The sequence below is a fragment of the Synechococcus sp. WH 8109 genome (assembly GCF_000161795.2).
Lineage (GTDB): Bacteria > Cyanobacteriota > Cyanobacteriia > PCC-6307 > Cyanobiaceae > Parasynechococcus.
The window spans coordinates 57,672-115,342 of record NZ_CP006882.1 but is presented as its reverse complement, the minus strand read 5'-3'; the positions used below and the strand labels follow the sequence as shown (position 1 = coordinate 115,342).

The window sequence follows — 57,671 nt, the reverse complement described above, 5'->3', positions numbered from 1 at the left end:
ATGGCACTCCCACCAAGCCAGCAAGGCTGCCGACAGAACGGCTGCATCGGTTCCGTTCAACGCGGCCATGGGTTCGCGTTTGGCGTTGGCACAGGGCCCGGGCAACAAACGTCATCCAAGCGGTTCACTCGCCAGGATGCACCGGCGCAGCAAGCCAAGGCGTGAGCCCAAGCAACCCCCTCTGGAGCTGGAACGAACGATCCATTGGCTGGAGCCTGATGGGCAACAGCGAAGCCGAAGAAGCGGTGCTACTGATCCATGGCTTCGGGGCTAACAGGAACCACTGGCGTTTCAACCAGCCGGTGCTGGCCGAACAGCTGCCCACCTACGCCATCGATCTGCTCGGCTTCGGGAGCAGCGATCAACCCCGCGCCCGCTTGAAGGATGAACCCGTTACAGCGGATGCCGTTGATTACGGCTTTGACCTTTGGGGCCAGCAGGTGGCTGACTTCTGCGATGCAGTCGTGCGACGGCCCGTGCTGTTGGTGGGCAACTCGATCGGCGGGGTTGTCGCCCTGCGAGCAGCACAACTGCTAGGCGAGCGCTGCCGTGGTGTGGTGCTGATCGACTGCGCCCAGCGTTTGATGGATGACAAACAACTGGCCGCACAACCGGCTTGGATGGCCTGGGTCAGGCCGCTGCTGAAAACGATGGTGCGCCAGCGCTGGCTCAGTACCGCGCTCTTCCGCAATGCAGCACGACCCGGCGTGATCCGCAGCGTGTTGAAGCAGGCCTATCCCAGTGGCGCCAACATCGACGACGACCTCGTGAATCTGTTGTTCCAACCAACCCAGCGTGCGGGAGCTGCCGAAGCCTTCCGCGGTTTCATCAACCTGTTCGACGACTATCTCGCCCCTCAATTGATGGCGGAAATGTCGACCCCCGTGGATCTGATCTGGGGAGAACACGATCCTTGGGAGCCGATCGCGGAGGCCAAGCGTTGGGCTCAGACACTGAACTGCGTTCGCTCCATTTCTGTAATTCCCAACTCAGGGCACTGCCCCCATGACGAAGCACCGGATCAGGTGAACCCTGTGCTGAAACGGCTGATCAAGACAAGATCAGTTCAACAGGCGACGTAGGCCTCTACCTGATCACTCACACGGCGCAGACCGGCCAGACCATCCCGCTCCAGGTTGCGAACACGGTCACGGCTCATGCCCAGAATCCGACCGATACCAGTGAGGCTCATCGGATCTTCTCCATCCATGCCGTAACGCATCCGCAGCACCTGCTCCTGCAGGTGGGGCAGCTGGCCCAGGAGGCTGCGCAGGTCGCCCTTCAAGCAATCCTCCTCCACCTGATCGCTGGGCAGATCGCCGTCACCGGAGAGCAGTTCCAGCAGCTCGGTGTCGTCTCCGTCGCCAACCTTCATCTCAAGGCTCACCGGCTGACGGGCTCGGCACATCAAATCCTTGACGTCATCTTCTGGCAGCTCGACGAACTCAGCCAGCTCCGTAACGGTGGGAGTACGGCCCAACTCCTGGCTCAGCTCCCGCTGACCCTTCTTGAGCTTGTTCAGCATCTCGGTGATGTGGATCGGCAGCCGAATCGTGCGGCTCTTCTCCGCAATGGCCCGTGTGATCCCTTGGCGAATCCACCAATAGGCGTAAGTGGAGAACTTGTAACCGCGGGTGGGGTCAAACTTCTCGACACCACGGACAAGGCCGATGGTGCCTTCCTGGATCAGATCCAGGAGTTCCATGTTCCGCTTGGTGTACTTCTTGGCCACGCTCACCACCAACCGGAGGTTGGCGGCCACCATCCGCTCCTTGGCGCGACGACCGTGCTGCAACTTGCGCTTGAGCTGCATCGAGGAAAGCCCTGAAGCCTTGGCCAGCACATCGCGGCTGGGCTTTTCACCAGCCTTGCTCTCCAGCTCAGCCTCGAGCGATTCCAGATCCATCAACTCCTGCACCTGGCGGCCAAGGGTGATCTCCTGCTCGTGGGTCAGCAGCGGCACGCGGCCGATGTCGCGCAAATAGGAGCGAACCAGATCAACGTCAGCTGTGACTGTCTTAGCAGCCTTCGCAGCGGATTTCGGCTTGGAAGCAGCGGTCGCAGCCGGAGCCATGGGGCGCTTCTTTGAGTTATGTGAAGAGTACTCCTAAGAAACGTGAACAGACTCTCAGAAAATGCCCAGAACGAAGAATTGGGTAGAAATACCTGTGGCTTGCACCAGCTGCGGCAGGTGGATCAGCAGCCACCCCGCCGTCTTCAGGTAGATCAGCGTGCCCGCCACATCCGTGCAGGTGGTGATGAAGGGGGTGGACATCAGGGCCGGATCCAGACCCATGCGGTCAAACAGCAGTGGGAACGCTGCACCAGCCGTGGCCGCCAAGGTGGTGATGGCCAGCAGGCTCATTCCCACCGAGAGGCCCACCAAAGCGCTCTCCCCGCGCCACCAGGCGAAGGGAACCACGAGAAGCATCATCAACACCCCCAGCAACGCCCCCGCCATGGCTTCGCGGCCAATCGCCCGCAGAGGTCCGAGGCTGGAGATGCTCTGGGTGCTCAAACCACGGATCACCACCGTGGAGCTCTGGGCCCCTACGTTGCCGCCGGTACCACCAAGCAAGGGAATGAACGCCGCCAGCAACACCACCTGCTGCAGAACGTCTTCATTGGCGGCGATCACTTCCGAAGTGAAAAAGCTGGCGAGCACCAGCACCGCAAGCCACACCACGCGGCGCCGTGCAACGGTGAACAGGTTGCTGCTGAAGTAGTCGTCGTCATCGCCGGCCTGCACCGCGCCGGCGGCGTAAAGATCACGGGTGGCCTCCTGCTCGATCACATCGATCACGTCATCCACAGTGACGATGCCCACGAGACGCTGTTCCAGATCCACCACGGGCACGGCAAGGAAGTCGTAGCGCTGAATCGTGCGCGCCACCTTCTCCTGATCGGTGTCAGTGCTGACGCTGAGCACCTCCTCTGTCATCACATCACCGATGCGGGCCTGAGGGTCTGATGTGACTAGATCTCGCAGCGACAGGATGCCCGTCAGGCGTCGCTCGGCATCCGTCACATAGAGGGAATAAATCGTCTCGGTGTCGCGGGCACGCCGACGCACGATCTCCAACGCCACCGCCGCCGTCTGGTTTTCCTTGAAGGCGATGTATTCGGTAGTCATCAGACGCCCGGCCGTCTCGGAGCGGTAGCCCAGCAACTCAGCAGTCACTTTGCGCTCATCAGGGCTGAGCTCACTGAGGAGCTGCCTCACCACCTTGGCGGGCAGCTCCTCAAACAATCGGGCGCGATCATCCGGCGACATCTCCTCCATCACCTCCCGCATTTCGCCGGAGCGCAACAGGCTCAACAGGCTCTGTTGGGTGGCGGTGTCGAGGTACTCATAAACGCTGATGGCCTCGTCCTTGCTGAGCAGACGAAAGGCAATCGCCTGCAGGTTGGCCGGAAGACTGCCGATCGCCTCGGCAATGTCCACCGGCTGCACCGGTTCCAGCAGCAGTTTCACGGCGTCGTAGTTGCTCGCCTGGAGCATCGCGGCGAGCTCCTGGGAGACCGCTTCCGCCAGCAAGTCGGGCTCCACGCTCACGCCAGCACTGCTCAGCCCCGATGCCTCCGTCATGCCCCTCCGGCCGGGAGCCCAGTGTATGGCCGTTACAGCCGGTTATCCTCTGCGCTCCATCCGCGTTTCACCATGGCGATCAGCGTCAGTGCCGTCTCCATCACCACCCCTGAAGGCAGCAGCAAATCCCTGGGCGACTACGCCGGAAAGGTGCTGCTGATCGTGAACGTGGCCAGCCGCTGTGGCTTCACCAAGCAATACGCGGGTCTGCAAGCTCTGAACGAGGCCTACGCCGACAAGGGCCTGGCGGTTCTGGGCTTTCCATGCAACGACTTCGGCGCCCAGGAGCCCGGCAGCCTGGACGAGATCAAGAGCTTCTGCTCCACCACCTACGGCGCCGACTTCGAACTGTTCGAGAAGGTGCATGCCAAGGGCAGCACCACCGAGCCCTACACGACGCTCAACCAGATGGATCCCGCCGGTGATGTGGAGTGGAACTTCGAGAAATTCCTGGTGGGCAAGGACGGCACCGTGATCGCTCGCTTCAAGAGCGGCGTCACCCCTGAAGACCTCAAGTCGGCGATTGAGGCGGCGCTGGCGGCTTGAGCCATCGCCCCAGGCTGAACCCCAGGGCTGCGGCACCTACTCCCAGCCCGAGGGTCAGCCCGATCAAGCCCAAGGCCCCGGACCAATCTCCAGCGCTGAGATACTTCATAGCCGCCAGCATCCAACTGCTGAAGGTGGTGAGCGAGCCGCAGAAGCCAATCCCCAGCAGCAGTTGTCGCCGTGGGGCAGTGGGGAGCCCGGCCAGCAAGCCCAAGAGGGCAGCCCCCAGAACATTCACCAGCAGATTCTGATCCCTCAGATGCAGGGCTAGCAGCCAGCGCAGCAGTGCTCCGGGCACAGCGCCCACGCCAACAAGCAGCAGCTCCTGCAGTTCCAGTTGGAGGCTCGGCTTGGTCTCAGGCATGGGTCCCGAGTCCGTAACCCAGTGCAGAAGCCAGCAAACCCGCCCCGATCGAGGCCAGCGCCAGCACCACAGCAGTGAGCGTCTGGCCAGCCCGCAACTCGTTCAACAGCTCCACAGCGAAGGTGGAAAAGGTGCTGAGGCTGCCAAAAAAGCCCACCCCCATCAGCAACACGATGCCGGCGCTGGCGGTGCAGGTTTCATTGAGCGCCAGCACCAGGCCCAGGGCGAAACAGGCCACCACATTCAAGATGAAGGTGCCCCAATGCTTCTTGGGCACCATCGGCTGCACGTGGTTCACCACCTTCAAGCGCAACCAGGCTCCGGGGATGGCCCCGAGCCCAACCAACAGAGCCTCAGACGCGGAGCCAGCCACGGTGTTGCTCTCCGGAGAGGGTTTGCACGTGCAGCCAGTCCTGACCATCGGCGGAAGACCAACGCCGGAGTAACCGCAGAGAGGATCCCGCCTTGAGGGTGCTCAGCCGCGGGGCCACGGCCAGCGGACTGAGGCGCAGAGGCTGATCGGAACTGGTGTGCAAGGGCCCGGAGGCCACGCGACGACGGGGCTGCGGTTGACGCCGGTCGGCACCACCGGCGGGTAAAGCGGCCGGGGCCATCAGAGCCACCCCCAGCAGCCAACTCCACCGCAGCACGGCGTTCATGGAAACACCCCCCATCAAATGTCGAGGGCTGCCATGTCCAGCTCGGCGCTGTGGGTTTCGATGAATTCCCGGCGGGGCGCCACCTTGTCGCCCATCAGGATCGTGAAGATGCGATCGGCCTCGATGGCATCCTCGATCTCCACCCGCTTCATCGTGCGCGTGGTGGGATCCATGGTGGTTTCCCAGAGCTGCTTGGGCATCATTTCGCCAAGACCCTTGAAGCGCTGGATCGTGTAGTTGGCCTTCTCTCCGAAGCCCTCAAGGGTCTTCTGAAGATCGCCCTCGTTGTAGCAATAGGTGTGGTTCTTGCCGCGCTCCACTTTGTAGAGCGGCGGGCAGGCGATGTAGATATAACCGCCCTCCACCAGCTCCTTCTGGTAGCGGTAGAAGAAGGTGAGCAGCAGGGTGCGGATGTGGGCGCCGTCCACGTCGGCGTCGGTCATAATCACGACCCGATGGTAACGGAGGTTCTTCACGTCGAAGTCCTCACCCTTGATGCCCAGGCCCAGGGCCGTGATCAGCGCCTGGATCTCCGTGTTCTTGTAGATCTTGGCGTCGTCGGTCTTCTCGATGTTGAGGATCTTGCCCCGCAGCGGCAGGATCGCCTGGAAGCGACGGTCGCGACCCTGCTTGGCGGAGCCACCAGCGGAGTCGCCCTCCACGATGTAAATCTCGGATTCGCCGGGGTCGCGGGAGCTGCAGTCGGCCAGTTTTCCGGGCAGGGTTGAGCTCTCCAGCACGCTCTTGCGCCGCACCAGTTCGCGGGCCCGGCGGGCGGCTTCAGCGGCATTGAACGCCTGGATCGCCTTCTCCAGGATCAGGCTGATCACGGAGGGATTGAACTCGAGGAACTGGCTGAGGGCTTCACCCACCAGGTTGTCGACAATGCCGCGCACCTCGGTGTTGCCGAGCTTGGTCTTGGTCTGACCCTCAAATTCCGGTTCCGGCACCTTCACCGAGAGCACCGCCGTCAAGCCTTCCCGGATGTTCTCCCCCGCCAGGTTGGAATCGGATTCCTTGCGTTTGCCCAGCTTCTTGGCGAAGGCGTTGAGGGTGCGGGTGAGCACCGTCTTCAGGCCCTCGATGTGGGTGCCGCCATCCACGGTGCGGATGTTGTTGGCAAAGCCAAGAATGCTGTCGGAATAGGCGTCGGAGCACCACTGCAGAGCAGCCTCAACCTGAACGCCATCCTTCTCCGAATTCACGTAGATGATCTCGGGGTGAAGGGCATCCTTCTCCTTGTTCATGTAGGCGACGTATTCCTTGATGCCGCCTTCGTAGAAGTAGGTCTCCTCATGGGGTTTGCCTTCCTCATCCCGGGCCGACTCCCGCTCATCGCGGAACACGATCCGAACGCCACCGTTGAGGTAAGCCAGTTCCCGAAGTCGGGCCGAAAGGGTGGCGTAATCGAAAACGATGCCGCCGGTGAAGATTTCAAGGTCAGGCTTGAAGCAGACGGTGGTGCCGGTCTCGCCGGACTCGGCTGCAGGCTGCGACTCCGACGCCAATTCCCCGATCGCAGCACCGCGCTCAAAACGCTGGCGATGCACCTGGCCCTGTCGGCGCACCGTCACCTGCACCCATTCACTCAGGGCGTTCACCACGGACACGCCGACGCCGTGCAGGCCGCCGGACACCTTGTAACCACCGGCGCCAAACTTGCCGCCGGCGTGGAGCACGGTGAGCACCGTCTCCAAGGCGCTCTTGCCCGTCCGGGGGTGCACGTCGGTGGGGATGCCGCGGCCGTTGTCGCTCACCGCGGCGGAGCCATCTTCACCGAGCACCACAAGAATGCGGTCGCAATGGCCAGCTAGGGCTTCGTCAACCGAGTTATCAACAACTTCGTACACCAGATGGTGCAAACCCCGCGGCCCAGTGGAGCCGATGTACATGCCAGGGCGTTTGCGAACGGGCTCAAGCCCCTCCAGCACCTGAATCTGCTCAGCGCCGTAGGCGTTCTGGACCTTGGAAGCGTCGCTCATTCAGAAAGTCTCAAGCCAGGAAACCGGGTCATGGGCGGGCGCAACGGCTCTAAACCTCGACCTGACAATGTCAATCTACCACCGGCTGTCTATAGAGGCTTGCAGAGGCCTCTCAGAGACCATTCCAAGCCGGGCTGCACCCCCTCACCCTTTGAACAGCTCCCATCCCCTGGTGATCACCCTGCTCGGGCCCACCGCCAGCGGCAAAACCGCCCTGGCGCTGGACATCGCCGAACGGCTGGATCTACCGGTGATCAACGTGGATTCCCGCCAGCTTTACCAGGAGATGGACCTGGGCACCGCCAAGCCGACGGCGGAGCAGCAGGCACGGGTGCCGCACCACCTTTTGGATCTGCGGCCACCGGACCAACCGATCACCCTGCAGGAGTTCCAGGCGGAAGCCAATCCCTGCATCGCCCGTGAACTGGAGCAGCGGGGTGTCGCCCTGCTGGTGGGCGGCAGCGGCCTCTACCTCAAAGCTCTCACCGGTGGCCTTCAACCTCCGGCAGTAGCCCCTCAGCCACAACTGCGCCAGCAGCTGACGGCCCTGGGCCAAGGCATCTGCCACGCCCTGCTGCAGGCTGCCGACCCCGAGGCTGCCGTCAAAATCGCCCCGGCTGATGCCGTGCGCACCCAGCGGGCCCTGGAGGTGTTCTACGCCTCCGGGCAACCAATGAGTCGTCAAGCCACAGCCACGCCTCCGCCCTGGCGGGTGCTGGAACTAGGCCTCAACCCCGCCAACCTGCGCCAGCGCATCCAGCAACGCACCGAACAGCTCTACCGCGATGGGCTGGTGGACGAGACCCGGCGCCTGAGCGAGCGCTACGGCGCTGATCTGCCGCTGCTGCAGACCATCGGCTACGGCGAAGCGCTGCAGGTAATGAGCGGCAGCCTGAACACTGCAGATGCAGTGCAAATCACCAGCCAACGCACCCGACAGTTCGCCAAACGCCAACGCACCTGGTTCCGGCGTCAGCACAACCCCCATTGGCTATCCGACCAGCCAACCCTGACGGATGCCATGACGTTGATCGAACAACATCTAAGGTGAAGGATGCAGACGTTGTAATCATCGAAGTTGTCTGCACCTGTCCCCGTCACCGCCTGAATGCCCCCACGTCCCCGTTTTGACCGTCGTGCCCCGGTTCGGGAGCTGCCCAACATCAACGACCGGATCAACTACCCCCAGTTGCGGGTGGTCGACTCAGACGGCGCTCAGCTGGGCGTGATCAGCCGCGAAGAAGCCCTGGATGTGGCCAGCGACCGGGAACTGGATCTGGTGCTGGTGAGCGAAAAGGCTGACCCACCGGTCTGCCGGATCATGGACTACGGCAAGTTCAAGTTCGAGCAGGAAAAGAAAGCCAAAGAGGCCAAGAAGAAGTCGCACCAGACCGAAGTTAAGGAGGTCAAGATGCGCTACAAGATCGATCAGCACGACTACGACGTGCGGATCGGTCAGGCCCAGCGCTTCCTCAAGGCGGGCGACAAGGTGAAGTGCACCGTGATCTTCCGGGGCCTTGAGATCCAGCACACAGCGCTTGCCGAAACCCTGCTGCGGCGGATGGCCAAGGATCTCGAGGAAAAGGCGGAAATCCAGCAAGCGCCCAAGCGCGAGGGACGCAACATGATCATGTTCCTCACCCCTCGCAAAACGCCGCTGGTGAAGAAGGAGGAAAAGGAGCAGGCCGCCAACAAGGCCGTACGCACCATCCCGGCACCGCCAAAACCCACTGCTGCCAAAGTGACCAGCCCCCGGGGCTGAAACAAACGCTCGTCACCCAGCAGCAGGTGCCAGCCCTGGACTAAGGCCTCGGGATGGAGTCTGCTGGGGGCATCGCACATGAAACCGTGGTCGGCAACGGAAAACTCCACAAAGCGCTAGCGCGGCCCAGTGGAATCGACCTTCCTCAGGTCATCCACTACCGCTTCGCGATCCTTGGCGAGGATCAGACGGTCTGCTGCGCAGAACACACAGGTGGGCCGCGCCTTGATCTCAGGCAACAAATTCAAGGAAGGCTCGCCCTCGCCTGGCCGAGTCCAAATGACACCTGCGCGGATAAATCGAAGACCTACTTAATACAGGGCAACGTGAAGACCAAAAAAGCGGCCTGCCTACCGGAGCAGAACACCACGGGATGAATGGCCACTCACGGGTAACGGGCTTGCAACCAGCTGAGCGCTGGGGCGACACCACCAAGAGCATTTTCGGCAGTAGTTGAGCTTTTGTGGCGTTGCCCTTAAGCCAGATCGGACGCTTTGTTAGCCAACTACAAATCAGTCTCCGTGCGGTCAAACAAGGGGCCTGCCTGAGCCGGATGGCCGCGAACAGTCAGGCAATCGACAACGCTGTGGACCCAGACATTAAGCCCCAAAAACTAGAAAAGAACGATATAAACACGCAACTAACACGTTATCGTATTATTTTCGTTCGCATTGTCTGAGGGCTTTGCACGCCAACAGCGCAGTGACACAGCGATATCAGCCAGGCAAAGCCGGCAAAGGTGCTGCGAGTTGGGAATTGTCACAGGCTCACAGGACACACACCCAATTGTCACCAGACGAATCGGTCCGTATGGTGGCCGCATTCCGACCTGTCCCATCGGCGTGCGATTTCATATCCAGCAGGAAAGCGACATACCGGCCTCGACGCAGCTTTACAACCAGATTTGTTTCGCCATTGCAGCGCGGCACTACCCGCCAGGACATCGACTACCGAGCACCCGCCAGCTGGCGATGCAGACCGGGTTACACCGGAACACGATCAGCAAGGTGTACCGCCAACTGGAAACCGATGGCGTGGTGGAAGCAATGGCCGGCTCTGGAATTTACGTACGGGATCAACAAAAATTGCGGGAGATAAAAACCCCGCCACACATCCGCAATCGAGGAGTGACCGACCTCGACCGTGAAGTACGAAAATGCGTAGACGGCCTACTCAATGCTGGATGCACTCTGCAGCAGACTCGCGAGCTGCTTACACGGGAGATCGACTGGCGCCTCCGCTGCGGCGCTCGGGTGCTGGTCAGCACACCCAGGGAAGACATCGGCGCCTCGATGCTGATTGCCGAAGAACTCCAACCGTGTGTAAACGTACCGGTGGAAGTGGTGCCCATGGAAGAACTGGAAACCGTACTTGAAAATTCCAGCAATGGGACTGTGGTGACGAGCCGATACTTCCTCCAACCAATGGAGGAACTTGCAAAAAAACACGGTGTGAGGGCCGTGGCCGTAGATCTAAATGATTTTCGGGACGAGTTGGCCATGCTGAAAGAGCTGCGACCAGGCAGCTGTGTCGGCCTAGTAAGCATTAGCCCCGGTATCCTGAGAGCTGCGGAAGTAATTCTCCATTCGATGCGCGGCAACGAATTGCTGCTGATGACCGCCACCCCAGATATTGGGAGCCGCCTACTAGCCCTACTGAGGGCCTCAAGCCATGTGCTGTGTGATCGGCCAAGCCAGCCCCTTGTAGAACAATGCCTGCGACAAAACAGGTCCCAATTAATGCGAATGCCACAGGTGCACTGCGCAGAAAACTACCTAAGCGCCGATACGATTAATCAACTTCGAAAGGAGATAGGACTACAGACACAAAACGACGACAGCTGAAACCCTCTGCAATGTTTGATCACATACGTGCCGACCTCGCAATCATTCGCGAGCGTGATCCTGCTGCCCGTGGCTGGATGGAAATAGTATGTTGCTATCCAGGCTTTCAGGCAATCTTCCTACATCGGTTGAGCCACCGTTTATGGAATAGCCGTCTACCACTACAACTCATGGCACGGTGCCTGAGTCAAATTGGACGATCACTGACGGGAATTGAAATTCACCCGGGGGCTCGCATTGGGCATAGCGTATTTATAGACCACGGCATGGGAGTGGTAATAGGGGAAACTGCAGAAGTAGGCGAAAGATGCCTTTTATATCAAGGAGTAACGCTAGGAGGAACGGGTAAGGATCACGGCAAACGGCACCCAACACTGGCAGAGAATGTTGTGGTCGGAGCAGGAGCCAAAATATTAGGGGCGATCACTATCGGCTCGAACACAAGAATCGGAGCAGGGTCTGTAGTAGTAAAGAATGTAGACGCTGACTGTACAGTTGTAGGGATTCCAGGCAGAGTAGTGCATCAAAGCGGCGCACGAGTCAACCCGTTAGCGCACTCAGCCCTGCCAGACGCTGAAGCTTCAATAATAAGAAATCTAATGCAGCGGATAGATGAGCTTGAAAACGGCATGGCAAATTTAAATAGGCAGTTAGAACCAACAAACAAAGGGCAGGAAGCCACACGAAATTTGAATGGAGAAAGCCAAAATCTAAGAGACAGAGAAATATTGGAATTACTTGGCGATGTGGAAGAAAAGGAAAGAGGGCAAGGATGAATTACAACTTTGCAGGATATCTGATAAAAAACAGAAGAATATTGAAACAATTAATTTTGCGGGATATATATGGAAGGTACAAAGGATCAATACTAGGAATTTTGTGGACAGTCGTAAATCCTATAATGATGCTGAGTGTTTACACACTAGTATTCTCGCAAGTATTTAGAGCGAAATGGGGAGGAGGCTCGGGGGAAGACAGTCCGATAACATTTGCCTTGAACTTATTTGCAGGACTAATTGTATTCAATATTTTCGCAGAATGCGCCACTAAAGCACCAACGCTAATTACTAGTAATCCAAACTTTGTAAAGAAGGTAATATTCCCAATACATACGCTTGGAGGAATGGTAACAGGAAGCGCTTTGATACATGGGGCAATGAGCACCATAATATTAATAGTTGGCAAGTTAATCCTAGATGGAAGAATATCAAATACAATGTTTGCACTGCCTGTCGTGTGGTTACCGTTGATTTTTGGGTGTTTAGGACTGAGCTGGATGCTATGTTGGATTGGAGTAATTATTAAGGATACACCACAAGTAATAAATGCAGCCGTGAGCATGCTGATGTTTTTAAGCCCAATATTCTATCCAAGTTCATTGTTACCAGATAAATTACAATGGCTAGCAAAAATAAATCCGCTAGCTACAGTAATAGAAAGCACAAGGAGCGTAGTCATTGCAGGTGAATTACCAAATATAGACAAATTGATAATAGAGATTATAGTATCGGCTATATGGTGCCAGCTGTGCTTTAATATCTTAAAAAAATCGCAGAAATCACTGGCTGATATACTATGATAAATAATAATAATGCACAAAAGAATACAGTCGTAAGATTGAGCAATGTGGGAAAAAGCTTTAAATTGTACAAAAGCAAAGCAGCGAGACTTAAACAGATAATCAATGGTCAGAATAAACGGTACTATAAGGAATTTATTGCGCTTGAAGATATTTCATTTGAAGTCAGCAAAGGTACTGCTTTAGCAATAATCGGAAAAAACGGGAGCGGTAAAAGCACTTTGCTTCAGATAATTTGCGGAATTGTCAGTCCTACTCAAGGAAGTGTGCAAGTAAAAGGCAAGGTTGCAGCACTACTCGAGCTTGGAAGTGGATTTAACCCCGAATTTACAGGAAGAGAAAATATATATCTGAACGCAACTTTATTTGGCCTTAGTAAAAAACAAATAGATGAGAGATTTGACGCGATAGTAAAATTCTCGGAAATCGGAGACTTTATAGACGAGCCAACAAAGACTTACTCCAGCGGGATGGTCGTACGATTAGCTTTTTCAATAATAACAAATGTAGATGCCGATATTTTAATCGTGGACGAAGCGTTATCAGTAGGTGATGCATTTTTCACGCAAAAATGCATGAGATTTATTGAGAGGTTTAGGAAAGACGGAACCCTTATTTTTGTTAGTCATGACGCAAATGCTGTGTTAAGTCTATGCGATCAAGCGTTACTATTGAAGGATGGGAAGAATACGGCTATAGGAACACCAAAGGAAGTGATGGAAGTGTACACAAAGCAACTCCAAAGTGATAACGAAGAGGAGAGAGATTTAAACGATAACATCAATGGATATCCACAAGACTCTAATAGATTAGACTCACTTGGAATAGGTTATGAAAATCAACAAGAGAATATTGAAAGATTAAAATGGAGTGATTACAGAAAGGAAGTCATAAATGCAAGCAAATATGCCAACCGAATAGAGATTTCAAATATAGGCGATGACATAACAAGTAAAGAAAGCTATGGAGGGAAAAAAGCAAAAATAATAGAAATTCTCATAAAAAACCATGAAAAAAACGGTCAAATAGAAACAATATTAGGCGGAGAGATTGTTGAATTGGTAATAATCTGCAGGGCGGAAGAAGAAGTAGAAAACTTAATTACTGGATTTATATTAAAGAATAATAAAGGCTTAACATTACTCGGTGATAACACATTGAATGCAATAAGCTCAGGAGTTATTAAAAATGCGGCAAAAGGAGATATTATAAAAACTAAGTTTATATTTACGCTACCGTTGTTAAGTCAAGGTGACTATTCAATAACCACGGCATTGGCATCGGGCTCTCAAAGCAATCATGAAATACTTCATTGGTTGAATGATGCAATAGTGTTGCACTCACGATGTACTAGCATTGCTGCAGGACTAGCAGGTGTACCAATGCACGCAATTGAAATTGAAAAAGTATGAAGGAAGAATATACAGATAGTTTAGAATTAATTCCTCGATACGATGCTCCATCTTCCTGGTGGGAGCATGTGCCAGTCGCACATTGGATAATAAAGAGACTAAAACCAAAACTAGTAGTGGAATTAGGTACACACTATGGCGTATCATTCTTTAGTTTTTGCGAATCAGCCGAGATATTTTCAAAAGATACCTTTTGCTATGCAGTTGATACATGGGAGGGCGACAGTCAAGCAGGCTTTTACGGCAATGAGGTGTATGAAAAAGTAAGTCAGCATTTTAATACCAAACACAAATCAAGAGGAAGATTAATCAGATCAAGTTTTGACGATGCGGCCGCACATTTCGATGATAATACAATCGACTTGATTCATATTGATGGGTTACATACATACGAAGCAGTTAAACACGATTATGAAACATGGCGAAGTAAGTTAAGAAAGGGTGGTTCAATTATGTTTCATGATTGGAATGTAAGGGAAGCAGACTTTGGTGTATGGAAACTTTGGGAAGAAATAAAAACTGAAGGAAGTTTTGAATGCATAGAAATGATGAATGGGCATGGGCTAGCAATTGCAACAAAAACAAATTCAAAGCCAGAGTGGCATGATGAACTGGCAAAATCATTACCCGTTCTAAAAACTAAGGGATGGCTATTGGATGAACTAAGAAGGACAAAGGACCTTCTACAAGCGTCAGACAAAGAGCTGGCAACGAAAAAAGAAATGGAACAAGCACTTATGGCCCAGAACGATGAATTAAGACAGCGGTTGATAGAATTACAGAAAGTGGCGGAAATATACAAAAAGGGTCTACTGTACAGAGGAATTAGAAAGGTGATCCGTGCAATTGGAAATATCAGAAACTAAGTTTAATGATTTCAAGAAATTCAAAAGCAAAGGACAGATATTATATTACACATCTTGAAGACAGGGTAAACATGGAAGACGACAGGTAAAGCAAAGGATACAATAATAGAAGTTTGAATTCGAAAAAAATGGCAGTTATCAACATCGACGGAAAAGAATATATGACAGAGAATATGAGTGAAGAATCTAAGGCTACTCTGATTAGCCTACAATTTGTACAGGGAGAACAGAAAAGATTAGAAGCGCAGATTGCCGTCTACAAGACTGCAGAAAGGGCGTACGTGGTGGCGTTGAAGGAGACTTTAGAAAAGGGGTGAGCAAACAACACAAAGAATAAATAGTTTGCACTCAACTGAGCAGTGAATTTACCCAAGATACTTGCTTAGGCAAACAAACTTTAATAATATCGTAGTTATCAATAGCATAACTGCGCGCGTTAGATGAAATTTGCTGACGTTTGGAATGGTTGTCGAGGAGACTACAGATCTCGCTAGACAAAGCATCTTGATCAAAAAAATCAACAAGAAGACCAGTTCTATCGTGTTCGATGACTTCCCTAACTGGCTCTGTATCACTAGCGATAATAGAACAGCCGGCACTCATAGCCTCTAAAAGACTCCATGAAAGAACGAAGGGGTAAGTAAGATATATATGAACAGTAGATAACTGTAAAAGACCAATGAAGGTTGTATAGGGGAGGTTACCGAGAAAATGAACTCGATCCCAATCAGAGTCGGAAATATGAGGACGAACTTCATTAATAAATATCTGCTTCCATGAAAGATCTGAATTAGGCTTAGCACCATAACTAACACCGTCTCCGCCAACAATAAGAACATGTGCTGTAGGACGATCTTTTAGTATCTTTGGAAGCGTGCGCATAAAAATATGAAATCCACGATATGGCTCAAGATTCCTATTTACAAACGTGATAACTTCGTCTCTATTAGTTAGAAGCAAACTTTCATTGAGTGTTAGCTTTATAGAAGGATTAGGCTTGATACGGGCAGTATCAATACCGTCATGTATAACGGAAATTTTAGAACGAAATTGCTGAGGGAAAGAATTAGCTTGAAATTGTGTGGGGGATAGACCTGCATCGGCTATATCGAAGTGAAGAGTGTTATTAAGGTTCTTCAGGCGTAATTTGCAAATAGATTCGATCGATTTACTTGAAAACTCGCTGTCGAAGCCATAATCAAATCCAGAAGTGTTATAAAAGAATTCACAATAGAGGGCAAGGATTGATGATGGCCAAACCTCTTTAAGAAACATGGGCTCACCCCACCCATGATGAGCAATGATTAAGTCAGGTATTAGACCGGAATCCTTAAGTTCAAGACAACGCCGGAGACACGCCTCACCCCGAATCACCTTGGTTTCTAAGTCAGCTATCCACGGATGAATAGTGTCAGAACTTGACCTCGATGGGTGATATGAAATAATCCGGACACCCGATAAAGTCTTCCCGAGACCAGGACGAAGAGTAAGTGCAAAAACCTTGTGTCCTTGACGAACAAGTTCAGGAGCAAGAAATTTAAACTGTGCAGGGAAGTTTTGATGAACAAAAAGAATGTTCATAGGGATAGACAGGACAAAAAAAAACCCCTCCTTACGGAGGGGAAAATATGGAAGGGAGATCAGGTGAAGTCAGCGAAGTTAGCAGCAGACAGAGAGGTCGCATCATCAACACCAACCAGGCGCATCATGGCGTAACCAATGTCGTCTGCAGCGTCAAACTGCTTGTTGGTACCATCAGCACCCTCTTCGATGTAGAAGATGAAGGTGTCGGTGCCGTTGTCAGCCGCAACGTACTGGGCATCACCGGTTGCACCATTCTGGAAGACCGCCGTAGCGCCCAGGTAGGTTTCAATCTCGGCTTCAGTTGGACCAGTAAGTGAGTTTGCAACGGTGATGTTGTCACTGAAGGCTGTGAAAGCGTGTGTAGCACCCATAGCGCCCAGTGCACCTTCGTTGTAAGCAGTTACAGCAGTGCCGTTAACCTTTGCTCCATTAGTAGTGAAGTCGATGATGTCATCGGCAACAACGAAGGTGACAATGTCATAGCCATCAGTAGTACCGTCACCGTTGCGGATAATGGTGTCAGCACCATCACCAGCAGTGATGCTGTCAGTTCCAGCACCACCAGTGATCGTATCTGCACCACCGCCTGCAGTGATTGTGTCATTACCAGCACCACCAGAGATGGTGAAGTTAATGTCACCGTCAGCGGCTGCTGTGGTGGTAGCAATCTGATAATCAAGTGTAGTAATCAGATTGTCATCATTGACATTGACGTAGAGCTTGTTGTTGGTTGTGTCATGAATGTACTGACCTCTCTCAGCAGAGAGAGCAGCTTGTACTGCGGTAATGCCAGCTGCTGCAGTAACAACAGTTGCATTAACTGTTGCATGAGAGCCTGCACCGAGACCGCTGTAATCCAAGGTGATATTCAACTTGTCAGCACCACTGGTGAAGTCAGTGATGGTGTCAGTGGCTGAAGAGTTCGACTGAGCAACAGCTGTGTAGACGAAGATGTCAGCCTCAGTTCCACCGGTAAGAGTGTCAGCTCCAGCACCACCTGTGATGCTGTCTGCGCCTGCACCTCCAACGATGGAGTCGGCACCTGCTGCAGCAGTAATGGTGTCAGCACCCGCTCCGCCTGAAATGGTGTCAGCGGCACCAGCATCTGTAATGACGTCTGCACCTGAAGAACCAGTGATATTCAGGAGACCGTCAGTTTCCGCTGCATTACCTGTGAAGGTAAGAATCTCATCGGTTTCCGTCATTGCAGAAGCATCGACGGTCAGGGTCGAACCTGATGCGATTTGGGTGTTGTTGGCACCCATGGTGATACTGACATCCTTGTTAGCTGCATAGGCGACAGTGATGTTCTCAACACCAGTCATAAGAGTGGTGGTTGCAGTACCGTCGTCAGCAGTAATTGTCAGTTTGTCGCTTGTACCTGTACCACCTTTGATGGTATCGCCTGCTGCAATGTTGGCAGCTGCGGAAACAACTTGAATAGCTGCAGCTGCTGCAGAGCCATCAATGTTGTCACTTTGACCCGCTGTAGTTGTGGAATTAACAGTAAGGGTGTTGGTAAAACCGTTGGAGACGGTTAGAGAACTTGCCGTATTACCAGCGAATGTCACCGTTGAAACATTGGTTGTCTGGGCATTTGAGCCAAGAGTCAATGAAGTGAATTCGATGTTGTTGGCACCAGTCAAAGTCTCAATACTTGAGACATTTGCAAAGTGAGCATCAGTAACTGTTGAGTTTGCAGAGAAACTCATTGTGTCAGCACCGTCACCACCAGCAATGGTGTCGATATTGGTTAAAACACCATCAGCTGAGATGTGAATGGTATCTGTACCAGCTCCAGCGGTGATATTAGAACCAACGTTGGCTGATGCATCAGCGGTGATGACATCGTTGTCAGCACCACCAATAATCACAACTTTGCCGTCAACCTCAGCGGAAGCGTCAAGAGTAAGAACACCAGTGGTCAAGCTAGAACCATCAATAGTGATGGTTTCGAACAATGCTTCGTGGGTGTAGGTCGCGTTGTTGTTATTGAGAGTGATGTCGGCATTGGCTGTCGTGCCAACAATCTGGATCGTCTCAACCTTAGTGACTGATGCAAGGTCAGCAGCAGCAATAGCGTTGCCGCCAACAGTGATTGCGATTGTGTCAGAACCAGAGCCACCGGTAATAGTCGCAACACCAGCGGCATTTTCATCATCCAAGTCGCTATCAGCGGCTGTGATGGTCAAGGCCCCGGTGTAATTAGTGGCATCGACTTTGTTAGCGACAGCATCATCAGCGTCGAAATCAACGGTAAGAGCACTAGTAAAGCCAGCACCAACCGTCACAACATCAGCATCACCACCAGCAGTACCTCTCAGGTTGACAGTGGTGACACCTGCGGCCATGGCAGCTGCCCCCAAGGTGAGAGCAGTAAACATCTTGTCGTCAGTTGTTTGCAGAGTCTGCACATTCGTGACGAGCGTGAATGCTGCATCAGCAACTGTTGAATCTTCCGTGAACTGAATAGTGTTGGCTCCAGCACCACCACCGACACTGTCTGCTGCAGTTAGATCGCCGTTTCCGAAGTAAATGATGTCATCGCCAGCACCAGCTGTGATGGTGTCACCATTGTTGGCGGATGTAGAAGCAGTAATAAAGTCGTTTGCTCCACCAGTGTTGATAACAACTTTTGCATCGTCTTCAGCGGATGCGTCGATAGTTGCGACACCTGTTGTGAGGGCGGAAGCATTAACGGTGATGGTTTCATCACCAGCTGCACCAGTTCCAACAGCATTGTTGTCAGAAAGTGTTAGTCCGAAGGCACTAGTAAGTCCAGAGTCAACAACAATGTTTTCAACCTTGGTGATCTGTGCCATATCGGCAGCAGCAATAGCTGATCCAGAGGCAGTGACATTCATGGTGTCAGTGCCTGTGCCACCGGTAATTGTGGTGAGACCGGCTGCTCCGTCGTTGTCAATGAAGGAATCAGTCAGATCAACTGTCAGCGAACCAGTGTAGTTAGTGGCGATGATCGATTGACCAGCACCAGTATCAGCACGGAGATCAACCTCAAGGTCTCGGGTGAAAGCGGCTCCAACGGTTACTTTGTCGACAGCATCAGTATCAGCAAAAGTAACAGTATTGATTCCAGCAGCCAGAGCTTTTTCACCCAGGACAAGGTTGGTCAACCGAATACCAGCGGTTGTGGTAATAGTCTCAACACCTGTGACCAGTGTGAAATCAGCATCAACGACATCTGCCGCATCAGTGTATTCAATGGTGTCAGTACCGATACCACCAGCAACTGAGTCTGCTGCGGTGAGACCAGCATTCGTGAATTTGAGAACGTCATTACCATCACCAGCGGTGATGGTGTCACCGTGATTAGCAGAAGCAGAACCAGTAATGGTGTCTGCACCACCGCCTGTGGTAATTACAACTTTGGAATCGTCCTCAGCTGCAGCACTAATAGTGGCGTTAGCCGTTGTCAATGCAGAGGCATCAACAGTGATTGTTTCATCGCCTGCTGCACCAGTTCCAACAGCATTGTTGTCGTGAATTGTCAGATTAATTGCATTATTGGTGAGAATTTCAAACTTCTCGACCTTAGTAACTGAAGCAAGTTGAGCTGCGGCAATGGTATCGCCGGAGGCGGTAATTTTCAGAACATCCGCAGTTCCAGTACCGCCTGTAATAGTAGTGACATTGTCATCGATATCAGTATCAAGAGCGTTGACGGTCAACACCTTGGTGTAATTGGTGGCGACAATCGAGTTGTCTTGAGTGTTATCGGTGTCAAGATTAACTGTCAAATTGTTGGTGAAACCAGCTTCAACAACAAGTGAATCAGTTTTCGCGGTATCGGTGAACGTAACAGTATCGATACCAGCTTCAGCAGCTTCAGTACCGATGGTCACAGATGTCAACTGGTCATCAGCAGCAGCAGTGATTGTTTTGACACTAGTGACATTGGTGAATGCAGCATCAACAACAGTGGTGTTGTCGCCAAAACGGATGGTGTCATCCCCGTCACCGCCTGAAACTGTGTCATCAGCAGTCAGGATAGTTGTGGCAAAGACAAACGTGTCAGCACCAATGCCGCCAGCGATGGTGTCGTTACCACCAGAAGAAGTAATAACGTCATCACCTGAACCGGCATCTACGGTGTCATTACCGGTACCGGTAGTGATTTAGTCAATACCAGCACCACTGACGATACTGTCAGCGCCACCACCAGAAGAGATAGTGTCGGCTCCATCGCCAGTAGTGATGGTGTCTCCACCAGTTCCACCAGTGACATCATCAGCTCCGGTACCAGTTGTAATAGCAACACCAGGTGTACCAGCGGTAAGTGTGAGATTGCCTGTGAATGTTCCACCAGAAACACTTGTAATCTCATTATCAAGCGCAGCTGTGATAGTAAGATTTTGAGAACCTGTTAACTCAAGTGCAGTAGTACCAACACCTGTAGTCTGCAGGTCGGCAATCACATTGGCCTCAGAAGCACTGTTAATAGAAACGGTTTCTATTTTTTCGGTAGTGCCAGCATCGCGAGTGAGAGTAATAGTTTGATTGTTACTTTCACTAAGATTGATCTGGAGATCATCTGTAGTGCCAGTCAGTGCAGCACCATCAAAATCGAGGGTGGTTGTCTGATTAGCAGCTGGTGATGTGATACCAACCGTTGTTGGAAGTGACTGAAGATTATTTAGGGTGACGGCAGCAAGAGAGTTAGTGGAATTAATACCTGTAACTCCGGTAGCACTCTCCATATTGAGAGTTGCACCATTTGCGCCACCTGTCAGATTGAATTGCTCAATGCTGGTTGTGTCAACAACAACCGTTGCTGCGCTGTTAACAGCAGCAGTAATAGTGTCGTTGCCATCTCCACCTGTGAGGCTATCAAAGGCAGAAAGGCTGTTAGAAAGTGAAGCGTCAAAGGTGTCAGCGCCACCAGCACCAGTAAGAGTCTCAGCCCCAGTAGTCAGGGTGAGGGTTTGTGCAGCAGTTGCCGGGTCGGCATCATCATTAGTGATGGTGCCGGTAGCAGAAACCGAAGCGTTAAGCGTAGAACCAGAGAATGTGACCGTAAAGGTTTCGTCTGTCTCGAAAGTTGTGTCTTCAGTGGTTGTGATGTTGACAAACTTGGTTTGCTGACCAGCAGCGAAAGTGACGGAGCTAGTTACCTCTGTGAAGTCAGTAGTAGCTGCGGTGCCAGTAGCAGTGGTGTAGTTAACAACAACCGCTTCCGTTGGTGCAGAGTCGAGAGTCAACTGGAAGGTTGCTACATCACCCTCAGCAGCCGAAACATCAGCAACAGTAAGGCTGTAAGTGGGAACCGCAGTATCATCATTAGTGATAGTGCCAGTTGCACTAACAGCCGCAGCAAGACTCGAACCAGTGAAGTTGACCGTGAAGGTCTCACTGCTCTCAACAGCCGTATCTTCAGTTGTCTGAATGGTTACGAACTGAGTTGTCTGACCAGCAGCAAAAGTGACGGTGCTAGATGCAGATGTGAAATCAGTTGCTCCTGCAGTACCTGCAGCAGTCGCATAATTAACGACAATTGCTTCAGTAGGTGCAGAGTCGAGAGTCAACTGGAAGGTTGCCGCATCACCCTCAGCAGCCGAGACGTCAGCAACGGTCAGTGTGTAAGTAGGTGCAGCAGAATCATCGTTGGTGATTGTGCCAGTGGCAGTTACATCCGCAGCGAGAGATGAACCTGAGAAAGTAATTGAGAAGGTTTCATCAAGCTCTACAGCCGTATCTTCAGTAGACTGAATAGTTACAAATTTGGTTTTCTGACCAGCAGAGAAGGTTACTGAGCTGGAGGTTGAGGTGTAGTCAGACGCACCTGCAGTTCCATTGGAAGTTACGTAGTTGACTACGACGTCTGCAGTAGGAGCTGAGTCAAGCGTGAGAGTGAAAGTAACTCCATCACCCTCGGACGCTGAGGCAGCAGATGTAGAAAGAGTGTAAGTAGGAGCTACAACAGCGACATCATCATTTGTGATGGTGCCAGTAGCAGCAACTGAACCAGTAAGACGCGTACCCGAGAAAGTAACGGTGAAGGTTTCATCCGACTCAACAGAAGTGTCCTCTGTTGTAGCGACGGTGACGAACTGCGTTTGTTGGCCTGCAGCAAAGGTGACCGAACCAGAAGAGGAGGCGTAATCACCTGTACCAGCGGTACCAGTACCAGTTACGTAGTTAACGATTACGGCTTCTGTAGGAGCCTCGTTAAGAGTAAGTGTGAAGGTAACAGTGTCACCTTCAGCAGCAGAAGCAGCTGCTGTAGTGAGGGTGTAGGTAGAAGGAGTATCTAAAAGTTCTGCAACGGCCTTAACCTCTTCGCCGGTCTTAGGAGTTGAGGTTGAAACCGAGTCATTGAAAGCCCGACCTGAAGCAAGACCAGCTGTCGTTGAATACGCTGACAAGTCACCCGCATCTGTAGCGAGATAGTCGCTATAGAGGTCAGCAGACTCAACTTTCGCCATCATTACCTGGCGAATATCAGTGCTTTCCGGGAGATTGAGGATCGCATTGACAAGAGTTATTCCGAGGTAGTCGTGATTAACAGCCCCAGAAGAAATTGCATTGGTCCAACCCGTAACTTCGGAATCGGCGGCTGCACGTCCAACAAGACGCTGATACAGCGCATTAATTAGATTTTTGGTGACAATTTCACCAGACGTTGTGTTGGGAGTAACAGTGACAGTCTGATACTCAGAGGTCTGGACAAAAGCTGCGACAATTTGACTCTGAGTTGCCCCTGCAGCAACCCAAGAAGTAGTACCGCTCAGGGACGCGGGATCAGCGGGGCGACCAAAATAAGCAAGGTTGAGGAGCTGAACGGCTTGCGGAGTTGCAAGTGCCATGTTGAGAGACCGGAAGAGCTAAACGTTTGCTGATGGGGCAGGCCCCGAGTTGGGTTTAGATGCCTCGGGGCATCTAGCCTCTGTCAAGCGCAGACACGTCTGGCTGCAGATTGACTACATAATATCGTTCGATGAGACGAAATGCAAGTGAGGGCCCTGCAAGTGTCAGTACCCCTAGTGGACACCAAGCAAAGCGTCTCGCGGAAAATTCCGATGAAAGGCGAGGAGGTAACCGTCCCAGGACCTGGCAGAAAAAACAAGTGGAAATAACTCAGATGCCTTGGCACAACACGGGTTTCGGCACCTTTAACTTTATTTAGCCCTGATAATTGGTACGAAAAAATGTATTCAATGGCTCCTCAAAAAAGCGATAGCTAACAAACGAGAGGATGAGGGTCCATACAAGAACGGCAGTAAAGTCAGAGGGAAGTATCTGTATTCCAGCAAATTTGATACCGCCAGCTTGAGCCGCTCGGATCATCAAGGGTTGATGGTACAGATACATCCCATAACTGGCCTGACCGAGAGCCGCCATGAAGGGACGCTCGAGAAACTGTACTAATAAGCCTTGACTTGCCACGAGACCTGTTATAAGTAAAATACAACACATTGATGAGAGCATACGATTAAGTACTAGCTGAACGGGAACGGTTGCACCCCAGTCATATCCATGAAAGATTAAATAGATAAATAATATGGTAGAAACAGTCGACGAGGCCTTTGAGAGCATTTTTAAATGATATGATGATTTTCGATTATATATTCCGTACAGTTTAGAAAATGAATTCGAATAGACGATGCGACAACCGATAATACCCAAAACAAATTCAGGAAGTCGTGATATAGGATTAATGTATATCAAACCCTGCCAAACAAAATTATTATGGACATTGACGCCGTATGATAGAGATTCAAAATATGCAAGGAAGGACGCTATTGAAAGAATGGATATAAAAAGAAGAGCAAAAATAGCTAACAGACGCACAACAGAAAACTTACGAAGAAAAGGGAAGCATATATAAAAAAATAATTCAACTGAGATACTCCAAAGAACAGCATTGAAGGAAAAGTAAAAGGCAGGTATTGGTATCCAGGCTTGAAGCCCAAGCAAGCTAATGAGTAGGATACTGAATGTTGACCAACCACTATCAGGAGCTGGAAGATATAGAGTACGGGGTAAAAGAAAAATTACAAGTAGGATCGATAATACAGCTGCAGGCCAAATGCGAGCAAGCCGTGCCCGAATGAAGCCCACAAAAGAAGGACTTCGATGACTATATGCGTAACTAATTACAAAACCGGATAAAACGAAAAACAATGATACGGATTTTGATAAGTCAAATGTTGAAAGAATAAAATCCGGGATAAGATCATGATTACGCGCATGTAATACAAAAATGGCCATTGCTGCGATAAATCGCAGACCTGTAAGACCATTGAGGTGTAAACGACTGCGATTCATCTGACAGGTACGTGTTAGTTTTTCAATGCTGTAAAATAAGTATCGAAATTGGCTCGTGAAAAATCAAGGGAACACAATTAAGTGAAAGTCTAAGAGGCCTTCCCAGAGGCTGTATGACAAGTCATAGTCTGGTAAAGACAGCGGATAAATGAGATAATAGCAGGATAAGCGACAGGAAAAACCCAATGGGCCTGAAATCAGAACTTCGCCTACGGGCAGAAAAAAATTTGCCAAAATGGGTAGTACATATTGCTAAAAAGGCGATAAAGAAAATATTAGTGATACATGGAATGAAAAGATACGTAGGCAAAGTTTCATACAATTCGAAACTCCCAACAGTTGTAGTAGTAAGCCATGAAGCGTCAAAGACTGGTGCACCAATATTGGCTCTAAACATATGCCATGAAATGAGTAAGGAGGCCAATGTTATTGCGATGATAATAAGTGGTGGATCACTGATAGAAAAATTTAGAGAAAACTCAATTGCAGTACTACAGCCTAAACAGGGTCCGGTCTTTGATAAACTTCTAAGGAATGAGATAAAAAGACTGGTACACAACGAATGGCCTGAATACGCTATTATCAACTCAATTGTATCGGCTAGTTATATACAACCATTAAGAAGAAACGGGATACCGGTGATGACGCTAATACATGAATTTAGTGCCTATATTCGACCGGTGGACTTGCTTAGCAACGTAGGACTATGGTCGAACCGTCTTATCTTTTCAAGCAAACTTACCAGTGATGACTTGATAAATCAGAATCCACAACTAAAAAGAACTAAGAATGAAATATTACCGCAGGGTTACTGCAAAGAAGTACTTTTGGCGGCAACACAAAACAAGCAAGATAGGACAGAAGATGAGGCAACCAAATATTTGGAAGAAATAAAAAGTGACGAAATCCTGATTCTTGGAGCGGGGCAGATTCAACCCAGGAAAGGGTTAGACCTATTTGTCTCAGTGGCATACTATATAAAAGAAAGCCTTCCGAATCATAAAATTAAATTTGCATGGATAGGAGATGGTTACGATCCTACAAATGACTTTAATGTATCTCTATGGATAAAAGATCAAATTGAACGCAGTGGTTTAAAACATCAGCTAAAAATACTAAAGGGATCTCACGAATACAAAAGGCTAATGAGGCGTTGCAATATATTCCTAATGACATCAAGATTAGACCCGCTACCTAACGTAGCAATAGATGCAATGCTCGAGGCAAAACCAGTATTTTGCTTTGAAAATGCAACTGGATTAGAAAGTCTACTCAAAAGAGATCTACTTCTCAAAAACAGTTTGATTATTGAATACCTTAATACACAGGAAATGTCATCGAAGGTAATAAGTTTACTTCAAAATAGAGATCTACTATGTGAAGTATCGAAATTATCAAAAAGAAGGGCAATTGAATGGTTCGACATGGGAAAGTACGTAGAGAGACTGAAAGAAATCGGTGCAGAAATCAAATCAGAGGAAAAGTCTCTGATAAAAAATTCGCAAGAAATACTCAAAAGGGGAATAGTAGAAATGGAATATTCCTTAGGAATTGGATCAAAGAACAATAAACATAATGCTGAGCATTACCTAAGAAGTTGGCAAACGGGAGTCGGTCCACGCAAGCCCTTTCCAAGTTTTCATCCAGGAATATATAGGGAAAGGGCGATGAGTGAAACAAACAAACAAGATCCACTAATCCACTATATAAATAATGGTGAGCCAGAGGGACCTTGGAATACAAAACTAATAATTCCAACCGAAGACGTATTAATGAATATAGATGAAAAAGTTGGACTTCATATTCATGTACATTATCCAGAACTATTAGATGAGATACTTAAAGCAATCTCAATGAATAAGATAAGACCAGAAATATATATATCATGCACTAATCAAGCTATAAGAGACTTAGCGATAAAAAATATTAATGAGCACGGTCTGATCTTAAAAAAAATAATACTAACGCCGAACAGAGGTCGTGACATTGGACCCCTTTTAACCTGTCTTGGACAAGAATTAGACGAAAAGTATCGTATATATGGGCATATTCATACTAAAAAAAGTATACACATAGCAAGGCATCAATCATATTCATGGAGAACCTTCTTGATCGAAAATTTAATTGGAAACGAAGAAAATCATATGATGGACTGCATAATAAGTGCAATGATTAAAGACAAGACAATCGGTCTGGCGTTTCCTAGTGATCCACATTGTCCCGGTTGGGATGCAAACTACAGACAAGCAAAACTATTGGCAGAAAAGCTAAATATTAAATCTCTAACAAATGAATTTAATTTCCCAATAGGTACAATGTTTTGGGCAAGAAAGAATGCACTAAGCCCACTTTATAGTTTAAATCTTGGTTGGGATGATTATCCTTCAGAGCCAATTGGGTATGACGGTACACTATTACACAGTATTGAAAGGTTGATACCATTTGTCGCGGAGTCTCAGGGGTTTAGCTACACAATGACAAATATACGGAAGATCACTCGCTAGGAATTAATCAAACTCTGGTAAAAAAGTTTGAGCCCATCATCAATGAGAACATCAGGCCGCCAACTTAATTTAGATATAGCTCTATCGATAGACAAAACATTTACTGGGACATCAAATCCTCTACCTGCTTTATAGATTACATTGATAGGTCTATTAAATAATAGTTCTAGTTTATGCAAAAGGTCTTGCAAACTTAGCCCCTGTCCTGAGCCTATATTAAATAAATGCTCTGAACCTGTATATGAACAAGCAAGGGTTATAGCAGATATAAGATCAGAAATATATATAAAGTCACGCACAACCTCGCCACTTCCCCATATTTCAACATTTTCATTTCTCATTACACGACCTAAAAATACTGGGATTACGCCTTGACTAGAATCTAATCGTTGACGTGGTCCATACGGGTTGGCAACACGTAATACAAGACCGTCAAGACCATATAGTGCTCTATAGAGATAAACATATTTCTCAATTGCTAACTTAGTAATGCCATAAGAACAAATGGGGTCAGTTGGATGATCTTCTTTAATTGGAAGACTTTTTGGAAGACCATAAACAGTGCCACCAGAAGAAACAACAACAACACGCTTGACATTGGAAAAACGCGATGCCTCAAGAAGATTTATAGTACCCAGTAAATTTACTGCTATATCATCAGAAGGATTGTGGTTAGAGGATAGAGGCAGACTCCCACTTGCTAAATGAACAACAAGTTCACATCCACTAATAACAGATTCTAAATCAAGGCGATTTTTAATATCAATACTACAGAGAGAAAGTCTAGGATTTGAGAGTGCGCTAGTACTTATGAGGCCAGGTAATCGACGTGCTACAGCACGAACGTTATAGCCCGCATCTAAAAGCGAATCTACTAGATGGCTGCCTATGAAGCCACTGGCACCCGTAACAACAACCTGCATAAAAGGGATGAAGAATGTAAGGGACCTCAGATAAAACCATAATAAAGCTCAAAACCTGAAGAACCAGAAATAAAAAGCTAGTGTTCTCAGAATGCCATGTTTGCAAGGCCACAGAGAAAATGGAGTGTTTAATAACGATGTTAATCTATGAAATCGACTTAATCGTATTAAATCAGGCAAGCACGAGACCTTGATATCATAGCGGCTATAAAAATATTCCATCTGGTGAATAACATCAAGTGTGTGCCCCCCGGAACTTGGATCACGCAACCATGAGTAAAGACGTGATAACCAATAATTCAATCCCAATCCTCGAGCGCCAATGGAGTTTTTTTCATGCTGCCGATAAAGAATTGGTGTATCAGATATGTAAGATATTCTTCCAAATACGCTAGAAACTAGAGCAAGCCACCAATCGTGAACAACCGCATGGACTGGAAGTGGTAGTGCTACATCCAAGAGTGCACGATTACACAAAATAGTGCAGCCAGTAACAACATTGGTAAGACTTATCATCGATGGAGAATCAAGGTATGGTTTTAAACACTGTCTTTGAGAGTATGTCTCTCCAAGATCATTTAAATCTTCGCCAACAAGCTTTAGGTCTGAATGTATAAGTAAGGGAATAGAAGCACCAAATCGAGCCTCTAAATCAACGATATGCTTTAAAGAGAGCTCAAGCTTATTTGGCAGCCAAATATCATCTTGATCCGCTAATGCAACATAAGGTGCACAAGAGGAACTTAACAATAAATCAACTGACGATGTACATCCAATATTCTCATTGCTTGGCAAAATATTAATCCAATTATGATATTTTACAGCTAATTTAGCCAGAAGCTGGGTGGTACCATCGGTCGAGAAATCATCACGAATAATTAATTTAGAGGGCCTCAAAGTTTGATTATATATTGATGCTATTTGCTGCTCTAGAAAATCAATGCCGTTATAAGTTGGCATTACGACCTCAATCGAATAAGACCTTACCATAATTGCCAACCCCATTTACAAAAATAATGCCAGGCGCTGGCTAGGTTTACGAACATAAGTCGGATGCTTTTATAATTTCCTCGACCCCAATTGTGGGTTACGGAGGCAATTGGCAAGTGCACACATTTACCAATTTGTGAAAGAGATCTTGTGAGGCCAGCATCTTCTAAATACAAGAAATAGCGTTCATCAAAGCCTCCGATTTTTAGGAAACTATTAGTTAATGCTATCATGCAACAACCACTCAAATATGTAGACTCGAAAACTTCATTATAATTAAATGCTGACATATTATACCATTTATCGTAACGCTTTAACCAATGAGGCTTTAAGTTGTCTGGGATGAATCTTCGGCTGATTAATGCTAATAAAGTTGGATCTCTTTTACACAACAACTGAGGTGAACCATCTTGATCACAAATTTGAGGCACAGCCAAACTTACATCAGGATGGTGATGCATCCACGCCAAGAGTTTATTGAATGATCCCGGCAGCCAGGTTAAGTCTGTATTCATTATAGCAATATATTTCGGAAGTCTATTTAGTCTGGATACGAGTAAATTTATAGCTCGACCATAACCCAAGTTTAATCGTGAGGTAACAAATAAGTCAGCTTTAGCTGCAAGACGATCAACTGGCTCATTTGGAGTATAACTATTAACTACAACTGCATAACCAATTCGAAAGGGCAATTTCGACAGGCAATTTTGCAAATTTAGTACTTCGTCCTCTGAAGGGTGATAAGCAACAAAAACAAGAAGCAGTTCACGCTCAATATCCATGTTAACTAGAAAGGCAATTTTGGCTTGATAAATTTAAAATAGTCTTCAAACATTACTCGCAAGACATATGGAGGTGGTCGGACAAAGGAGAAGGAACTACAAGGAAGAATGAATGGTCGAATTGATTGATTAAACAATATTAAAACAGCTAAGGAGTGTCAAGGCTTAATCCTATTGGTCGGAAGAGCGCGAAGCAGGCTGGAACATGAACATCGAATAAATCACATTACGACGCATGTTGGTCATCATTTCAAGGAACATGTCATATCCCTCATTTTTGTATTCGATTAAAGGATCTTTTTGGCCATAGCCACGCAAGCCCACTGATTCTCGGAGAGCATCCATGGCCTGGAGATGCTCACGCCAAAGAGTATCAATCTGTTGCAGGATAAAAAAGCGCTCAGCTTCTCTCATCAGCCCCGGGCGTTGCTGCTCAATCTGGCCTTCCTTGAGGTCATAAGCATTACGCAATTGCTCCTGGAAGAAGGCCTTGAGTTCATCCATACCAAGACCCTGCACGTGGTCAGGGTTGAGATCCTCCAACAGGTAAATAAACTCTTTTACCTTACCCACCAATTGGTTGAGATCCCATTCCTCCGGTGGCAAGTCAGGATTTACATAAGCCTCCACAATCTCATCCATCGTGCGTTCGCCATAGTCGATCACCTGCTTCTTGAGAGCACGACCATCCAGAACGCGACGCCGCTCGGAATAGACAGCCCGGCGCTGGTTGTTCATCACCTCGTCGTACTCAAACACCTGCTTACGAATGTCGTAGTAATAGGTCTCTACCTTCTTCTGTGCTCCTTCTAAAGATCGGGTGAGCATGCCGGATTCAATCGGCATATCTTCCTCGACACGGAAGGCATTCATAAGCCCAGCCACACGGTCACCACCAAAGATTCGCAGCAGGTTGTCGCCAAGTGATAGGAAAAACCGAGTGGAGCCAGGATCACCCTGGCGGCCAGCACGGCCTCTCAGCTGGTTATCCACCCTCCGGGATTCGTGCCGTTCGGTGCCGATCACATGCAAGCCACCGGCATCGCGCACGCGAGCTTCCTCCTGTTTCACCACCGCGTCATATTCGCCCTTCACTCTGGCGATTGCTAAACGCAAAGCCTGAATCTGAGGATCGTCGGTAGGAGCTTTCTCAGCCGCAGTCGCAATCCTCTCCTCAAGCTCAATCACAGTCAATGCACGATCACCCCAGGCCTTAACAAGGTCACGTGCAAGCTGGCCGAGAGCTTGATCGGTGTCGTCAGTGAGTGCACAGGGATAAAGGCTGTCACGGCTGGCGGTTGAAACAAGGACTGGAGCATCTGTGAAGCCGGCGGGAATACTGCGCTGCAGAGGCACCGGCGGCTTGTGATCCTCTTCCGGCTTCACCAGACGGCCCAGCAGCACCTCCCGCAACTTCAGGCGGGCCATGTAATCACTGTTGCCACCAAGAATGATGTCGGTGCCACGACCCGCCATATTGGTGGCGATGGTCACGGCTCCAGCACGACCGGCCTGAGCCACAATCTCCGATTCACGCTCCACATTTTCAGGCTTGGCGTTGAGCAGATTGTGGGGAATCTCCTGCTCCGCCAGCAGAGAACTCAGCAGCTCGCTCTTCTCAACCGAGGTGGTGCCCACCAGTACCGGCCGGCCGCAATTGTGGATTTCAACGGTTTCATTGGCCACGGCCCGCCACTTGGCGGCTTCGGTTTTGTACACCTGATCAGCCCAATCCTGGCGAGCCCGCACACGGTTGGTAGGAACGATGGTGGTTTCTAGTTTGTAGGTCTTTTCAAATTCCACCTCTTCTGTTTTAGCCGTACCAGTCATTCCGGCAAGACGGGGATAAAGCAGAAAGAAATTCTGGTAAGTGATCGCAGCAAGGGTCTGCGTTTCCGGTTGGATCGACAGGGCCTCCTTGGCCTCAATCGCCTGATGCTGGCCATCACTCCAACGGCGCCCAGGCATCACCCGACCGGTGAACTCATCCACGATTACCGCCTCGCCATCGCGAACGATGTAGTTCACGTCCTTCACGAACAGCTCCTTAGCCTTGAGGGCGTTGGTGATGTAGTGGGCCCAGGGATCCTGGGGATTGAACAAATCCGCTACACCGAGCATCTGTTCAGAATTCGCGAATCCCTCATCGGTGAGGGTGCAGCTGCGCTGCTTCTCATCCACCTCGTAATCCCCTTCCGGATCGACGCCGTCTTTGCCCAGCTCTGCAGCGCGGACAAGGGCATTGGCCACCTGGGCCGCCTGCTGGTATTTCTCCTGGGGCCGTTCCACCTGGCCAGAGATGATGAGGGGGGTGCGGGCTTCGTCGATCAGAATCGAATCCACCTCATCAATTACGCAGTACTGAAACTCACGCTGCACCACCTCTGACATGTCAGCAGCCATGTTGTCTCGCAGGTAATCGAAACCCAGCTCTGAGTTGGTGGCGTAGGTGATGTCACAGCGATAGTTACGCCGTCGCTCCTCAGGACGCATGTCCTGCTGAATCAAACCCACAGACAGGCCAAGAAAGCGATGCACCTGGCCCATCCATTCCGCATCTCGGCGCGCCAGATAGTCGTTGACCGTCACCACATGAACACCCCGGCCGGTGAGGGCGTTGAGGTAGCTCGGCAGGGTGGCCACAAGGGTTTTGCCTTCGCCGGTTTTCATCTCAGCGATCTGGCCCTCGTGGAGCACCATGCCACCGATGAGCTGCACATCAAAATGGCGCATACCCAACACGCGCTTTCCAGCTTCCCTAACCACGGCAAAGGCCTCAGGGAGAATCTCGTCGAGAATCGGCCGCTGATTCGTAAGACTACCGGCGGTGGCCAAGCGCTTCTGAAACGCCGCAGTTCTGCCGCGCAGCTCATCGTCGGAGAGAGGCGCTATCTCCTCTTCGAGCAAATTGATGTCGGACACTATCGGCTGGTATCGCTTCAGCTTGCGGGCATTAGGATCACCCAGCAGCAGCTTGAGCATGGAACCGGTCGTTTAAGTGAGAGAAGCCTACTGAGCCGCGCTCTAGAAGTAGATTGGATTTCGTAAGTGTTGTCTGGTCCCGTTCACCTCTGTGCAGAACCTGAGCCCTGAAACGCTGGCCCTACTAAGGCGGCACAACATGTTGCAGTCCTTAGTCAGAGCTGAGATCCTCGGCAAGACAGTTGAGACCATCGATCTGACCACAGAACAACGCGATCAAGTTTGGAACAATTTCAAAGCAGCAAACAAGCTAGATAATACAGAGTTATTCGAAACGTATCTCAAAAACAATGGTCTTAAAGAAAACGATTTACGCTGGCAAGTAGAACTACCAGCTCGCGTTCAAATTTACAGTCAAAAGCATTTTCAACACAAAGCAGAAGCCCGGTTTCTCGCACGAAAAGAACAGCTAGATCAAGTCGTCTACAGCCTGTTGCGGGTTCAAGACGGATATCTGGCCAGAGAGCTCTATTTACGTATTTCCGGAGGTGAAGCGAATTTCGCTGATCTTGCAGCCAACTACAGCCAAGGCCCTGAAGCCAAAACAAAAGGCATCGTTGGGCCTGTTCCCATGACACAGGCACATCCGGCTCTGAGCGAGCGACTACGCACCAGTCAACCCGGACAGCTGCTGCAACCGTTTCAAATCGACAAATGGTGGCTGGTCGTGCGTCTTGAGCGTTATGAGGCCGCCCAATTTGACGACAACACAAGGCAACGCATGGCCCAAGAACTTTTTCAAGAGTGGCTCAGCGAGGAACTTCTCGGTAAAATACGAAACCTAGATTGATCTTCCGACTGGCAACATTTCCGCCAACGCGCCTCCCTGAATGACCGTTTACGACCCGACTACCTCGCTTAAACAACTCGAAGCTTTTAAAAACTGCAGTGAGGAAGCTCTGCAGACCATTAAGGCGAAAGGCTCGCGAATCAGTTTCGCCACCGGTCATTCACTTAGTACGAATAGACTTATCTCAGATCGTGTTCTGGTGATTCTTAGCGGACGCGCCCGATTGTTAGGAGAGAAGAATGGCATGCCTGTCACCCTCGGACTGATGGGTCCAGGTAGTTTCATTGGTCTTCCTTCCCTGCTGAGAGCAGAGGCATGCGAAGAGGTGAGCGCAATGGAGCCGGTCGAGGCCTGGAGTATCTCAGACACTCTAATTGCAGAGCTCTATCGAAACGAAGCAAGCTTTCAAAAATGGTGCCACTCAACGCTTTTCCCTGCAGAACTCGCCGCCTTCTTGGAAACACTTCTGGATCAAAGTGAGCGCACTGCCTTCTTTGTCTCTGACGTGCTCGGCAAGGTCATTCCCCTCGCCAAGACGTTGATCGCCAGCAATGAAGCTGTAAATCAACTTGATGAACAAAACCTGGTGTTCATCGGAAGCGGAAATGGTAGCTGGAAGCTCAATGAAGAACTTCAGCGAGAACAGTTGTCAGCAATACACGCCAACAAGGAAGCGTCTTTTGCGCTGCGGTTGATCACACTTCCAAAATCGGTGGTCGATGAACTCAAGGCAGGACCCGCACCACAAGAGAGAAACGACCTTCCAGCTGATGAAACAAAGCAGACAACGGAACAACAACCTGCGAGCTCAAGATCCAGTCTCAATTTGATTGGTGAGGATCCGCGCAGCAGTATTGAACTGATTCGCGCAAGTGGTGTCCTGGACGAAACCCTGGCGTGCTTCCGCATGTTGGCCCAAATCATGGGATTGCCGTTCAGACGGGATGCTCTGGAGAAAACAATCCGCGATGCCCTACGTCGGGGTAAGCATCCAAGCTTGCCAATTCTTGGGCAACTAGTCGCAGGCATGGGACTTCATGTTGTGGGCGCCAAGGTACCTCCAGCACTATGCACCCGAATGAACGTGCCTTGTCTAATGGCATGGGGCGACGGATTCGGTGTGGTGGTTCAAAGCAATGCCAATGGAATGCTCATGGCACACCCGACGCTTGGATGGGTGGAGCTGACACCTGATCAAATGCAGGAGTCAGCTCCAGATGGGTTTGAAGTGATCCTGGTTGATCGCACTAGCACAACACCTGACGAAAAATTCAATTTTGGTTGGTTTATACCAGCCATCCGCCGCCACCGATCCAGCCTCCTGTTAGTGCTGGGCTCATCATTTGTGGTACAACTCTTCACTCTGGCGAACCCACTGCTAATTCAAGTGATCATCGACAAGGTGATTTCACAGCGGAGTCTTGATACGCTTCAAGTGCTGGGAATTGCACTGGTAGGGGTAACAATTTTCGAAGGTGTTCTGGGAAGCCTACGAACTTTTTTGTTTACAGATACCACCAATCGTATCGACATGCGACTGGGCTCTGAAGTGATTGATCACTTGCTGCGGTTGCCAGTGGGGTATTTCGATCGACGACCAGTGGGCGAACTCGGAACCCGAGTAGCAGAACTCGAGAAAATACGAAACTTCCTCACAGGAGAAGCGCTTACAACAATTATTGATGCCGCCTTTTCAGTGATTTATATCCTGGTAATGGCACTATATAGCTGGATCCTTACTATCGTTGCACTGCTGGTAGTTCCCCTACAAGTGGCAATTACACTTATCGGAGCTCCTTTATTTAGACGTCAATTCCGACAAGCTGCCGAGGCCAATGCAAAAACACAATCACATTTGGTTGAGGTACTAACTGGCATCCAGACTGTCAAAGCTCAAAATGTGGAGATTGTGAGCCGGTGGAAATGGCAGGAACGCTACGGACGATACATAAGTCGAACCTTCGAAAAAACAATTACAGGAACAGCACTTGGACAAGTCGGCCAGGTTTTGCAAAAGCTCTCACAGCTGATGGTTCTTTGGGTTGGAGCAAGGCTAGTGCTTGAAGGACAACTGACTCTTGGCCAGTTAATTGCCTTCCGAATCATTAGTGGATATGTCACACAACCACTCCTGCGACTTTCAACGATTTGGCAACGTATACAAGAACTAAGGGTAAGTTTTGAAAGACTTGCCGACATAGTGGACACTCCAGAAGAATCAACTGATGTTGACAAGGGGAAAATCCCTCTACCACCAGTCGACGGGAAGGTGGAATTTAAAAATCTTCAATTCCGTTTCAATTCAAGCGCTCCACAAGTCCTTAAAAATATCAATCTGTCTATCTCCCCGGGAACATTTGTAGGCATAGTTGGACAAAGTGGCAGCGGCAAGAGCACTTTAATGAAATTATTACCAAGATTATATTCGCCCACAGAGGGAAACATTCTGATTGACAATTACGACATCGACAAAGTTGAGCTTTATTCGCTACGCCGGCAAATTGGAATTGTTCCTCAAGAACCTCTTCTCTTTACAGGTAGCGTGAGTGATAACATTGCTCTTACTGATCCCAACGCCAGTAGCGAGGAAATTGCAAAAGCTGCACAGATTGCTTGTGCCCACGAGTTCATAATGGGATTGCCCTCCGGATACAGCACAGAATTGGGAGAACGCGGTGCGAATCTATCTGGTGGGCAACGTCAACGACTCGCAATCGCGAGAACACTACTTGCAAACCCAAAACTGTTAGTGATGGATGAAGCAACCAGCGCTCTTGATTACGACACGGAACGCCGGGTATGTCAAAACCTTCGTGAAACACTCGTTGGTTGCAGTGTTTTCTTCGTTACACACAGGTTATCAACAGTACGAAATGCAGACCTGATCGTAATGATGCATCAAGGTGCAATCGTTGAAACAGGAACCCACGAAGAACTGATTGCCTTGCAGGGACGTTATTACGCTCTTTACCGTCAACAGGAGGCTGGCTAAATGTCACGCACTAGAGAAATGATTAAATCTCCATTTGAGCTTATCAAGAAAGCTCAAGACTTAATCGAACAAGTCTTTCAGGAGCAAGAAGGTGAAGGTGAGGTTATCCAACAATCACCCATTTGGATGCGCACCACCACTTGGGGACTCATGGGAACGGCAACATTTGCCGTGGCATGGCTAGCGATTGCCAAGACAGACGAAATAGTCTCAGTTACAGGCAAACTCGAGCCTCTTGGTTCCGTGCAAGAAGTTCAAATGCCAACGGGCGGAATTGCTTCAAAGATCCTGGTAAAAGATGGCGATGAAGTAAATGCAGGCGACATTGTCATGCGCCTCGACGGAGAGGCAACAGAACAGCGATTAAACTCACTACAAGAAAGCAAAAAACTAAAAACTCAACAACTTGAACTTAAGCAACTAGAATTGAGCCAATATCTGCTTCTGAATGACGAAGAAACGAAAACTCTGAACAATAACTTAAAGTTACAGCAAAAAATATTATCTCGCTATGAAATCCTGAGTGAACAAGGTGCGGCCTCTGAATTACAGTATTTGCAACAACTCTACCGAGTAGAAGAGACAATTGGAAGTCTTAATCAAGTACGTGTTGATCGAATGCGTCAACAAGCAGCTCAAAATCAACAAATCCAACAGCTCAAAGCGGAACTTCAAGAACTGCAGGCTCAAATCACCGAAGCCGCGGTAAACATTCGCTATCAAGCCTTACGCTCACCCGTCGACGGAATTGTCTTTGACCTCAAACCACGAGGAGAGGGCTATGTGGCGCAAAGTACTGAAACGGTTATGAAAATTGTTCCTTACGACACGCTTGAAGCACGTGTTGAGATTCCAAGCCGTGAAATCGGCTTCGTAAAAGTGGGCATGCCTGCAGATCTCAGCATTGATTCTTTCCCAGCGACTGATTTCGGAGTTCTGGAAGGAAAAGTAAAGAGCATTGGCTCAGATGCACTGCCGCCTAGCCAAATCGATAATCGCCCAGAGTATCGCTACCCTGCCATGATTCAACTCGACAGCCAGCAACTCAAACTGAAAGATGGCCAAGAACTTCCACTGCAAGTGGGCATGAGCTTGACTTCTAACATCAAGCTAAGAAAAGTAAGCTACCTACAGCTTTTGCTTGGAAGTTTTCAGGAGAAAGTTGATTCTTTGCGCAAATTATAAGAATTATCTTTATCACAAGCAATAAGAGCCTGTCTCACACTACGCAACACTAGCGGCACAATCGCATATAAATTTATCCTAGATCCGAAGATCTATGGCATCAGAGTAGAGCCTGATTGTGAAGACTCAAAACATGAGCAAATCAAGAGTCGATTAGTGGTGATAGCAACAGGCTAAAAGACAAAACGATCATTACGACACAAGGATTCGCGAGATAGTTCATAAATGACTGAAAGCACAAAAAATAAAGAGGACTCCAATATCTTCCTTTCTCGCCTATCAAAAGTGGACTCTTTTATTCGATTCGGATTAGTTAAATATGGAATTGCTGATTATTTAATCCACTCAAGAAAATCATCAGGCGAACATCTTTAATAGATTCGAAAATCATTTTTATGACTTTTTTCGGCGGGCACAAATTCCTAAGCCTCCTCCAAAAATACAAATAATCACTCAAATTATTTAGAACTTTTATTCAGCTAGCGTGACCAAAGGAAATAGCCCTTGCTGGCCAGACTAGAAGCAAAGAGGATACGGAAATCAAAGCCAAATCAATTTGCATCGAAGAGCTTCATCAATGCACGAAAATTATTCGAACGTCTATCGACCAGAAGCCTTTAAAATTGTTTTCACTGTGCGGAACAAAATTATCAAATCAAGCCAGACATTAAATCTCTTGAGATAAAACAAGTCGTAAGATAATTTGAGATCGGAATCTTCAATACTGCTTGCATATGGAGCGCAAACCTGTGCCCATCCACTTAGGCCAGGTCGCATCCAATGACGCATGCGGTAATGAGGAATATTATTTTCCAACTCGTCTTCCAACTCCGGACGTTCTGGCCGTGGCCCGATTAGGCTCATATCTCCTTTCAACACATTGAGCAGCTGCGGCAGTTCATCAATCCTGAACCGGCGCAAAACCTTGCCTGCACGAGTAATGCGCTGATCACCCTTTTGCGTCCAGCTCGCAACCGAATGAGCCGGCTGAACACGCATCGTGCGCAGTTTCAACACCGTGAACGGTTCACCCATCCAGCCTGATCGTTTTTGGCGGTAGAACACCGGGCCTGAATCGTCCAGCCAAATCCAACCCATTGCCAACAGCAGCAGCGGTGAGGTGATCATGAGCAAAGCCGAAGCGAGAATCAGGTCAGAAGCTCGCTTGAGCTGCGTCTGGAAACTGAGCGGTGCTGCCCAGGGCATTTCGTCATAGGTCATCCAGCCCTTACCTAGGAGAGCTGGAGGCAAACGCTCCTGCTGGCGCTCAAATAATCCCGGTGGCGAGATCACCTGAACCTGGCGTGGATCCAACGCATCCAACTGCTCACTCAGACATAAGTGCTGAGTCTTCCGCCATTTAGACCCCAACGTGATCAGACAACGCTCATTCGTCGCCTGGACATGCTCTTGAAGTTGATCAGACTCAAGTAACTGCAAATTTTGCAGTTGCGGAACACGACTCCAAGCCTGCTGAATAACCTGCGCTTCTTGACTATCGGCAACCAACAACAACTGAGGGGAATCCGAAAGCACCAAACCTCTTCGCAAACTGATCCGCACCAATAACGACCAAAGGCACACACCGCTCAACCAGAGCAGCTGCACCCGGCGATGGAGTAGCCAAATACTTTCGGCCGGATTGGTCAACCAACGGGCGATTGCCACAACAACAAGTGTGGCAACGCACGTTAGGAAGACCCGTTGCAACAGCAGTAACTGCGGGAGATGACGCCAACGCAGGACCGTGTAGCTGCCAAACAGCCAGCCCAGGGAGGGATAAAGCAACAAACAAAAGACAGTCCAACCCCAAGGCCATGCCAATGTTTGGATCGCAATGGGTACAGGAAGCCAGTTCGTAGCGGCAGCGAGAAGGGCAAGAAAGACAACCTGACCCGCTAAATCAAGACCCGCAGCCACAAACATCAGGCTTCTGGGATCCCTGGACCACATCAATTCAGTTGATCATCACAGCAATATTTCATCACGAATCACACTCAGAAATGAATTGGTCGTAAAAGACCCTGGTCAAATCTTCCTTGCATTGATGGCTCTAGTGACCCTAGGCGCACTGATTTGACAATGGTGTCGAAGCTCAGACCAACCTTGGGATTGAGGCCACACCAGACGGCTGGCATTCCAATATTTTTACAAGCGGATGAAGAGATTCGAACTCTCGACCCTCTCCTTGGCAAGGAGATGCTCTACCACTGAGCTACATCCGCAATTCATCGCTTGGGTAACAACCGTTGCGACCTGGACAGCATGCACTACGGAGGGTCCGACGGTCAATCCACCACAACCCTGGAAGATCTGGTGAGGTACTGGCTCAAGGGATGAAACGACCCAACCAACTCAATGCGAACCCGCCATCTTTTGGCGCAGCTGCTTCACCCGGTCTCGCAGGTTGGCGGCTTCTTCGAAATCGAGCTTCTTAGCCGCCTGCTTCATCTTTGCCTCGAGCTGATCGATCAACTCCGGCAACGCCTCCAGCGCCAGGCCTGCATCGGGATCGTCCTCCAGGGCCTTGGCCGCCTTGCCCACAACCTCCACCAGATCGGCATCGGGGCCGTCCTGCTTGAGCTTGCGGCTCAGCTCCAGGAAACTGAGGATCGAGTTGCTGGCCTTCTTGCCCGCGGCAGTTGGCACGACGCCGTTCTTCTCGTTGTAGGCCTGCTGGATCGCCCGGCGTCGCTCGGTTTCGGAAATAGCTTTGGCCATCGAGTCAGTCATGTTGTCGGCATAGAGCAGCGCCATCCCCTCCACATGGCGAGCGGCCCGGCCGATGGTCTGGATCAGGGAGCGCTCGGCCCGCAGGAAACCTTCCTTATCCGCATCGAGAATCGCCACCAGGCTCACCTCAGGCAGGTCCAGGCCCTCCCGCAGCAGATTCACCCCCACCAAGACGTCGTATTCCCCCAGGCGCAAATCCTGGATGATCTCGATCCGCTCGATCGAGTGGATCTCCGAGTGCAAATAGCGCACCCGCACCTCGTTCTCCGCCAGGTAATCCGTAAGGTCTTCCGCCATCCGCTTGGTGAGGGTGGTGACCAGAACCCGCTGGTTCTTGGCCGACCGATTGCGAATCTCTCCGAGAAGGTCGTCCACCTGGCCGGTGGTAGGCCGCACCTCCACCACCGGATCAAGCACCCCAGTGGGGCGGATCACCTGCTCCGCCACCTCACCGCCGCTCACCTCCATCTCCCAGTTCCCCGGGGTGGCTGAGACGAAGACCGTCTGACGCGCCTTATCCCAGAATTCAGCCCCCTTCAACGGCCGGTTGTCAGCAGCACTGGGCAGGCGGAAGCCGTGCTCGATCAGCACCTTCTTGCGGGCCTGGTCGCCGTTGTACATCGCCTGCAGCTGGGAACAGGTGACGTGGCTCTCGTCCACGATCAGCAGCCAGTCGTCCGGGAAGTAATCGATCAGGCACTCCGGCGGGGTGCCCTCTTCGCGGCCGGCCAGATGGCGGGCGTAGTTCTCCACCCCGTTGCAGTAGCCCACCTGACCCAACATCTCCAGGTCGTACTTGGTGCGCTGCTCCAGCCGCTGGGCTTCCAGCAACTTGCCTTCGCCGTTGAGCACATCCAGCCGCTCCCGCAGTTCTGAGCGGATGGCGCTTATGGCGGAATCCAGCCGGTCTTTCGGCGTCACAAAGTGCTTGGCCGGGTAGATGTTCACAGCGTCCATGCTTTGCAGGATCTCGCCGGTGGTGGGGTCGACGTAGCGGATCGCCTCGACCTCGTCGCCGAAGAGCTCAACCCTCACCAGCCGGTCTTCATAGGCGGGGCCGATCTCCAGCACATCCCCCTTCATGCGGAAACGGCCGCGGGCGATTTCGGTGTCGTTGCGGCTGTACTGGTTATTCACCAGCTCCCGCAGCTGGCTGCGGATGTTGAGGGTCTCGCCCACCTCGAACTTCACCGCCGCCTTGAGGTATTCACTTGGAATGCCCAGGCCGTAGATGCAGCTGATCGAGGCCACCACGATCACATCGCGCCGTTCAAACAGTGAGCGCGTCGCCGAGTGGCGCAGCATGTCGATTTCCTCGTTGATCGACGCCGTCTTGGCGATGTAGGTGTCGCTGACCGGTACGTAGGCCTCCGGTTGGTAATAGTCGTAATAGGAAATGAAGTACTCAACGGCGTTCTCCGGGAAGAACTCGCGCAGCTCGTTGCAGAGCTGGGCCGCCAGGGTTTTGTTGTGGGCCAGCACCAGCGCCGGCCGGCCGGTCTGGGCGATGACGTTGGCCATCGTGAACGTCTTGCCCGTGCCCGTCGCCCCCAACAGCGTCTGATAGCGCTCACCACTGTTCACCCCCGCCACCAGTTGCTTGATCGCAGTCGGCTGGTCGCCCTTCGGCGAATACGGAGCCGTGAGGTCGTAGGCGGGCATGGGTGCTGCGGGGCCAAACGGCGGCCGTCAATTATCGCCGGGGAGCAAGATGAAGTGATGCGGCTCCCCGACCCGTGACCCCGATCCGGCTGGTTCACCATGCCCCCGGTGCACCAGGCCTGCGTTGGCTTGGCCTCGGGCCGGATCTGCGCCCCAGCCGAGCGCTGCTCAAACTGCAACGACTGTTCGATCGCCACGCCTTCTGGGCCCGCGGCCGCAGCTTTGCTCAGCTGAAGCGTTTGCTGGCCGGAAGCGATGCCGTGGTGAGCCTCTGGCGCGGCAAGCGGCTGGTGGGCTTTGGCCGGGCCACCTCCGATGGCTTCAGTCGGGCCGTGCTCTGGGACATCGTGGTGGCCGGCGATCTGCAGGGCCACGGCCTCGGCCGCCGGGTGATCGAAGAACTGCTCCACACCCCACCGGTGGTGGGGGTGGAGCGGGTGTATCTGATGACCACCAAGAGCGCAGGCTTCTACCGGCAACTGGGCTTCCAGGATGCGAATCCCCAGCAGCTGATGGTGCTGCGCCGCTGAGGCATCTCAATCCGGTTAGGCCCGGTACGATCCGAATCCGTCAGATCAGCCGATGCCCCGGTCCGCGTCCCAGCCCCCTGACGACGCCCTGCAGGGCAATCTGTTCGGGGCGCCTGAGCCGGCCGCATCGACGGCACCCACCAGCGAACCTGAGGCCGCCAGCCCCGACCTCAGCGACGACGAACTTGGGGCCGATGCCGCCGCCCGGCCCCGAACGCGCCAGGCCACGGCAAGCGAGGGCAGAAGCGAACCCCCGGCTGCAAACGATTCCGAACCCGGGAGCGACGAACTGGCCTGGGGCCACCACAGCCAGCTGGACCCGCTGCAGCTAACACCAATGCTGCGCCACTACGTGGAGCTCAAAGCGGCCCATCCCGATCGGGTGCTGCTCTACCGCCTGGGCGACTTCTTCGAGTGCTTCTTCGAAGACGCGATCGAACTCTCCCGGGTGCTGGAACTCACCCTCACCGGCAAGGAGGGCGGCAAGGCGATCGGCCGGGTGCCGATGGCGGGCATCCCCCACCACGCCGCTGAGCGCTACTGCGCCGAACTGATCAAGCAGGGCTACAGCGTGGCCCTTTGCGATCAACTAGAAACCACCCCCACCAAGGGTGCCCTGCTCAAGCGGGACATCACCCGGGTGCTGACCCCCGGCACCGTGTTGGAGGAGGGCATGCTCAGCGCCCGCCGCAACAACTGGCTGGCGGCGGTGGTGGTGGAGCCGGCCCAGGGGAAACAACCGCTGCGCTGGGGCCTGGCCAGCGCCGACGTGAGCACCGGCGAAGTGCAAGTGATGCAACGGGAAGACAGCTTCGCCCTGCACCAGCAGCTGGCCCAGCAGGAGGCCTCCGAACTGCTCTGGGCCGCCGCCCTCGATGCTGAGCGGCCGGCCTGGTGCCCGGAACGGTTGCGGCTGACGCCAACGGCCAGCACCCCCTTCAGCCCAGTCGAAGCAGAGCGCACCCTGCAGCAGCACTACGGCCTCAGCAGCCTCGATGGCCTCGGCCTGCCGGAGCACCCCCTGGCCCTGCAGGCCCTCGGCGGCCTGCTGCGCTATCTGCAGGACACACAGCCCCTGGAGCAGGACAGCCGCATCCCCCTGGAGGTGCCGGCGATCGTGCACCGCGGCGATGCCCTGGTGCTGGATGCCCAGACCCGCCGCAACCTCGAGCTCACCGCCACCCAGCGCGACAACCAGCTGCAGGGATCGTTGCTGTGGGCGATCGATCGCACCCTCACCGCGATGGGCGGCCGTTGCCTGCGCCGCTGGCTGGAAGCACCCTTGATGGAGCGCCAGGCCATTCAGCAGCGGCAGGATCTGGTGAGCAGCCTGGTGGGTGAACGCAACCTGCGGATGGCGATCCGCCAGCTGCTGCGCCCGATGGGCGACCTGGAGCGGCTGGCCGGCCGGGCCGGAGCGGGCCATGCCGGTGCCCGCGATCTGGTGGCCATCGCCGATGGCCTGGAACGGTTGCCCCAACTCACCGCTCGTCTGGACTCTGCGATCAGCGCAGGGCCGGAGTGGTTGCAGCAGCTGCTCAGCCCCGATCCAGCCCTGGCCGAGCTGGCCCGGACGATTCGCCACAAGCTGGTGCAGGCCCCACCGCTCTCCCTCTCCGAGGGCGATCTGATCCATGACGGCGTCGACCCGCTACTGGATGGGCTGCGCAACCAGCTGGACGATCAAGAAGCCTGGCTGAGCCACCAGGAGCAGCAGGAGCGCCAACGCAGTGGCATCAGCACGCTGAAGCTGCAACACCACCGCACCTTCGGCTATTTCCTGGCGGTGAGCAAAGCCAAGGCCAACGCCGTGCCTGACCACTGGATCCGGCGCCAGACCCTGGCCAACGAGGAACGCTTCATCACCCCGGATCTCAAGGAGCGGGAGGGCCGCATCTTCCAGCTACGGGCCCGGGCTTGCCAGAGGGAATACGAACTGTTCTGCCAGCTGCGCGATCAGGTGGGGGCCATGGCCGCCCCGATCCGCCAGGCGGCCCGCGCCGTTGCTGCCCTCGATGCCCTCACCGGCCTGGCCGATGTGGCCGCCAGCGGTGGCTACTGCGCACCAACTATCACCGACGGCCGGGGGCTGCAGCTGAAGGCCAGCCGCCATCCGGTGGTGGAGCAACGGCTGGTGGAAAAGGCTTTCACCCCCAATGATGTGCAGCTCGGTGAAGGCACCGATCTGGTGGTGCTCACGGGCCCTAACGCCAGTGGCAAGAGCTGCTACCTACGCCAGATCGGCCTGATTCAGTTGATGGCTCAGATCGGCAGCTGGGTTCCGGCACGCTCCGCCACGGTCGGCATTGCCGATCGAATCTTCACCCGGGTGGGTGCTGTGGATGATCTGGCCGCCGGCCAGTCCACCTTCATGGTGGAGATGGCCGAAACCGCCAACATCCTTCACCACGCCAGCGAGCGTTCCCTGGTGCTGCTCGATGAAATCGGGCGGGGCACCGCCACCTTCGATGGCCTCTCGATCGCCTGGGCCGTGAGCGAGCACCTGGCCGGCGACCTGGGCAGCCGCACGGTGTTCGCCACCCATTATCACGAGCTCAACAACCTGGCATCCGAGCGCGACAACGTGGCCAACTTCCAGGTGCTGGTGGAGGAAACCGGTGAGGATCTGGTGTTCCTTCATCAAGTGCAGGCCGGCGGCGCCAGCCGCAGCTACGGCATCGAGGCGGCACGCCTGGCCGGCGTTCCCAAGACCGTGGTGCAAGGGGCCCGTCAGGTGCTTGATCAGTTGGCGGCCTGAAGACTCAAGCCGACGGCAAGGACCGCATCAGGCTGCCCATCTCCAGGGCTTCCAGCCCGTAGCTCCAACCGAGATTGCTCTTGATGCCCGCCCGCTCCAGCGCCTGCTGCATCGTGTCGGTGGTCAACACGCCGAAGATCACGGGCACTGACGTGTCGCGCGCCACCGCAGCAACGCCCTTGCTGGCCTCCGCCACCACCACATCGAAATGGGGCGTGTCGCCGCGGATCACCGCCCCAAGGGTGATCAGCACCTGGTACTGACCGGAGCGGGCCATCTGCTGGGCCACGATCGGCAGTTCGAAAGAACCCGGCACCCAGGCCACATCAAGCTGGGAGCTGGTCTCCGACACATCCACCCCATGGCGCTTGAGGCAGTCAAGACAGCCGCTCAGCAACTTGGCAGTGACCAGATCATTGAAACGGGCCACAACGATGCCGACGCGCAGCCGGGCTGCGTCAGAGAAACGTCCTTCAAACGTGGCCATTGGGAAGGTGCCGACTGAATCTCAGCCATCGTGGCACCCGCCAGGTTCTGCCTGAGGCTGAGCTCAGACGACGAAGAAGCTCACACCCCAGTTCAGCAGCACCAGCGCCACCCAAACAGCACTGCCCAGCAGGATCAGACGGTTAGAGCGGCCGCTGTCCTCGCTGGAGGCATACAGCACCGGCACCGCAACGATCAAAGCGAAGGACGCCACCACCAGGGCCAGAACGGTCAGCGTGTTGATGAACTGCATGGAGCTGGAAGTCAGAATTAGATTTTCACACGAGAGCTGTTGCTCCCGCGAGCGAGCGGAGCACTCTTCACACCATGAAGGAGAAAAGGCCTCCGCTCAGCTGAGATTTAGTTTCAGACGCGGGTCGCGACAGTGCTGCCGAGGGCATCACGCAGACCACGAACAACCGCCACCATCGCCAGCTCATCCTGCAGGCGGTTCACGGCAGAACCGACGCCTACGCCGGCCGCACCAGCAGCGATGGCCATCGGCAGTGTCACCGCAGACAAACCGGAAGCACACAGAACGGGCACATCGACGGCACGGCTGATGCTATGGGCCGCCGCCAGGGTGGGGGCAGCCTTCTCGATCAGGCCCAGGTGACCAGCACTGAAGGGCTTGGCACTGGTGCCGCCCTCGGTCTGGATCAGATCGGCACCGGCGGCCACCAGATCGACGGCCAGCTGCTCCTGCTCATCCATCGGCAACACGTGGGGCACGGTGACGCTCAACACCACATTGGGCAGCAGTTGGCGGGTGCAGCGGGTGAGCTCCAGCACCTCTGCCGCATCAAAGATCCGGCCCTGGGGATAGAAGGCGTCGTAGTTACCGATCTCCACCATCAGTGCACCGGCTTCCACCGCCGCGGAGAACTGCTCAGGCTCCACCGACGACACGCACACGGGCACACCACCGGAAGCCTCAATCGCCAGACGCACCAGGGCGGGGTCGCAAGCCACGTCGATCAGATCCGCACCTGCTCGCCCAGCTGCACGGGCGACCCGCTCCACACTGGCGGCATCGAAATTCATCAGGCCGGCGATCACCTTGAGCGCAGAGCGCTGCTCAAGGCTGCGCTGCAGAGAAACGGGCAGCTGCTGAAGACGGGTCATGGGGGACTGGACAGCGATGCCCTGATTCTCACACCGTGGGGGAAACGCACCTCTCCTCCTTGGGCTGGACGTCCTGGCATGACCGCCTGCACCGGCGCCTGCTGATGCAGCCGCAGCTGCTGCCCCAGGGCAGCTCCCTACTGCTGGCTGTGTCCGGCGGACAGGACTCAATGGCCCTGCTGGCGTTGCTGCAGGATCTGGCGCCCTTGCATGGCTGGGGCCTGAGCCTGTGGCACGGCGATCACGGCTGGCACGACAACTCCAGCCGAATTACCGCGGAACTGAGCAGCTGGTGCCAGCAGCGGCAGCTCCCCCTGCAGGTGGACCAGGCAGCGCCAGGGCAGGTGCCCAGCGAAGCCAAGGCCCGACAGTGGCGTTACGAACGGCTGGCTCAACAGGGCCGCCAGGCAGGCGCCGACGTGGTGACGGGCCACACCGCCAGCGACCGGGCCGAAACGATGTTGCTGCAGCTGGCCCGCGGCAGCGACCTGGCCTGCCTGGCGGCTCTGCCCAGCGTCCGTCCCCTCAGCCCGGAAGGCCCCTGGCTGCGCCGACCGCTGCTGCACCTGCAGCGCCACGACACCCTCCAGATCTGCCAGGAGCTAGCGCTGCCGATCTGGGAGGACCCCAGCAACCAATCCCCCGAGTTCGCCCGCAACCGGATCCGCCAGGAGGTGCTGCCGGTGCTGGAGGCGTTGCATCCAGGCAGCACGCAGCGGATGAGCGATCTGGCCGAACGGGTGTCCCAGGTGCGGGACAGTCAGAAGGAACTCAGCCAGATGGCCCTGAACCTTCTGCAAACCGCTGCCGGCCTGGACCGCCGCGGCCTGGGGGCGTTGAGCTCAGCCAGCCGCCGCCTGCTGCTGGCGCAATGGCTGCAGCAGCAGGGGGTGCCAACCCTGCCGGCCAGGCAGCTGGACGAGCTCAGCCGGCGACTTGAAAACGATGGTCCCGGCAGTGCAGCCGATCTTGCCGGGGGCTGGCGACTCAGCTGGAAGGGGGGGGAGCTGGTGCTGCAGCAGCGCGAAGCAGAGCATTAACCGCCGCGGCCACCAGACCCGCTCCACCCCTGCTGCTCTCCAAACGGATCTGGGCCAGGCCACTGGCCGCCAGATGCTTCTTGCTTTCCGCCACCCCCACAAAACCCACCGGCATACCGATCACCAGGCTGGGGGCCGGAGCACCGGCGGCCACCTGCTGCAACAGCGCCTCAAGGGCGGTCGGCGCACTGCCAATCAGCACCACCGGAGACGGTGACGCCAGGGCGAGCGAGCGCCAGGCCTCCTCCATGCCCGCCGCCGTGCGCGTTGAACCCGCCGGCGCCACCCCAGGTGCCCACTCCAGCACCGTGTGCACGGCACTGCCGAGGGTGCGTTGAGCCATCGGGGCCACCGCCGCCGCCGCCATCGCGGTGTCCGTCAGGATCGGCGCCCCCTGCTTCAGCGCTGCCAAACCCTGCTCACAGGCCCCCTCGCTGAACCGCAGCAATGCCCCCAGGGAGAGATCGCCGCTGCTGTGCACCAGCCGTTCCAGCACCTGCTGTTGAAGCGGCGGCAGGCCCGTGTTCCCCAGAGCCGCCCGGATCCGCCGGATGCTTTCGGTGAAGATCGGGTGGTCCTGGGCCATCCACGCCATCATCGACCCATGCCGATCCATCTGCTCTGGGGTGATGACGCCGCTGCGCGGGATCGGGCCATCGATGCCCTGATCGGCCAGATTGTCGACCCCAGCTGGAGGAGCCTCAACCTCAGCCGCCTGGATGGGGCGGATGCTGGTCAGGCGCTGCAGGCCCTCGAGGAGGCCCGTACCCCTCCCTTCGCCACAGGCGAACGTCTGGTGCTGCTGCAGCGCAGTCCGTTCTGCAATGGCTGCCCCAGTGAGCTGGCCGACCGGTTTGAAGGCGCCCTCGAGCTCATCCCCGACACCAGCCATCTGGTGCTGGTGAACCCAGCCAAACCCGATGGTCGCCTGCGCACCACCAAAACTCTGCAGAAGCGGATCAAAAGCGGGCTCGATCACGAACAGAGCTTCCCGCTGCCAGCGGCCTGGGATGGCAACGGACAGCGCCAGCTGGTGCAACGCACCGCCGAGGCCCTGGGCCTGAAGGTTGAGCCGGATGCCATCGATGCCCTGGTGGACGCCATCGGCACCGACAGCGCCCGGCTCGAATCGGAACTGCGCAAGCTGTCCCTACGGGACACCAGCATTTCCGCTGCACGGGTGCAGGAGCTGGTGGGGGGACGCTCCACCAACGCCCTGGCCGTGGGCGATGCATTGCTGGAGGGCAACCCCGGCGAAGCGATCGCCCGCTGGGATGCCCTGATCGAAGCAGGGGAACCAGCCCTGCGCATCGTGGCCACCCTCACCGGTCAGATCCGCGGCTGGCTCTGGGTGAGCCTGCTGGAACAGCAGGGGGAACGGGATGTGGCGGTGATCGCCAAGGCCGCTGGGATAGGCAACCCCAAACGCATCTACGTGATGCGCAAGCAGCTGCAAGGCCGCTCACCCAAGCGCTTCCTCTCGCTGCTGGGCCGTCTACTGGAGGTGGAGGCCCAGCTGAAACGCGGCGCCCAGCCGGGCGATGCCTTCCGCGACGGCCTGCTGGGCTGATCGCTGCCCATTAGGTGAGAAAATCCAGCGTTGCTGAAGCCCGGTCCATGGCCCTCCTGGTGCAGAAATTCGGGGGCACCTCCGTCGGCAGCGTGGAACGCATCAAGGCGGTGGCTGATCGGATCGGTCGTTGCCGGGAGGACGGGCACGACATGGTTGTGGTGGTCTCCGCCATGGGCCACACAACCGATGAATTGACGGGTCTGGCCAACGCCATCACCTCCACCCCCACCCAGCGGGAGATGGATATGCTGCTGGCCAGTGGCGAACAGGTTTCGATCGCCTTGCTGGCGATGGCCTTGAACGCCCAGGGGGTCAGTGCGACGTCGATGACCGGTCCGCAGGTGGGCATTGCCACGGAATCCACCCATGGCCGGGCCCGAATCCTCGGGATCCGCACCGACCGAATCCGCAACCGCCTCGCGGCTGGCCAGGTGGTGGTGGTGGCCGGTTTCCAGGGCACCAGCACCAGCAGCGATGGCCTCAACGAAATCACCACCCTCGGGCGCGGAGGATCCGACACCTCCGCTGTCGCCCTGGCGGCGGCCCTGGGTGCCGATGCCTGCGAGATCTACACCGACGTTCCGGGTGTGCTCAGCACCGATCCGCGCAAGGTGTCCGATGCCCAGCTGATGGAGACGATCAGCTGCGACGAAATGCTGGAACTCGCCAGCCTTGGCGCCTCCGTGCTGCATCCCAGGGCCGTTGAGATCGCCCGTAACTACGGCGTGAAACTTATGGTGCGCTCCAGTTGGAGCGATGCCCCCGGCACCCGGATCACCAGCCGTTCAGCCCGTCCGATCAGCAGCAGCGGCCTGGAGCTTGGTAGTCCTGTGGATGGGATGGAGGAAGTGGACGGACAAGCCGTGCTCGCCCTCTCCCGCATTCCCGATCAGCCTGGGATTGCCGCACGCCTGTTTGAAGCCCTCTCCGAGGCGAGAATCAATGTGGACCTGATCATTCAGGCCACCCACGAGGGCAGCAGCAATGACATCACCTTCACGGTGGCGGAAGCGGATCTCGAGCTGGCCCGCGCTGTAAGCCAGACGGTTCTGGATCAACTGGGCGGCGATCTGGCGTCCGAAGCAGGGCTGACGAAGCTGAGCATCAGCGGGGCCGGAATCATGGGGCGCCCTGGCATTGCCGCCGGCCTGTTCAACTGCCTGTGTCAGCAAGGCATCAACCTCCGCCTGATAGCCACAAGTGAGGTGAAGGTGAGCTGCGTGATCGACTCCGGCGCCGGCAGCAAAGCGGTTCAAGCCGTGCAGGAGGCCTTCCACCTGGAGGACTCGCAAATCCGCATCAATCCCACCGACAACGGCAGCGGCGAACCGGAAGTGCGAGGCGTCGCCCTCGACCGCGACCAGGTGCAACTGAGTGTTCGCCACGTGCCCGATCGACCCGGGACCGCAGCGGCGCTGTGTTCAGCCCTGGCGGACAACAGCATCAGCCTCGATGCGATCGTTCAATCGGAACGGCAACACAGCGACGGATCGCGGGACATCACCTTCATCCTGCGCAAGAACGACCGTGCCCGCGCCGATGTGGCCCTGGCCCCCCTACTGGCACAGTGGCCCGGCGCAGCTCTCGAGGATGGTGAGGCCATTGCCCGGGTGAGTGCTGTGGGCGCTGGAATGCCGGCAACGCCAGGAACGGCAGGGCGCATGTTCCGTGCGCTGGCGGACGCCGGCATCAACATCGGTCTAATCGCCACCAGCGAAATCAGAACCAGCTGCGTGGTGGCCGAAGATGCTGGCGTTCAGGCACTCCAGGTGGTGCACGCCGGATTCGGACTGGGAGGTGAAGAGCGTCACACCGCCCAAGGCACCGCTTCACCGCACGACCCCGACTAACGGTCTACAACTGGGGGACTGGCACCCCAGCGTGTAGACATCGATTTCGAGCTGCACCACCAAACCGCGGAACGGGCCTATGGCGTCGGGGACTACGCCGAGGCCCACGCCCTCGCTTCAGCGTTGTGGGATCAACTCCAAGCTGCATCAGACAAGCACGACCCAAACCTGGTCTCGGGCTGGCGGAACAGGAGCTAGAGCGCTGCCGATCAGAAGACATCGCCAGCGGAGCAGGTGCGACGCCCGCAACCAATGGCACCATCCCAGATCTGCTCAAGGATCTCTTTCTGAACATGGATCTCGATCAAGCCAGTCCAGCGCCGGCTGATGCGATCACCGCAATGCCGTGGTTGTCCAGTGATGAGGAACCCCGGGCCATGGCAACTCCGGATCCCTCTCCCGGCTCCTGTGCCGAGCCCACAGCCAACGCTCACACCAGAAGCCAATTCAGACGTGGCAATGGCAAACCAGGAACCAGCACAGAACGAAGAAGAGCCACCCCTCAACACCATCGAGCCCGCACCTCAAACCCAGCAGCCTGCGGCAACGAAGCTTTTGGAACACTCATGGCTCCGCGTTCAACTCCAGCCTGAAACAAAAAGCCCCACCGACTCCGTGGAGCCGATGGGGCTGATCAACATGATCAAAGGGGTCTTCGCCCGATCAGCTGGCCGCTGAACGACGACGACGGGTGCGGCCTGCCGGCATCTCCGGCTCCGGGGAAGCCGGGGCAGCCTTTTCAGCCACCGGTTGCGACTGAGGGGCCACTTTCTCCACCACTGCGGTTGCCGCCGCGGCACGCACGGGGGCTGGTGTTGCCGAGCCAGACCGGCCATTGCCCTGGTTGTTCCGCACCGGAGCGGGGGTTCCACCGCCACCGCCGTTGCGACGGCCATAGGGAGAGCCACCGCCACGGCCACCGCGACCACGGGGAGCCGGACGGTCATCGGGCTCAGCATCGGCACGACCCTTGTAGACCGGCGTGCCACCAGGAGCCGGCTGCACCAGACAGAGGATCAGCGGCTCCACCTGCAGTTCACGGCGCATCCGGCGGCCGAGGCCCACCTCCACTTCACGCTGCACACCCATCCAGTCCACCTCCGGCGCCTTGCCACCGGTGTTGCGGCAGAGCTGCTTCCAGCGGTTTTCGAGCACCCACTTGATTTCACGCTCCACCCACAACGACATCTTGCGGGCATCAGCTGTGGTGACCACACCCCGCAGATTCACCCGCGGCGGAGCCACCATGGCGCCATCGGTGCTGATGGCGGCCAGGATCGTCACGACGCCGTCTTCCGCCAGCTGCTGGCGTTCCTTCAGTACCCGGGCATCGACGATGCCGTTGCGGGATTGATCCAGCAGCTCGATGCCCGCCTTCACGGCATTGCCTTTGCGGATCGAATCCGGGGTGAGCTCCACCACATCACCGTTGTCGATGATCAGGGTGTTGTCGACCGGAACCCCCATCGAATGGCCGGTGCGGGAGTGCTGCACCAACATCCGGTGCTCACCGTGCACCGGCACGAAGAACTTGGGCCGGGTGAGGGCCAGCATCAGTTTCTGGTCTTCCTGGAAGCCATGGCCGGAGACGTGGATGCCTTGGCCCTTGCCGTAAACGACCTTGGCGCCCAGCATCATCAGCTTGTCGATGGTGTTTACCACGGAAATCGTGTTTCCCGGGATTGGGCTGGCCGAGAAGATGATCGTGTCGGTGGTCTTCACCTTCACCTGGGGATGCTCACCGCGGGAAATGCGGCTCAGGGCGGCCAGCGGCTCACCCTGGCTGCCGGTCATCAGCAGCAGAGTTTCCCGATCGGGCACATCGTTGATCTGCTTGATCGGCACAAACAGTTCATCCGGTGCGCGCATGTAGCCCAGTTCCCGCGCCTTGGCGATCACATTGAGCATGGAGCGGCCCAGCAGCCCCACCTTGCGGCCGTTCTTCAAAGCCAGCCCCAAAATCATCGAAACGCGATGAATCGAGCTGGCGAAGGTGGTCACAATCACCCGCCCTTCGGCATTGCCGATGTGACGATCCAGGTTGGGAAAGACCGAGCGCTCCGGCGGGCAGAAGCCAGGAACCTCGGAGTTGGTGGAATCGCTGAACAGACACAGGACTCCCTTGTCACCGTGGTGGGCGAGGCGGGCCATATCGAAGTTTTCGCCGTCGACCGGGGTGTGGTCGAACTTGAAGTCACCCGTGAAAATCACGGTTCCCACCGGTGTGGAAATGGCCAGCGAGAAGCTGTCGGCCATCGAGTGGGTGTTGCGGATGAACTCCACAGAGAAGTGCTGACCCACCTTCACCACATCGCGCGGACCTACGGTCTGCAGGGTGGTGCGGTCGCGGACACCGGCCTCATCCATCTTGCCGGTGAGCATCGAGAGGGCCAGCCGCGGCCCGTAGATCACCGGAATGTTGAAGTGCTTGAGGTGATGGGCGATGCCACCGATGTGGTCTTCATGACCGTGGGTGACGATCATGCCGCGGATCCGCTTCTGGTTCTCGCGCAGGAAGCTGGTGTCGGGCAGCACCACATTCACCCCATGCATGCCGTCGCTGGGGAAGGCCAGACCGGCATCCACCAGCATCAGGTCATCGCCGTACTCGAACACACAGGTGTTCTTGCCGATCTCGTGGAGACCACCCAGGGGAATCACCCGAAGGCAGGGCTCCTGACCCTTGCTGGATCGCGCGTTGTTGACCATGGAAAACGATGTGTAGAGAACGGGTTGCGTAAGCCGATAAGCCGGACCGGGCTAGGTCTGACGGAGGGCGGCCATGGCGTTGGAAAGCGAACGTTTCATTTCGTCAGAGAGGGGGCACAGGGGCAGACGGGGCACACCGACAGACCAGCCATTGAGTTCCAGGGCAGCCTTGACGGGAATCGGATTAGTGGTGGCGAACAGAGCCTTAAACAGGGGAATCAACGCGTCGTGCTGGGCGAGTGCGGAGGCACCATCTCCGTTCAGATAGGAGTCGATCATGGCGCGGATCTCAGGGCCCGCCACATGGCTGCCCACACTCACCACACCCACAGCACCCACCGCAAGCATCGGCAGGGTGAGGCCGTCGTCACCGCTGTAGATCGCCAACTGCGGACCGCAGGCCAGCCGCAAAGCCGTGACCTCTTCCGTGGTGCCGCTGGCGGCCTTGAAACTCACCACATTGGGGCAGTCCATCAGCCGGGCCACCGTGGCCGGGGCGATGCTGCAGCCGGTGCGGCCAGGGATGTTGTAAAGCATCAACGGAAGTTCAGGAGCCGCTTCAGCGATGGCCCGGAAATGGGCCTCCAGGCCCTCCTGGGGGGGCTTGTTGTAATAGGGCACCACAACGAGAGCGCCATCGGCGCCGGCCGCCGCCGCTTCCTTGGTGGCCTCCACCGCTTCCGCTGTGGAATTGCTGCCTGTGCCCGCCAACACCTTGGCGTCACTGCCTACGGCATCACTCACTGCTTGCAGCAGCTTCAATTGCTCGTCCCAGCTGAGGGTCGGCGATTCACCGGTGGTGCCGCACAACAGCAACCCATCGGAGCCCTGATCCACGAGATGCCGAGCCAGGTTTGCGGCAACGCTGAGATCCACAGCACCGCTGGCATCAAAGGGGGTCACCATCGCGGTGACCACACGACCGAAGGGGGTTGGCGAGAGGGTGGTGGCCTGGGTCATCACTTCTTTATCAACAGTTCAGCGATCTGAACAGCGTTAAGCGCCGCTCCCTTGCGGATCTGATCCCCACACAGCCAGAGCTCCAGAGCATTGGCGTCACTGATGTCCTGCCGGATCCGCCCGATCGCCACCGGGTCGCGACCGGTCACATCCGTCGGCATCGGGAAACGGTTCGCTGCCGGGTCGTCAATCAACTCCACACCAGGTGCAGCCTCGAGCAGCTCACGTGCCTCATCAACCGGGAAGGGGGACTCGAACTCGATGTTCACCGCTTCGGAATGGGCCCTCAGCACGGGCACCCGCACGCAGGTGGCGGTGAAGCACAGATCCGGCAGACCCATGATTTTGCGGGTCTCATTCACCATCTTCATCTCCTCCTCGCAATAGCTGTTGGCTTGTAGGGGAGAGTTGTGCAGAAAGAGGTTGAACGCCAGGGAGTAAGGCAACACCTCTCCCTTCGGAGTGCCACCATCCAGCACCGTCTGCGAAAGGTTTTTCAGCTCCTCCATGGCCCTGGCACCGGCACCACTGGCGGATTGGTAGGTGCTCACCACCACCCGGCGCATCGCCCGCTTGGCCGCCAAAGGAGCCAGGGCCAGGGTGAGCAGGATCGTTGTGCAGTTCGGGTTGGCGATCACACCCTTGTGGGCAAAGGCCGCATCAGGATTGACCTCGGGCACAACCAGCGGCACACCGTCTTCCATTCGGAAGGCACTGGAGTTGTCCACCATCACCGCACCGGCAGCGGTGATCTCCTCGCGCCACTGCTTGGAAACGGAACCACCGGCTGAGGCCAGTACCAGGTCGATCCCTTCAAAGGATTGTGCCGAAACCTCTTCCACCGTGAGGGTGCGACCATTCCAGGCTTGGGTCTGGCCAGCCGAACGGGCCGACGCCAGCAGCTTCAGCTCGCCAACGGGGAAACTGCGCTCGTCAAGCAGCAGCAGCAGTTCCTGGCCAACAGCACCGCTGGCACCGAGAACAGCAACGTTGAGAGGGCGATTGGGAAGGGTCGAAGACAAGCGGTGGAGTGAACGATCTGAACGAAAACCCGTCGTTTCTCAAATCCGACATCACTGCGTAGAGAACGTGATGCCGACTTAGCGACGCGATCAGCTTACCGATCCAGCCTGAATTCCCCGGTTGCATAAAGTGCTGGGCTGCCCTTTCCCTTCCCCCATGAGCGCTGCAGCCCTGAAGGTGACCACCGAAGCCCGCCCCAGCAGCCGCCTGGCGGTGACGGTCACCGTTCCTGGGGAGCGCTGCAAGACCAGTTACGAAGACGCCATCACCAGCCTGAGCCGCAGCATCAACCTGCCGGGCTTCCGCAAGGGCAAGGTGCCGCGCACGGTGCTGGTGCAGCAGTTAGGAGGCGTGCGGATCAAAGCCACGGCTCTGGAAAAGCTGATCGACAACGCCTGGCGTGACGCCATCAAGCAGGAATCGCTGGAACCAATCAGTCAGCCAGATCTGAGCAGTGGTTTCGACGGCTTACTGGAGAGCTTTGAGCCCGGCGAGGAACTCACCTTCACCCTGGAAGCCGACGTCGCCCCGACGCCGAAGCTGAAAACCACCAAGGGCCTGAAGGCGGAATTCGAAACCGTCGCCTACGACGCATCGCGGGTCGACGCGATGCTTGAAGACTCCCGCAAGCAGATGGCAACGGTCGTGCCGGTGGAAGGTCGTACCGCCAAGAACGGCGACATCGCTGTGCTCGGCTTCAAGGGCACCTACAGCGATGACGGCAGCGAGATCGAGGGCGGCAGTGCCGATTCGATGGATGTGGACCTGGAAAACGGCCGGATGATCCCCGGCTTCATCGAAGGGGTCATCGGCATGAAGGTCGGCGAGACCAAAACCGTGGATTGCCAATTCCCTGACGACTACCAGAAGGAGGACGCCCGCGGACGTAAGGCCGCCTTCGAGATCGAAATGAAGGACCTCAAGACCCGCGAACTGCCCGAGCTGGATGACGAATTCGCCAAGCAGGCCAGCGAACAGGAAACCCTGGCGGACCTGCGCAAAGACCTGGAGCAGCGGCTCAAGGACGACGCCGAACGCCGTCAGACCAGCAACCGCCGCGATGCCCTCGTCGCCGCCCTGGTGGAGCAGCTGGAGGTGGAGCTGCCGGAAGCCCTGATCCAACAGGAAAGCCGCAACCTGCTGGAGCAGACCGCAGCCCAATTCGCCCAGCAGGGAATGGATGTGAAGTCGCTGTTCACTCCCGACCTGGTGCGCAACCTGATGCAGAATTCCCGCCCCGAGGCTGAAGAGCGTCTGCGCCGCAGTTTTGCCCTCACCGCCCTGGCTGAAGCAGAGGACATCAAGCTCGACGACAAGGATGTGGACGCCAAGATCAAGGAGGTGAAGAAAGAGCTCTCCGCCGATGCCAAGATTGATCCCGAGCGCCTACGTCAGGCCGTGATGGATGACCTAATGCAGGATCGTCTGATGGGCTGGCTCGAGGAGCACAGCACCCTCACCGAAAAGGCACCGGCTGCGGATGACAGCGAGCCTTCGGCCAAGAAAAAGCCCGCCGCCAAGAAGACCGCGGCCAACAGCAAGTCCAAAGCGGACGCCAAGGACTGAGCAACGCCCATAGATTGGCCCAACTTCACCGCATA

47 protein-coding genes and 1 tRNA gene (1 of these 48 only partly in view) are annotated in these 57,671 nt (G+C 54.2%); 21 read left to right on the top strand and 27 right to left on the bottom strand.

Annotated elements, in window-relative coordinates; all coding sequences use genetic code 11:
• On the bottom strand, positions 1-69 hold the start of the coding sequence (gene mutT / locus Syncc8109_RS00535) for an 8-oxo-dGTP diphosphatase MutT (protein WP_045172844.1). 1,059 nt of this gene lie to the left of the window's left edge; 69 of the gene's 1,128 nt are visible here — the first part of the coding sequence; its start codon is at positions 67-69; its stop codon lies off the left edge, out of view.
• Positions 70-161: 92 nt separating this feature from the next.
• On the opposite strand from mutT, the gene Syncc8109_RS00530 reads away from it, so the two are divergent.
• Entirely contained in the window at positions 162-1,082 is a 921-nt protein-coding gene (locus tag Syncc8109_RS00530; RefSeq protein WP_006851896.1) for an alpha/beta fold hydrolase, read from the top strand.
• Here Syncc8109_RS00530 and Syncc8109_RS00525 read toward each other — a convergent pair.
• Positions 1,067-2,074 (bottom strand): RpoD/SigA family RNA polymerase sigma factor, encoded by a 1,008-nt coding sequence (locus tag Syncc8109_RS00525; RefSeq protein WP_006851337.1) that lies wholly within the window; start codon positions 2,072-2,074, stop codon positions 1,067-1,069. The two genes, Syncc8109_RS00530 and Syncc8109_RS00525, sit on opposite strands and share 16 nt — an antisense overlap.
• A 54-nt stretch (positions 2,075-2,128) precedes the next feature.
• On the bottom strand, positions 2,129-3,589 hold the full coding sequence (gene mgtE, locus Syncc8109_RS00520) for a magnesium transporter (protein ID WP_006850361.1): 1,461 nt from the start codon (positions 3,587-3,589) through the stop codon (positions 2,129-2,131).
• A gap of 72 nt (positions 3,590-3,661) precedes the next feature.
• Here mgtE and Syncc8109_RS00515 point away from each other — a divergent pair, with 72 nt between their 5' ends.
• Positions 3,662-4,135, top strand: a complete 474-nt coding sequence (locus tag Syncc8109_RS00515) for a glutathione peroxidase (protein ID WP_006850909.1) — start codon at positions 3,662-3,664, stop codon at positions 4,133-4,135.
• Here Syncc8109_RS00515 and Syncc8109_RS00510 read toward each other — a convergent pair.
• Genes Syncc8109_RS00510 through gyrB form a run of 4 tightly spaced genes read right to left on the bottom strand, consistent with a single transcriptional unit; the run spans position 4,101 to position 7,140 of the window.
• A complete protein-coding gene (locus Syncc8109_RS00510) occupies positions 4,101-4,499 on the bottom strand; it encodes a CrcB family protein (RefSeq protein ID WP_006850735.1) in 399 nt (132 codons plus the stop codon). The two genes, Syncc8109_RS00515 and Syncc8109_RS00510, sit on opposite strands and share 35 nt — an antisense overlap.
• Positions 4,492-4,872, bottom strand: a complete 381-nt coding sequence (locus Syncc8109_RS00505; protein ID WP_006850054.1) for a CrcB family protein — start codon at positions 4,870-4,872, stop codon at positions 4,492-4,494. The genes Syncc8109_RS00510 and Syncc8109_RS00505 overlap by 8 nt, the downstream gene beginning before the upstream one ends.
• Positions 4,853-5,158, bottom strand: a complete 306-nt coding sequence (locus Syncc8109_RS00500) for a hypothetical protein (protein ID WP_006851405.1) — start codon at positions 5,156-5,158, stop codon at positions 4,853-4,855. Before Syncc8109_RS00500 ends, Syncc8109_RS00505 begins: the two co-directional genes overlap by 20 nt.
• Positions 5,159-5,172: 14 nt before the next feature.
• The gene (gene gyrB, locus Syncc8109_RS00495) at positions 5,173-7,140 is read right to left on the bottom strand and encodes a DNA topoisomerase (ATP-hydrolyzing) subunit B (protein ID WP_006851864.1); all 1,968 of its coding nucleotides are present in this window, start codon (positions 7,138-7,140) and stop codon (positions 5,173-5,175) included.
• Positions 7,141-7,291: 151 nt separating this feature from the next.
• Here gyrB and miaA point away from each other — a divergent pair, with 151 nt between their 5' ends.
• The 9 genes from miaA (at position 7,292) to Syncc8109_RS00455 (ending at position 14,920) form a co-directional block, all read left to right on the top strand.
• The gene (gene miaA, locus Syncc8109_RS00490) at positions 7,292-8,191 is read left to right on the top strand and encodes a tRNA (adenosine(37)-N6)-dimethylallyltransferase MiaA (RefSeq protein WP_006849978.1); all 900 of its coding nucleotides are present in this window, start codon (positions 7,292-7,294) and stop codon (positions 8,189-8,191) included.
• 57 nt (positions 8,192-8,248) lie between these two features.
• Positions 8,249-8,902 carry a translation initiation factor IF-3 gene (gene infC, locus Syncc8109_RS00485; RefSeq protein ID WP_006849735.1) on the top strand — a complete coding sequence of 218 codons (654 nt, stop codon included), beginning with the start codon at positions 8,249-8,251 and terminating at the stop codon, positions 8,900-8,902.
• An 86-nt stretch (positions 8,903-8,988) separates the two neighbouring features.
• Positions 8,989-9,279 carry a hypothetical protein gene (locus Syncc8109_RS00480; RefSeq protein ID WP_232202431.1) on the top strand — a complete coding sequence of 97 codons (291 nt, stop codon included), beginning with the start codon at positions 8,989-8,991 and terminating at the stop codon, positions 9,277-9,279.
• A 465-nt stretch (positions 9,280-9,744) separates the two neighbouring features.
• A complete protein-coding gene (locus Syncc8109_RS00470) occupies positions 9,745-10,746 on the top strand; it encodes a GntR family transcriptional regulator (protein WP_025362003.1) in 1,002 nt (333 codons plus the stop codon).
• 11 nt (positions 10,747-10,757) lie between these two features.
• Positions 10,758-11,522, top strand: a complete 765-nt coding sequence (cysE, locus tag Syncc8109_RS11440) for a serine O-acetyltransferase (protein WP_071823026.1) — start codon at positions 10,758-10,760, stop codon at positions 11,520-11,522.
• A complete protein-coding gene (locus Syncc8109_RS11435; protein ID WP_071823025.1) occupies positions 11,519-12,325 on the top strand; it encodes an ABC transporter permease in 807 nt (268 codons plus the stop codon). Before cysE ends, Syncc8109_RS11435 begins: the two co-directional genes overlap by 4 nt.
• A gap of 65 nt (positions 12,326-12,390) precedes the next feature.
• The gene (locus Syncc8109_RS00465) at positions 12,391-13,737 is read left to right on the top strand and encodes an ABC transporter ATP-binding protein (protein WP_232202430.1); all 1,347 of its coding nucleotides are present in this window, start codon (positions 12,391-12,393) and stop codon (positions 13,735-13,737) included.
• Entirely contained in the window at positions 13,734-14,603 is an 870-nt protein-coding gene (locus Syncc8109_RS11430; RefSeq protein ID WP_084213240.1) for a class I SAM-dependent methyltransferase, read from the top strand. Before Syncc8109_RS00465 ends, Syncc8109_RS11430 begins: the two co-directional genes overlap by 4 nt.
• Before the next feature lie 128 nt (positions 14,604-14,731).
• Positions 14,732-14,920, top strand: a complete 189-nt coding sequence (locus Syncc8109_RS00455; protein WP_025362002.1) for a DUF6447 family protein — start codon at positions 14,732-14,734, stop codon at positions 14,918-14,920.
• A 31-nt stretch (positions 14,921-14,951) separates the two neighbouring features.
• Here the strand turns inward: Syncc8109_RS00455 and Syncc8109_RS11425 are convergent, their stop codons facing one another.
• The 5 genes from Syncc8109_RS11425 to Syncc8109_RS11415 form a co-directional block, all read right to left on the bottom strand.
• Entirely contained in the window at positions 14,952-16,184 is a 1,233-nt protein-coding gene (locus tag Syncc8109_RS11425; protein WP_006851446.1) for a glycosyltransferase family 4 protein, read from the bottom strand.
• 59 nt (positions 16,185-16,243) lie between these two features.
• Positions 16,244-20,050, bottom strand: a complete 3,807-nt coding sequence (locus tag Syncc8109_RS00445) for an S-layer family protein (protein ID WP_232202504.1) — start codon at positions 20,048-20,050, stop codon at positions 16,244-16,246.
• A gap of 5 nt (positions 20,051-20,055) precedes the next feature.
• Positions 20,056-20,184 (bottom strand): hypothetical protein, encoded by a 129-nt coding sequence (locus Syncc8109_RS13000; RefSeq protein WP_255325695.1) that lies wholly within the window; start codon positions 20,182-20,184, stop codon positions 20,056-20,058.
• A gap of 139 nt (positions 20,185-20,323) precedes the next feature.
• Positions 20,324-23,011, bottom strand: coding sequence for a Calx-beta domain-containing protein (locus Syncc8109_RS11420; protein ID WP_006851623.1), 2,688 nt, complete (start codon positions 23,009-23,011; stop codon positions 20,324-20,326).
• Between the two features lie 316 nt (positions 23,012-23,327).
• Positions 23,328-24,473: an acyltransferase gene (locus Syncc8109_RS11415; protein WP_006851224.1), complete on the bottom strand. Its 1,146-nt coding sequence runs from the start codon at positions 24,471-24,473 to the stop codon at positions 23,328-23,330.
• 185 nt (positions 24,474-24,658) lie between these two features.
• On the opposite strand from Syncc8109_RS11415, the gene Syncc8109_RS00435 reads away from it, so the two are divergent.
• Positions 24,659-26,977, top strand: a complete 2,319-nt coding sequence (locus tag Syncc8109_RS00435) for a rhamnan synthesis F family protein (RefSeq protein ID WP_006849749.1) — start codon at positions 24,659-24,661, stop codon at positions 26,975-26,977.
• Here Syncc8109_RS00435 and Syncc8109_RS00430 read toward each other — a convergent pair.
• The 4 genes from Syncc8109_RS00430 to secA form a co-directional block, all read right to left on the bottom strand.
• Positions 26,974-27,900 (bottom strand): NAD-dependent epimerase/dehydratase family protein, encoded by a 927-nt coding sequence (locus Syncc8109_RS00430; RefSeq protein ID WP_006851966.1) that lies wholly within the window; start codon positions 27,898-27,900, stop codon positions 26,974-26,976. The genes Syncc8109_RS00435 and Syncc8109_RS00430 overlap by 4 nt on opposite strands.
• Before the next feature lie 48 nt (positions 27,901-27,948).
• Positions 27,949-28,905, bottom strand: a complete 957-nt coding sequence (locus tag Syncc8109_RS11410) for a glycosyltransferase family 2 protein (protein ID WP_084213239.1) — start codon at positions 28,903-28,905, stop codon at positions 27,949-27,951.
• Complete coding sequence (locus tag Syncc8109_RS00420; RefSeq protein ID WP_006849929.1) at positions 28,884-29,672, bottom strand: glycosyltransferase family 2 protein; 789 nt, start codon at positions 29,670-29,672, stop codon at positions 28,884-28,886. The genes Syncc8109_RS11410 and Syncc8109_RS00420 overlap by 22 nt, the downstream gene beginning before the upstream one ends.
• Positions 29,673-29,843: 171 nt before the next feature.
• Positions 29,844-32,654, bottom strand: coding sequence for a preprotein translocase subunit SecA (secA, locus tag Syncc8109_RS00415; protein ID WP_006850080.1), 2,811 nt, complete (start codon positions 32,652-32,654; stop codon positions 29,844-29,846).
• A 139-nt stretch (positions 32,655-32,793) separates the two neighbouring features.
• On the opposite strand from secA, the gene Syncc8109_RS00410 reads away from it, so the two are divergent.
• From Syncc8109_RS00410 to Syncc8109_RS00400, 3 genes are read left to right on the top strand one after another with little or no spacing between them, the layout of a single operon-like run.
• The gene (locus Syncc8109_RS00410) at positions 32,794-33,444 is read left to right on the top strand and encodes a peptidylprolyl isomerase (RefSeq protein ID WP_025361999.1); all 651 of its coding nucleotides are present in this window, start codon (positions 32,794-32,796) and stop codon (positions 33,442-33,444) included.
• Positions 33,445-33,484: 40 nt separating this feature from the next.
• Positions 33,485-36,436, top strand: coding sequence for an ABC transporter transmembrane domain-containing protein (locus Syncc8109_RS00405; protein ID WP_006850245.1), 2,952 nt, complete (start codon positions 33,485-33,487; stop codon positions 36,434-36,436).
• The gene (locus Syncc8109_RS00400) at positions 36,437-37,621 is read left to right on the top strand and encodes an HlyD family secretion protein (protein WP_232202429.1); all 1,185 of its coding nucleotides are present in this window, start codon (positions 36,437-36,439) and stop codon (positions 37,619-37,621) included.
• A 600-nt stretch (positions 37,622-38,221) separates the two neighbouring features.
• Here the strand turns inward: Syncc8109_RS00400 and Syncc8109_RS00395 are convergent.
• From Syncc8109_RS00395 to uvrB, 3 genes are all read right to left on the bottom strand, one after another.
• Complete coding sequence (locus tag Syncc8109_RS00395; protein ID WP_232202428.1) at positions 38,222-39,547, bottom strand: sugar transferase; 1,326 nt, start codon at positions 39,545-39,547, stop codon at positions 38,222-38,224.
• A 227-nt stretch (positions 39,548-39,774) separates the two neighbouring features.
• Positions 39,775-39,846: transfer RNA gene (locus Syncc8109_RS00390), tRNA-Gly, on the bottom strand.
• Positions 39,847-39,976: 130 nt separating this feature from the next.
• Entirely contained in the window at positions 39,977-42,016 is a 2,040-nt protein-coding gene (uvrB, locus tag Syncc8109_RS00385; protein ID WP_006849639.1) for an excinuclease ABC subunit UvrB, read from the bottom strand.
• A gap of 74 nt (positions 42,017-42,090) precedes the next feature.
• On the opposite strand from uvrB, the gene Syncc8109_RS00380 reads away from it, so the two are divergent.
• Both Syncc8109_RS00380 and mutS read left to right on the top strand, forming a co-directional pair.
• On the top strand, positions 42,091-42,546 hold the full coding sequence (locus Syncc8109_RS00380) for a GNAT family N-acetyltransferase (RefSeq protein ID WP_006850352.1): 456 nt from the start codon (positions 42,091-42,093) through the stop codon (positions 42,544-42,546).
• Positions 42,547-42,598: 52 nt separating this feature from the next.
• Entirely contained in the window at positions 42,599-45,304 is a 2,706-nt protein-coding gene (gene mutS / locus Syncc8109_RS00375; RefSeq protein WP_006851056.1) for a DNA mismatch repair protein MutS, read from the top strand.
• 4 nt (positions 45,305-45,308) lie between these two features.
• On the opposite strand, the gene ribH is transcribed toward mutS, so the two are convergent.
• From ribH to Syncc8109_RS00360, 3 genes are all read right to left on the bottom strand, one after another.
• Entirely contained in the window at positions 45,309-45,791 is a 483-nt protein-coding gene (gene ribH, locus Syncc8109_RS00370) for a 6,7-dimethyl-8-ribityllumazine synthase (RefSeq protein ID WP_006851783.1), read from the bottom strand.
• A 63-nt stretch (positions 45,792-45,854) separates the two neighbouring features.
• Positions 45,855-46,043, bottom strand: a complete 189-nt coding sequence (gene psbZ / locus Syncc8109_RS00365; protein ID WP_006850156.1) for a photosystem II reaction center protein PsbZ — start codon at positions 46,041-46,043, stop codon at positions 45,855-45,857.
• Positions 46,044-46,156: 113 nt separating this feature from the next.
• Positions 46,157-46,915 (bottom strand): DUF561 domain-containing protein, encoded by a 759-nt coding sequence (locus Syncc8109_RS00360; protein WP_006850739.1) that lies wholly within the window; start codon positions 46,913-46,915, stop codon positions 46,157-46,159.
• Between the two features lie 35 nt (positions 46,916-46,950).
• Between Syncc8109_RS00360 and tilS the strand changes: the two genes are divergently transcribed.
• Complete coding sequence (gene tilS / locus Syncc8109_RS00355) at positions 46,951-47,955, top strand: tRNA lysidine(34) synthetase TilS (protein ID WP_025361998.1); 1,005 nt, start codon at positions 46,951-46,953, stop codon at positions 47,953-47,955.
• Here tilS and Syncc8109_RS00350 read toward each other — a convergent pair.
• Positions 47,903-48,550 (bottom strand): precorrin-8X methylmutase, encoded by a 648-nt coding sequence (locus Syncc8109_RS00350; protein ID WP_025361997.1) that lies wholly within the window; start codon positions 48,548-48,550, stop codon positions 47,903-47,905. The genes tilS and Syncc8109_RS00350 overlap by 53 nt on opposite strands.
• Positions 48,551-48,559: 9 nt before the next feature.
• Between Syncc8109_RS00350 and holA the strand changes: the two genes are divergently transcribed.
• Complete coding sequence (holA, locus tag Syncc8109_RS00345) at positions 48,560-49,525, top strand: DNA polymerase III subunit delta (RefSeq protein ID WP_025361996.1); 966 nt, start codon at positions 48,560-48,562, stop codon at positions 49,523-49,525.
• 47 nt (positions 49,526-49,572) lie between these two features.
• Positions 49,573-51,378, top strand: a complete 1,806-nt coding sequence (locus Syncc8109_RS00340; protein ID WP_025361995.1) for an aspartate kinase — start codon at positions 49,573-49,575, stop codon at positions 51,376-51,378.
• Between the two features lie 209 nt (positions 51,379-51,587).
• Here Syncc8109_RS00340 and Syncc8109_RS12460 read toward each other — a convergent pair whose 3' ends face one another.
• The 4 genes from Syncc8109_RS12460 to Syncc8109_RS00320 form a co-directional block, all read right to left on the bottom strand.
• The gene (locus Syncc8109_RS12460) at positions 51,588-51,812 is read right to left on the bottom strand and encodes a hypothetical protein (protein ID WP_198015260.1); all 225 of its coding nucleotides are present in this window, start codon (positions 51,810-51,812) and stop codon (positions 51,588-51,590) included.
• Between the two features lie 229 nt (positions 51,813-52,041).
• A complete protein-coding gene (locus Syncc8109_RS00330; RefSeq protein ID WP_006851632.1) occupies positions 52,042-54,087 on the bottom strand; it encodes a ribonuclease J in 2,046 nt (681 codons plus the stop codon).
• A 51-nt stretch (positions 54,088-54,138) separates the two neighbouring features.
• A complete protein-coding gene (gene dapA / locus Syncc8109_RS00325) occupies positions 54,139-55,047 on the bottom strand; it encodes a 4-hydroxy-tetrahydrodipicolinate synthase (RefSeq protein WP_025361993.1) in 909 nt (302 codons plus the stop codon).
• Positions 55,047-56,069, bottom strand: a complete 1,023-nt coding sequence (locus Syncc8109_RS00320; RefSeq protein ID WP_006850147.1) for an aspartate-semialdehyde dehydrogenase — start codon at positions 56,067-56,069, stop codon at positions 55,047-55,049. The genes dapA and Syncc8109_RS00320 overlap by 1 nt, the downstream gene beginning before the upstream one ends.
• A 157-nt stretch (positions 56,070-56,226) precedes the next feature.
• Between Syncc8109_RS00320 and tig the strand changes: the two genes are divergently transcribed.
• Entirely contained in the window at positions 56,227-57,636 is a 1,410-nt protein-coding gene (tig, locus tag Syncc8109_RS00315; protein WP_025361992.1) for a trigger factor, read from the top strand.
• The last annotated feature ends 35 nt before the right edge of the window (positions 57,637-57,671 follow it).

Coding starts and splice junctions, on each gene's coding strand:
- Syncc8109_RS00525 (WP_006851337.1), bottom strand. CDS start 2,074: ATGGCTCCGGCTGCGACCGCTGCTTCCAAGCCGAAATCCGCTGCGAAG.
- mgtE (WP_006850361.1), bottom strand. CDS start 3,589: ATGACGGAGGCATCGGGGCTGAGCAGTGCTGGCGTGAGCGTGGAGCCC.
- Syncc8109_RS00515 (WP_006850909.1), top strand. CDS start 3,662: ATGGCGATCAGCGTCAGTGCCGTCTCCATCACCACCCCTGAAGGCAGC.
- Syncc8109_RS00510 (WP_006850735.1), bottom strand. CDS start 4,499: ATGCCTGAGACCAAGCCGAGCCTCCAACTGGAACTGCAGGAGCTGCTG.
- Syncc8109_RS00500 (WP_006851405.1), bottom strand. CDS start 5,158: ATGAACGCCGTGCTGCGGTGGAGTTGGCTGCTGGGGGTGGCTCTGATG.
- gyrB (WP_006851864.1), bottom strand. CDS start 7,140: ATGAGCGACGCTTCCAAGGTCCAGAACGCCTACGGCGCTGAGCAGATT.
- infC (WP_006849735.1), top strand. CDS start 8,249: ATGCCCCCACGTCCCCGTTTTGACCGTCGTGCCCCGGTTCGGGAGCTG.
- cysE (WP_071823026.1), top strand. CDS start 10,758: ATGTTTGATCACATACGTGCCGACCTCGCAATCATTCGCGAGCGTGAT.
- Syncc8109_RS11435 (WP_071823025.1), top strand. CDS start 11,519: ATGAATTACAACTTTGCAGGATATCTGATAAAAAACAGAAGAATATTG.
- Syncc8109_RS11430 (WP_084213240.1), top strand. CDS start 13,734: ATGAAGGAAGAATATACAGATAGTTTAGAATTAATTCCTCGATACGAT.
- Syncc8109_RS00455 (WP_025362002.1), top strand. CDS start 14,732: ATGGCAGTTATCAACATCGACGGAAAAGAATATATGACAGAGAATATG.
- Syncc8109_RS11425 (WP_006851446.1), bottom strand. CDS start 16,184: ATGAACATTCTTTTTGTTCATCAAAACTTCCCTGCACAGTTTAAATTT.
- Syncc8109_RS13000 (WP_255325695.1), bottom strand. CDS start 20,184: ATGACACAGTTTCAGGCGGTGACGGGGATGACACCATCCGTTTTGGCG.
- Syncc8109_RS11420 (WP_006851623.1), bottom strand. CDS start 23,011: ATGGCACTTGCAACTCCGCAAGCCGTTCAGCTCCTCAACCTTGCTTAT.
- Syncc8109_RS11415 (WP_006851224.1), bottom strand. CDS start 24,473: ATGAATCGCAGTCGTTTACACCTCAATGGTCTTACAGGTCTGCGATTT.
- Syncc8109_RS00435 (WP_006849749.1), top strand. CDS start 24,659: ATGGGCCTGAAATCAGAACTTCGCCTACGGGCAGAAAAAAATTTGCCA.
- Syncc8109_RS00430 (WP_006851966.1), bottom strand. CDS start 27,900: ATGCAGGTTGTTGTTACGGGTGCCAGTGGCTTCATAGGCAGCCATCTA.
- Syncc8109_RS11410 (WP_084213239.1), bottom strand. CDS start 28,905: ATGGGGTTGGCAATTATGGTAAGGTCTTATTCGATTGAGGTCGTAATG.
- Syncc8109_RS00420 (WP_006849929.1), bottom strand. CDS start 29,672: ATGGATATTGAGCGTGAACTGCTTCTTGTTTTTGTTGCTTATCACCCT.
- secA (WP_006850080.1), bottom strand. CDS start 32,654: ATGCTCAAGCTGCTGCTGGGTGATCCTAATGCCCGCAAGCTGAAGCGA.
- Syncc8109_RS00410 (WP_025361999.1), top strand. CDS start 32,794: ATGTTGCAGTCCTTAGTCAGAGCTGAGATCCTCGGCAAGACAGTTGAG.
- Syncc8109_RS00405 (WP_006850245.1), top strand. CDS start 33,485: ATGACCGTTTACGACCCGACTACCTCGCTTAAACAACTCGAAGCTTTT.
- Syncc8109_RS00400 (WP_232202429.1), top strand. CDS start 36,437: ATGTCACGCACTAGAGAAATGATTAAATCTCCATTTGAGCTTATCAAG.
- Syncc8109_RS00395 (WP_232202428.1), bottom strand. CDS start 39,547: ATGTTTGTGGCTGCGGGTCTTGATTTAGCGGGTCAGGTTGTCTTTCTT.
- uvrB (WP_006849639.1), bottom strand. CDS start 42,016: ATGCCCGCCTACGACCTCACGGCTCCGTATTCGCCGAAGGGCGACCAG.
- mutS (WP_006851056.1), top strand. CDS start 42,599: ATGCCCCGGTCCGCGTCCCAGCCCCCTGACGACGCCCTGCAGGGCAAT.
- ribH (WP_006851783.1), bottom strand. CDS start 45,791: ATGGCCACGTTTGAAGGACGTTTCTCTGACGCAGCCCGGCTGCGCGTC.
- psbZ (WP_006850156.1), bottom strand. CDS start 46,043: ATGCAGTTCATCAACACGCTGACCGTTCTGGCCCTGGTGGTGGCGTCC.
- Syncc8109_RS00360 (WP_006850739.1), bottom strand. CDS start 46,915: ATGACCCGTCTTCAGCAGCTGCCCGTTTCTCTGCAGCGCAGCCTTGAG.
- Syncc8109_RS00350 (WP_025361997.1), bottom strand. CDS start 48,550: ATGGCGTGGATGGCCCAGGACCACCCGATCTTCACCGAAAGCATCCGG.
- holA (WP_025361996.1), top strand. CDS start 48,560: ATGCCGATCCATCTGCTCTGGGGTGATGACGCCGCTGCGCGGGATCGG.
- Syncc8109_RS00340 (WP_025361995.1), top strand. CDS start 49,573: ATGGCCCTCCTGGTGCAGAAATTCGGGGGCACCTCCGTCGGCAGCGTG.
- Syncc8109_RS00330 (WP_006851632.1), bottom strand. CDS start 54,087: ATGGTCAACAACGCGCGATCCAGCAAGGGTCAGGAGCCCTGCCTTCGG.
- dapA (WP_025361993.1), bottom strand. CDS start 55,047: ATGACCCAGGCCACCACCCTCTCGCCAACCCCCTTCGGTCGTGTGGTC.
- tig (WP_025361992.1), top strand. CDS start 56,227: ATGAGCGCTGCAGCCCTGAAGGTGACCACCGAAGCCCGCCCCAGCAGC.